Consider the following 57,671-nt stretch of genomic DNA (forward strand, 5'->3'; position numbering starts at 1 on the left):
GTCCGGCCGGTGACCGTTCGGTGACGAGCAGCCGGGCGCCGCTGTCGGCCAGCATGTCGCGGACCCGCTCGTCGGGGTAGGACGGGTCGATCGGCAGGTAGGCCGCGCCGGTGCGGGCGATCGCCAGCAGGGTGCTCACCACGGCCGGGCCGCGTTCCAGGCGCAGCGCCACCAGGTCGCCCCGGCGGGCGCCGCGCGCGGTCAGCAGGTGGGCCAGGCGGTTGGCCTCGGCGTCCAGTTCGGCGTAGCTGGTGTGCCGCAGCCGCTCGGGGTGGCCGGGCTCGGTGTGGACCAGCGCGACCGCGTCCGGGGTGGCCGCGATCCGGCGGTCCACCAGGGCGGTGAGGGTGCTGCGCGGGGTGCCGGCCCGGTGGGTGCCGAGGGCGAGCAGTTCGGCCTCCTCCTCGGGCCCGAGCAGGTCCAGCCGGGACAGCGGCCGGGCGGGCTCGGCGAGGGCGGCGGCGAGCAGCCGCAGGTAGGCGTCGGTGATCCGGCGGGCGGTGGCGGGCTCGAACAGGTCGGTGCGGTACTCGACGGCGAGCGCGAGCGCGCCGCCGGCCTGCTCGGTGAGCTGGAAGAACAGGTCCCACTTGGCGGTCCGGACGGGCACCGGCTGCTCGGCCACGGCGAGTTCCGGGTCCTGCTCGGGCGCCGGGGCCGGGCCGGCCTGCTGGAAGCCGAGCATCACCTGGAACAGCGGGTGCCGGGCCATCGAGCGCTCGGGGTTGAGCACCTCGACGAGCTTCTCGAAGGGCACGTCCTGGTGCTGGTGGGCGGCCAGGTCGTAGGCCCGGACCCGTTCGGCGAGTTCGCGCAGGCCCGGGTCGCCGGAGGTGTCGGTGCGCAGCACCAGGGTGTTGACGAACATGCCGACCAGCTCGTCGAGCCGCTCGTCGGTGCGGCCCGCGATCGGGCTGCCGAGCGGGATGTCGGTGCCCGCGCCGAGCCGGGTGAGCAGGGCGGCGAGCCCGGCCCGCAGCAGCATGAAGACGCTGACGCCCCAGGCGGCGGCGAGCCGGTGCAGCTCGGCGGTGAGCGGCTGCGGCACGGTGGTGCGCACGACGTCGCCGCGGTGCTCGGCCCGGGTGCCGCGCGGGTGGTCGAAGGGCAGCGCCAGTTCCTCCGGCAGGCCCTTCAGGGTGGCGGTCCAGTAGCCGAGTTGGCGGGCGAGTTCGCTCCGCGGGTCGTCCTCCGCGCCGAGCAGTCCGCGCTGCCACAGGGCGTAGTCGGCGTACTGGACGGGCAGCGGCGGCAGTTGGGCCGGGCGGCCGGCCACCCGGGCCCGGTAGTACGCGGTGAGGTCGCGGGTGAGCGGGGCGAGCGACCAGCCGTCGCCGGCGATGTGGTGCAGGACGATCGTCAGCACGTGCTCGTCCGGGCCGAGCCGGAACAGGCGGGCGCGGAGCGGGAGGTGGCGCTCCAGGTCGAAGCCGCGCGCGGCCTCGGCGGCGAGGGCGGCGGGCAGGCCCGCCTCGGTGGTCTCGCTCACCGGGAGCGGGACGGCGGCCTCGGCCGGGGTGAGCACCCGCTGCTCGGCCGGTCCGCTGCCGGTGGTCCCGGAGGTGGCCCCGGGGGCGGCCCCGGACCCGGTGTTCTCGGGGGCGCGCTGCGGGAAGACAGTGCGCAGCGCCTCGTGCCGGGTGACCACGTCGTGCAGGGCGCCCGCCAGGGCGGCGGTGTCGAGCCGCCCGGAGAGGCGGATCGCCAGCGGGATGGCGTACAGCCCGCCGGGTGCGCCCAGGTGCTCGACGAACCAGAGCCGCTGCTGCGCGTACGACAGCGGCAGCACGGCCGGGCGCGGCCCGGCGGCGAGCGGGGCGCGGCCGGGTGCGGCGGCGGCCAGCCGTTCGGCGAGGCGGGCGGGGGAGGGGGCCTCGAAGAGGTCCCGCACCTGGAGTTCGGCGCCGAGTTCGGCGCGGACCCGGTTGACGATCCGGGTGGCGAGCAGCGAGTGGCCGCCGAGGGTGAAGAAGTCGTCGTCGACACCGACCCGGTCGAGTCCGAGCACCTCGGCGAAGACGCCGCAGAGCTGCTCCTCCTCGGCGGTGCGCGGGCCGCGGGCCGAGGTGGTGTACGCGGGGGCGGGCAGGGCGCGGCGGTCGAGCTTGCCGTTGGCGGTCAGCGGCAGCGCGGCGAGCGGGACCACGGCCGCCGGGACCATGTACTCGGGCAGCCGCTCGGCGGCGAACTCCCGCAGCCCGTCCGGGTTCGCGCCGTCGCGGGGCACCACGTAGGCGACCAGGCGCTGGTCGCCGGGCCGGTCCTCGCGGGCGATCACGGCGGCCTCGGCGACCGCGGGGTGTTGGCCGAGGACGGTCGCGATCTCGCCCAACTCGATCCGGAAGCCGCGCAGTTGGACCTGCTCGTCGGCGCGGCCCAGGTACTCCAGGGTGCCGTCGGCCCGCCAGCGGCCGAGGTCGCCGGTGCGGTACATCCGGGTGCCGCCGGGCTCGAACGGGCAGGCGACGAAGCGGGCCGCGGTGAGGTCGGGGCGGCGCAGGTAGCCGCGGGCCAGGCCGGGGCCGGTGATGTACAGCTCGCCGGGCACGCCGGCCGGGACGGGCCGCAGGGCGCCGTCGAGCAGGTAGACCCGCAGGTCCGGGATGCCGCGCCCGATCACGCTGCCGCCGCCGGCGGCGGCCGTCGGGGCGTCCAGCTCCTGGTAGGAGACGTGCACCGTGGTCTCGGTGATGCCGTACATGTTGACCAGGCGCGGCGCGTCGTCGGAGTGCCGGCTGTACCAGTCGGCGAGCCTGCCGATGTCCAGCGCCTCGCCGCCGAACACCACGGTCCGCAGGGCGAGCGGGCGCGGACGGTCGGCGTCGGCGCGCATCAGCTGGTAGAAGGCGGACGGCGTCTGGTTGAGGACGGTCACCCGCTCCTCGGCGAGCAGGTCCAGGAAGGCGTCGGGGGAGCGCGACACGTCGTACGGCACCACGACCAGCCGGCCGCCGCGCAGCAGCGCGCCCCACAGCTCCCAGACGGTGAAGTCGAAGGCGATGGAGTGGAACAGCGTCCACACGTCGCCGGGGCCGAAGTCGAACCAGCCGTCGGTGGCGTCCAGCAGCCGCGCCACGTTCTGGTGCGGCACCACGACGCCCTTGGGGCGGCCGGTGGAGCCGGAGGTGTAGATGACGTAGGCGGGGTGCTCGGGGGAGGCCGCGGTGTCCGGGGCGGTGGCCGGGTGGGCGGCCAGCGCGGCGGCCGTCTCCGGGGTTTCCAGGTCCAGGCGCGGCAGGTCCGGGGCCTCGGGCGGTTCGGGCAGCACGCCGCCGGCGGTCAGCAGCAGCGCCGGACGGGCGTCGCGCAGGGTGTAGCCGATCCGGTCGGCCGGGTGGCCGGGCTCCAGCGGCAGGTAGGCCGCGCCCGCCTTGAGGACGGCCAGGACGGCGACGATCAGCTGGGCGCCGCGCGGCAGCGCGACGGCCACCAGGCTCTCCGGGCCGGCGCCGCGGGCGGCGAGCAGGTGGGCGAGCCGGTTGGCCCGCTCGTCCAGCTCGCGGTAGCTGAGGGCGGCCTCGCCGGGAGCGGTGACCGCGACGGCGTCCGGGGTGCGGGCGGCCTGCTCGGCGAACAGCTCCGCGATGGTGGCGCGCCGCGCGGGCTCCCGGGGGGCGGCCGAGGCGCCGCTCCACTCGCCGAGGATGCGGGCCAGTTCGGCGGGCTCGGGCGCGCCGAGCCGGGCGAGCGGGGCCTGCGGGTCGTCGGCGACCTGCTCCAGGACGCGGACCAGCCGGTCCAGGACGCGCTGCGCGGACGGCCGCGGGTCCTCGGTGAGGCCCTCGGGGTTCCCGGCGAAGGCCGAGGGCCGGTAGGCGAGGTGCAGGTCCAGCCGCTCGCCGGGGAAGACGGTGAGGCTCAGCGGGTAGTGGGTGGCCGAGAGCACCTGCGCGGAGCTGACGGTGCCGCCCGACTCGCGGAACAGTGCGGCCTCGTCCAGCGGGTAGCTCTGGAAGGCGAGGACGGTGTCGAACAGCTCGCCCTGGGCGCCGGAGGCGGCCTGCGCCTCGGCGAGCGGCAGGTGTTCGTGCGGCATCATCGCGAGCTGCTGGCGGGCCAGCGCCTCGAACAGCTCACTCGCCCGCTGGTCCGGGCGCAGGTCGGCGCGGACCGGCAGGGTGTTGGCGAACAGGCCGATCATCGACTCGACGTCCGGGACCTCGGCCGGGCGGCCGGAGGTGACCGACCCGAACACCACGTCCTCGCGGCCGGTGAGCCGGCCGAGCAGCAGCGCCCAGCAGCCCTGCACCACGGTGTTGAGGGTCAGGCCCCGGCCGCGGGCCCAGCCGGCGAGCGCCGCGGTGCGCTCCGGCGACAGGAACCCCCGGACGAGCGACGGCAGTTCGTGGGAATCGCCGTCACCGGCGCCGGGCAGCGCCCGGACCGGCCCGTCCAGGCCGTCCAGCAGCTGCGCCCAGGCCGCCCGCGCGGCGGCCCGGTCACGGCCGTTCAGCCAGGTCAGGAACGAGCGGTACGGCGCGGGCGCGGGCAGCGCCGCCGCGCCCGCCGCGCCCGCCTCGTCGCCGAGCAGCACCAGCTCGCGGACGGCCAGCGGGAACGACCAGCCGTCCATGACGATGTGGTGCACCGACCAGACGAACCGGTGGTGCCCCGCGCCGAGCCGGATCAGGGTGAACCGCATCAGTGGCGGCCGCGCCAGGTCGAACCGGCGCAGCCGGTCCTCGCGCGTCAGCCGCTGCGCCGCCGCCTCCCGGTCGGCCTCGGGCAGGTGGGTGAGGTCGTGCAGCTGCCAGTCCGGCTCGACCTCGGTCTCCTTGAGGACGACCTGGACGGGCTCGCCGGTCTTGCGGTTGCGGAAGCAGGCCCGCAGGTTGGGGTGCCGGCGCAGCAGCGCGGCTGAGGCCGCGCGCAGCCGGGCGGCGAGCTGCTCGCCGTCACCCGCGCCCGGCCCGTCGATCTCCGCGACGAACTGGAGGGTGTACAGGTCGGGCGAGGCCTGGTCGTACGAGGACAGGAACAGCAGCCCCTGCTGGAGGGGGGAGAGCGGAAGTACTTCGCTGATCTTCGACCCGGTTCTGGGGGCGGTCGTCACGAAAGTTCCTCATTCAACTCGAATTCCAGATCGGCCAGTTCCTCGTCGGACAGGGCGATCAGACTGCCTTCGGGTTCCGTCGGGGCGGACTCGGCGGGGCTCTGCTCCTGCTCCTCGGCGACCTGGGCCAGGGCGGCGGCGGTCTTGTGGGTGAAGATGTCGCGGGTGGTGAGGGTGAGTCCGGCCCTGCGGGCGCGGCTGACGACCTGGATGGAGCGGATGCTGTCGCCGCCGAGGGCGAAGAAGTCCTCGTCGATGCCGACCCGGCCGGTGCCGAGGACCTCGGCGAGGATCTCGGTCAGCACCTGCTCGCGCTCGGTGCGCGGCGCGCGGGCCTCCTCCTGGTCCCCCAGGTCGGGCCTGGGCAGGGCCTTGCGGTCGAGCTTGCCGTTGGCCGTGAGCGGCATGGCGGGCAGCACCAGCCAGGACGCCGGGATCATGTACCCGGGCAGCAGCTCGGCCAGTTGACGGCGGATCCGGTCCGGGTCGACGCCGGGGCCGGTGAGGTAGCCGATGAGGCGGGGGTTGCCGGAGGCGTCGGGGAGGACGGCGACGGCGGTGTCGGCGACGGTGTCGAGGGAGCGGATGACGGCTTCGATCTCGCCGGTTTCGACGCGGCGGCCGCGGATCTTGACCTGGTGGTCGCGGCGTTCGATGAACTCGAGTTGGCCGTCGGGTCGTTGGATGACGCGGTCGCCGGTGCGGTACATCCGGGTGCCGGGTCCGGCGTAGGGGTCGGCCATGAAGGTGCCGGCGGTGCGGGCGGGGTCGTGGAGGTAGCCGCGGCCGACTCCGGCGCCGCCGATGTAGAGCTCTCCGGGGACGCCGACGGGGACGGGCTGGAGTTCGTCGCTGAGGACGTAGAGGCGGGTGTTGCGCACCGCGGTGCCGATGGGGACGCGGGCGGTGAGGGTGTCGCCGGTGCGGATGACGGCGTGGGTGACGTCGTCGCTGCATTCGGTGGGGCCGTAGGCGTTCATCATCGGGATGTGCGGGTGGCGGGCGTGCCAGCGGTGGCAGAGGTCGGCGGGGAGGGCTTCGCCGGTGACCATCAGCCAGCGCAGGTGGGGGAGTTCGGGGGCGGTGCCGTCGAGGTCCCAGGCGTCCAGGGCGGCGCGCAGCAGGGAGGGGACGACCTCCAGGACGGCGATCTTCTCGTCCCGGGCCATGGCGAACAGGGCGGCCGGGTCGGCGGCCATGTCGGTGCCGGAGACCCGGACGGTGCCGCCGACGATGAGCGGGGCGAGCATCTGCCAGACGGAGACGTCGAAGGTGAGCGGCGCGTTCTGGACGACGCCTTCCCCGGCGGCCAGGTCGAGGTCGCCGACCTTGGCCCAGAGGTGGTTCATCATGCCGGAGCGCTGGACCATCGCGCCCTTGGGCTTGCCGGTGGAGCCGGAGGTGAACATCACGTACGCCAGGTCCAGCCCGGTGCCCACGCAGTCGGGCAGGGCCCGCGTGCCGGCGGCCTGCTCCAGGCCGATGACGGTGACCGGCTCGCCCTGGACGGCGGCGGCGAACTCGGCGGCCTGTGCCTCGTACCCGGCGCCGACCAGCAGGTGGCGGGCGCCGCCGTCCTCCAGCAGCCCGGTGTTGCGGGCGGCGGGGGCGGCCGGGTCGAGCGGCAGGTAGGCGCCGCCTGCGCCGATCACGCCCAGCACGCCGGTGATGAACGGGACGCCGGGCTCGGCGAGCATCGCGACCACCGAACCGGTGGTGACCCCGGCCTCCGCGAGGCCCGCGGACAGTCCGCCGGCCGCCTCGACCAGTTCCTGGTAGGTCAGCGAGCCGGCGCCGTCGGTGACGGCGGTCGCCTCGGGGGTGCGGGCGGCGACGGCGCGCACCCGCTCGACGACGCCGAGGCTCTCCTCGGGGATCGACGGGTCCCAGGCGCCGAGCAGTCCGCCCAGCTCGCCGGGGATGCCGGTGCCGGTGAGGTCCGCCGGGCCGGTCACGTCGATCTGGGCGAGCGGCAGTCCGGGCCGCTCGGCGACGGTCCGCAGCAGGTGCTGGAAGATCGCCGAGACCCGCTCGACCTCGGCCCGGCCGAACAGGCCGGGGTTGTAGTCCAGCCGCAGGTGCAGGCTGTCGCCGGGGTGGACCACCAGGCTCAGCGGGTGGTGCCGGGCGTCGAGGGCCTCGGTGCGGACGATGCGCGGGCCGTCGGCGACGCCGGTGTCGAGGCCGTTCTCGTCCAGCGGGAAGTTCTCGAACAGCACCACGGTGTCGAAGACCTCGCCGGACAGGCCGGCGGCCTGGTGGATCGCGGCGAGCCCGAGGTGCTCGTGCGGGAGCAGCGCGGTCTGCTGGTCCTGGAGGGCGTGCAGCAGTTCGGCGAGGGTGGCATCGGGGTGCAGTCGGGCCCGGACCGGCACGGTGGTGAGGAACATGCCGATCATCGACTCGACGTCCGGGACCTCGGCCGGGCGGCCGGAGGTGACGGCGCCGAACACCACGTCCTGGCGGCCGGTGAGCCGCCCGAGCAGCAGCGCCCAGCAGCCCTGCACCACGGTGTTGACGGTCAGGCCCTGGGTGCGGGCCCAGCCGGCGAGCGCGGCGGTCAGCTCGCGCGGCACCTCGGCGAGCACCGCGTCGGGCAGCACCGGGAGGCGGCTCGGGTCGGCGGGGACGAGCAGGGTGGGCTCGTCGACGTCGGCCAGGACCTCGTGCCAGGCGGCCCGGGCCGCCGTGCGGTCCTGCGCGGTCAGCCAGGCCAGGTACGAGCGGTACGGGGCCGGGTCGGGCAGCAGCGCGACGTCCGCGCCGGGCGCGCAGAGCGCGAACAGCTCGCGGACGAGCAGCGGCATCGACCAGCCGTCGACCAGGATGTGGTGGCTGGTCCAGATGAACCGGTGCCGGCCCTCGCCGTGGGTGACGAGCGCGAAGCGCAGCAGCGGCGGCGCGGCGAGGTCGAAGCGGCGGGTGCGCTCGGCCTCGGTGATGCGGCTCAGCTCGGCGGCCCGGGCGGGCTCCGGCAGGTCGGTCAGGTCGGCTTCCAGCCAGGGCAGTTCGGCGTGCTGGGCGATGACCTGGACGGGCTCTCCGGTGGCCCGGGCGCGGAAGGCGGCGCGCAGGTTCGGGTGCCGGTCGAGCAGGGCCTGCCCGGCGGCGCGCAGGGCGTCGGCGTCGAGGTCGCCCTCGATGTCGGCGACGATCTGCAGGGTGTAGACGTCGACCGCGTCCGCGCCGCCCCCGGCGGCGGTGTCGTAGTCGGCGTGGAAGAGCATGCCCTGCTGGAGCGGGGTGAGCGGCAGGACGTCGGCGAGGGCGGTGCCGGCCTCGGCGAGTTCGGCCTCGTACTCCTCGATCTCGTCCTGGGCCAGGGCGACCAGCGGCAGGTCGGAGGGGGTGCGGCCGCCCGCACCGGGGGCGGTGGCGTGCCGGGCGAGCAGTTCGAGGGCGCGGAACCAGGTGGCCGCGACGTCCTGGGCGTCCTCCTCGGCGACGGTCCGGCCGGCCCAGGACCAGTTGGCGATCAGGTGCGGGCCGTCGTGCCGGTCCTCGGTGGCCGGGGTGACGTCGAGCAGGTGCGGCAGCGGCATGGCGGGGTGGGCGCCGGTGCCGACCACACCGTCGCCGCCGGCCGGCTCCCAGAGGCGGGCCTCGCGGGCGTCGAAGCGGCCCATGTAGTTGAAGCCGATCTGCGGCTTGTGGTGGCCGGCCAGGGCGCGGGCGGCGTGCGGGTTGAGGTAGCGCAGCAGGCCGTAGCCGACGCCGCGGTCGGGCAGCGCGCGCAGCTGCTCCTTGATCCGCTTGAGGGCGGCGGCGAGGGCGGGGCCGCCGGCCCAGAGCTCGTCCCAGTCGAGCGTGCCGGGGTCGAGGCGCATCGGGAAGGCGCTGGTGAACCAGCCGACGGTGCGGGACAGGTCGAGGTCGTCGCCGAGCTGCTCGCGGCCGTGGCCCTCCAGCTCGATCAGGGTCTGGGCGTAGTCGGCGCGGCCGTGCCGGCGGCGCCAGTCGGCGACGGCGAGGGCGAGGCCGGTCAGCAGGACGTCGTTGACCTCGGCGTGGAAGGCCGCCGGGACGTCGGTGAGCAGCGGGCCGGTGACCTCGGGGCCGAGCTCCAGTCGCAGGGTGCGCTGGGTGCCGTAGACGTCCGTCTCGGGGTCGAGCCGGTGGGTGCCGACCAGCGGGTCGGGGCCGGTCAGGATCGACTGCCAGAGGGCGAGTTCGGGGCCGCGGACCTGGGTTCGGGCCTGCGCGGCGAGCAGCTGGGACCAGGCGCGGTAGGAGGTGCCGACCGGGTCGAGGGCGGGGGTGCGGCCGGCCGCCAGCGCCTCGCAGGCGGCGGCGAGGTCGGGCAGCAGGATCCGCCAGGACACGCCGTCGATGACCAGGTGGTGGGCGGAGAGCACCAGCAGGGCGGTGTCGGCGCCGGGGGCCGCGCCGATCAGCACGGCCTGGATCATCACGGCGGCGGCGGGGTCGAGCCGGGCACGGGCGGCGGCGGCCTGCCGCTCGGCGAAGCCGAGGGCGTCCTGGTCGTCGGCGCCGCTGCCGGCGCCGTTCTCGGCGGTGGCGACCAGGCGGACGCCGGCGAGCGCGCCGGGGGCCAGTGCCTCCAGGTGCCACAGGCCGGGGGCGGGTTCGGTGGCCCGGGTGCGCAGCGCGTCGTGGTGGTCGACCAGGGTGTGCAGGGCCGCGTCGAGCAGTTCGGCGTCCAGGGCGGCGGGGACCCGGACGACCACGTGCTGGCTGTACTTGACGACCGGGCCGGTGAGGCTGGTGGTGTCGTCGTGCAACTGGCCCATGATCGGGGTGAGTTCGTACGGGCCGGTGCCGCCGGCGTCCTCGGCGGGCGCGGTCGCCGCCGTGGGGTCGGCGCCGCCCGCGACCCGGGCGAGGGCGGCGGCGGTCTTGTGGGTGAAGATGTCGCGGGTGGTGAGGGTGAGTCCGGCCTTGTGGGCGCGGCTGACGACCTGGATGGAGCGGATGCTGTCGCCGCCGAGGGCGAAGAAGTCCTCGTCGATGCCGACCCGGCCGGTGCCGAGGACCTCGGCGAGGATGTCGCAGAGGACCCGCTCGCGCTCGGTGCGGGGGCCGCGGAGGGTGTCCTGCTCGGCGAGGGCGGGCTTGGGCAGGGCCTTGCGGTCGAGCTTGCCGTTGGGGGTGAGCGGCATGGCGTCGAGGACGAGCCAGGACGCCGGGATCATGTAGCCGGGCAGCAGTTGGGAGAGTTCGGCCCGGACCTGCGCGGGGTCGACGCCGGGGCCGGTGAGGTAGCCGATGAGGCGGGGGTTGCCGGAGGCGTCGGGGAGGACGGCGACGGCGGTGTCGGCGACGGTGTCGAGGGAGCGGATGACGGCTTCGATCTCGCCGGTTTCGACGCGGCGGCCGCGGATCTTGACCTGGTGGTCGCGGCGTTCGATGAACTCGAGTTGGCCGTCGGGTCGTTGGATGACGCGGTCGCCGGTGCGGTACATCCGGGTGCCGGGTCCGGCGTAGGGGTCGGCCATGAAGGTGCCGGCGGTGCGGGCGGGGTCGTGGAGGTAGCCGCGGCCGACTCCGGCGCCGCCGATGTAGAGCTCTCCGGGGACGCCGACGGGGACGGGCTGGAGTTCGTCGCTGAGGACGTAGAGGCGGGTGTTGCGCACCGCGGTGCCGATGGGGACGCGGGCGGTGAGGGTGTCGCCGGTGCGGATGACGGCGTGGGTGACGTCGTCGGAGCACTCGGTCGGGCCGTAGGCGTTCATCATCGGGATGTGCGGGTGGCGGGCGTGCCACCGTCGGCACAGGTCTGCCGGAAGGGCCTCGCCGGTGACCATCAGCCAGCGCAGGCCCGGGAGTTCGGGGGCGTCGCCCTCGGTGTCCCAGGCGTCCAGGGCGGCACGCAGCAGCGAGGGCACGACCTCCAGCACGGCGATCTTCTCGTCCCGGGCCATCCCGAACAGGGCGGCCGGGTCGGCGGCCATGTCGGTGCCGGAGACCCGGACGGTGCCGCCGACGATGAGCGGGGCGAGCATCTGCCAGACGGAGACGTCGAAGGTGAGCGGCGCGTTCTGGACGACGCCTTCCCCGGCGGCCAGGTCGAGGTCGCCGACCTTGGCCCAGAGGTGGTTCATCATGCCGGAGCGCTGGACCATCGCGCCCTTGGGCTTGCCGGTGGAGCCGGAGGTGAACATCACGTACGCCAGGTCCAATTCACCTCCGACAGAGGTGAGTTCGGCGCCGCTGCTGGAGTCGGACGGGTCGGTCAGCGGCAGGGCGGTGGCCGCCCCGGCGGTGAGCTCGGCGGCCTGCGCCTCGTACCCGGCGCCGACCAGCAGGTGGCGGGCGCCGCCGTCCTCCAGCAGCCCGGTGTTGCGGGCGGCCGGGGCGGCCGGGTCGAGCGGCAGGTAGGCACCGCCGGCGGCCTGGACGGCCAGCACGCCGGTGACGAAGGGGACGCCGGGCTCGGCGAACATCGCGACCACCGAACCGGTGCCGACCCCGGCGGCGGTCAGCCGGGCGGCCAGGCCCGCCGCGCGGGCGACCAGTTCGCGGTAGTCGATCCGCTCGGCGCCGTCGGCCACGGCCACCGCGTCGGGCGTACCGGCCGCGACGGCGCGGACCCGCTCGACCAGGCCCTGGTCGGCGGCGGTGGCCGGATCCCAGGCGCCGAGCAGCCCGAGCGGTTCGCCGGTCGCGCCCAGGCCCACCTGGCCGAGCGGACGGTCCGCGGGCATGGTGGCGAGGGCGCCGAGGAAGGTCTCGAACCGGGCGAGGTGGGTGGCGAGTTCGGCCGGCTCGTACAGCTCGGGGTTGCCGTCGAGGTGGATCTCGACGGTGCCGTCGTCCGCGTTCAGGACCGTCATGATCAGGTCCTTGACGATGCCGGTGGACAGGTTGACCACGACCCCGCGGCAGTCGCCGAAGGCCAGCTCGGGGTCCTGGTTGAGCACGTTGATGAACGGGCCGAAGGCGCGCTGGTCGTCGATCCGCAGGCCGATGTCGCGGCGGACCCTGTCCCCGCGGTAGCGCTGGTGCTTCAGCGTGCCGGCGACCTCGACCCAGGCCGCGCGCAGCAGTTCGGTGCGGGTCATCTCCGGGCGCACCCGGACGGCCAGCGGCAGGTAGTTGGCGAGCATGCCGGGGATCTCGCGGCTGACCGCGCCGACCCGGCCGGTGACCGGCAGGGTGAGCAGCGGCGCCGGGACCCCGGTGACGCGCTGGGTGTAGGCGGCCATCGCGGCGACCATCAGGACCGGCATGGTGACCTTGCCGTCCTGGGCGAGGGCGTGCAGCGCGGCCGTGGTCGCGGGGGAGAGCCGGGCGGTCTCGCGCAGCGCGACCCGGCCGGGGGCCGGCTCCTGCTCGGAGAGCGAGACCAGCTCGGGCACCGCGCCGTGCCGGTCGGAGGTGAGGCGGTCCGTCCAGTAGGCGCGGTCCTTCTCGACCATCGACGAGTCGAGGTACTTGCGCTCGGCGTCCAGCAGCCGGTGGAAGGCCGGCATGGCGTCGGCGTCCAGCTCGGCCGGGCCCTCGCCGGCGGCCAGCCGGGTGTAGGCGCTGGACAGCTTGGGGTAGAGCAGCGAGCGGCTGAAGCCGTCCGCGAGGATGTGGTGCATGCACAGGTAGAGCAGGTGGTGCTCCGGGGCCAGCCTGATCAGCGCGCCGCGGAACAGCGGGAAGTCGGTGACCTTCATCGGGTCGGCGTGGTCGGCCCGCATCCACCGCTCGGCGGCCTCCGACGGCTCCGTCTCGCCGCTGAAGTCCAGCGTCTTGAGCGGGAGCTGGGCGAGCGGGCGGATGATCTGGCCGGGGGCGCCGTCCTCCTCGACGAACTGCACCCGCAGTCCCTCGGCCTCGTGGCCGAGGCGTTGCAGCGCCCGTCCGAGCAGCTCGGCGTCGAGCGGTCCGCGCAGATCGATGTAGTCCGCCATGTTGTAGGCCAGCGGCCCGGCGGCGAACTGCTCGTCGAACCAGATCTCGGCCTGTGCCGCGGTGAGCGGAAGGACAGCGTTCCGGTTTGTCGTCACTGCTTTGCTCTCCGTCATTCTCAGCCTCAGCCCCGCCTTGAAAACTCTCGACCCTCTGACCCCGCAGGCCCCGGCTCCGCAGGCCCCGACCCCGCCGGTCCGGTCAGCCGGACACCGTCTGGAGCCCGGCGGCGACGCCCGCCCCGAGGCCCCGGTGCTCGACCCCGGGCAGCAGGCCCTCCGGGCCGACCGAACCGCGCACCCACTCGTCGTGGTAGATGGTGTCCATGTAGCGCTCGCCCAGGTCCGGCGAGATGGTCACGGCGGTCACCCGCTCGCGCACGCCGCCCGCGCCGTCGCCGTAGTGCTCGTTCAGCCAGCGCAGCGCGCCGCTGACGGCCGTCCCGGTGGAGCCGCCGAACAGGAAGCCGCCGCGCATCAGTTCGCGGCAGGTCCGGACGGTGTCGGTCTCCTCGACGTGGACCGCCCGCTCCACCAGCGACTCGTCCAGCAGCGCGGGCCGCACGCTGGTGCCCAGGCCCGGGATGTGCCGGGTGGCCGGCGGGGCGCCGAAGGTGACCGAGCCGACGCTGTCGACCGGGACGACCCGCACCGAGGGCCGCCGCTCGCGGAAGTACCGGGCGCAGCCCATCAGCGTCCCGGTCGTGCCCGCGCCGATGAACAGCACGTTCAGGTCCGGGAACTGGCGGGCGATGGCCGGCGCGGTGGTCCGGTAGTGCGCCATCCAGTTGCCCGGGCTCAGGTACTGGTTGAGCCAGACCCGCTTCTCGTCGGCGGCGAGCAGCGCCTTGACGTGGCGGATCCGCGCACCGAGGAAGCCCTCGGTCTCGTGCGGCTCGGTGATCAGGTGCACCTCGGCGCCGTACGACTCCATGGTGCGGCGGGTGACCTCGTTGCAACGAGAGTCGGTGACGCAGATGAACTTGTAGCCGCGGCTGGCGGCGAGCACGCTCAGGGCGACGCCCATGTTCCCGGACGAGGATTCCACCAGGGTCGAGCCGGGGCCGAGGACGCCCGCCGCCTCGGCCTGCGCGACCATTTCCCGGGCCGCTTTCAGCTTGATGGACCCGGCGAAGTTGAACCCTTCGACTTTCAGGAAGAGACGGTGCCCGAAGAACGGCTGCAGATTCACGAAGAGGTCGCTGACCTCGAATTCGTGCGACGCGGAAATGACCGGCACTGGAGACTCCTGGCCTTCGGTAACGAATTAGCCTCGGCGGCAAGCCTCCCGCCGGGCGCTGACGAGGGGCTGACGGACTGCTGACGGGGTCGGCGACCAGGGTTTCGGACCCGCCCGGAGGCGCGCGTCAGCCGTCCGTCAGTTGCCGGTCAGTTGCTCGTCAGCGCCATCGGAAAGCGTTTGTTATTCCGCACTTGCAGGCCTTCCACGAGGAGCCCGGTTTGAATCGGCCGTCCGCCATCAGTGAAGTCCTTCCGCTCTCGCCGCTGCAACAGGGACTGCTCTTTCTCTCGGAGTACGACCGTGAGGGGACGGACGTCTACACCATTCAGCTGGTCCTCGACCTGGACGAGCTGACCGACGCCGATGCCGCCGCGCTGCGCACCGCGGCGGGCCTGCTCCTGGAACGGCACCCCAACCTGAAGGCCTGCTTCCGGCACCGCAGGAACGGCGAGGCGATCCAGGTGATCCCCACGTCGGTCGAACTGCCGTGGCGCGAGGTCGCGGTGGCGGTCGGCGCGGCCGGGCCGGAGGCGGAGTTCGACCGGCTCGCCGAGGAGGACCGGCTGCGCCGCTTCGACCTCGCCCGCCCGCCGCTCCAGCGGCTCACCCTGGCCCGCGCCGAGGGCGGGCGCTGCCGGCTGGTCTGGACCGTCCACCACATCCTGGTGGACGGCTGGTCGATGGTCTCGCTGATCGGCGAACTCGCCGCGCTCGCCGAGGAGCTGAAGGCCGGCGGCGCCCCCGCCAGGCAGCCGCAGGCCGGCGCGGCCCGCTACCAGGCGCACCTGGCCTGGCTGGGCGCGCAGGACAAGGAGGCCGCCCGGCAGGCCTGGACCGCCGCCCTGGCCGGGGTCGTCGACCCGACCCGGCTGGTGCCGGCCGGCCGCGACCGGGCCGCCGGCGCGGCCGCGCTGCCGCAGGCCGTCCCGCTGGAGCTGACCCCCGAGGTCTCCGCCGCGCTGACCGGCTTCGCCCGCTCGCGCGGCCTGACCGTCAACGCGGTGGTGCAGGGCTGCTGGGCGCTGCTGCTGTCCCGGCTGACCGGCCAGGACACCGTGCTGTTCGGCGCGGTCACCTCCGGCCGGCCGGCCGAGGTCCCGGACGTCGAGCGGATGGTGGGCCTGTTCGCCAACACGCTCCCGGTCCGGGTGGACGTCGACCCGGCCCGCACCCCGGCCGAGCTCTTCGCCGACGTGCAGCGGTCGCAGACCGCGCTGCTGGCGCACGAGCACCTGACCCTGGCGGAGGTCCAGCAGCTCACCGCCGTGCGCGGCGAACTCTTCGACACCGCCCTGATGTTCCAGAACTACCCGATGGGCGGCCTGCCGCTGGTCACCGGCACCGGCCCCCGGGTGACCGGCGCCGACGTCCGCTCCGCCACCCACTTCCCGGTCACCCTCACGGTCTTCCCCGGCACCCCGTTCGGCCTGGCCGTCAACCACGTGCCCGCGCTGGTCACCCGGGCCGAGGCCGAACTGGTCGGGCGGCGCTTCGCCCGGCTGCTGGCCGCCGCCGTCGCCCGGCCCGACGAGCCGTGCGGCCGGCTGGACGTCCTGGACGAGGCCGAGCGCGCCGAGATCACCGAGGCCCGCAACGCCACCGGGGCGCCGCTGCCCGGCGACTGGCTGGCCCCGCTGCTGGCCGCCCGGGCCGCCCGCACCCCGGACGCGCCCGCCGTGCGCTGCGGCGAGGAGCGCCTGACCTACCGCGAACTGCACGCCCGCGCCGACGCGCTGGCGCACGCCCTGCACGCCGCCGGGGCCGGCCCGGAGCAGGTGGTGGCGATCGCGCTGGACCGCTCCTGCGACCTGGTGGTGGCCGCCCTGGCCGTCCTCAAGTCCGGCGCGGCCTACCTGCCGCTGGACCCGGACTACCCGGCCGACCGGCTGCGCTACATGCTCGCCGACGCCGCCCCGGTGGTCACCCTCACCCACCGCCGGGTGCGCGAACTCCTCGCCGCCGAAGCCGCCGTAGCCGCCGAAGGCGAGATGAGCACCGGCGAGCTGTGGGTGCTGGACGGCCCGGACGCCGCGACCGGTGCGCCCGGGCAGCGCGTACCGGGCACGGCCCCGCGCGCCGACCACCCCGCGTACGTGATCTACACCTCGGGCTCCACCGGCCGCCCCAAGGGCGTCGTGGTGCCGCACCGGGCGCTGGTCAACCTGGTCGAGGACATGGTCGCCCGCTTCGAGGTGACCACCGAGGACCGCTTCCTCGCCGTCACCACCTTCGGCTTCGACATCGCCAACCTGGAGCTGTTCGTCCCGCTCGCCGCCGGCGCCGAACTGCTGGTCGCCGACCGCGAGACGGTCCGCGACCCGGCCGCCCTGGCGGACGCCGTCACCGGCCTGGACGCCACCCTGCTGCAGGCCACCCCCAGCCTCTGGCAGTCGCTCGCCGCCGACCACGCCCCCCGGCTGGCCGGCCTGCGCGCCCTGGTCGGCGGCGAGGCGCTGCCCGAGCCGCTGGCCCGCACCCTCACCGCGCACTGCGCGTCCGTGACCAACGTGTACGGCCCGACCGAGACCACCATCTGGTCCACCGCCGCGCCGCTGACCGCCGCCGAGGCCGGGCCGCCGCCGATCGGCGGCCCGATCGCCAACACCCGGGTGTACGTCCTGGACGGCGCGCTGCGCCCCGTCCCCGACGGCACCTTCGGCGACCTCTACCTCGCCGGCACCGGCCTGGCCCGCGGCTACCTGGGCCGCCCCGGCCTGAGCGCCGAGCGCTTCGTCGCCGACCCGTACGGCCCGAGCGGCGAGCGGATGTACCGCACCGGCGACATCGTCCGCTGGGACGCCGCCGGCACCGCCCTGGAGTACGCGGGGCGCAGCGACCACCAGGTGAAGATCCGTGGCTACCGCATCGAGCTCGGCGAGATCGAGTCCGTGCTCGCGGCGCAGCCCGGAGTGACGCGGGCCGTCGTCACGGCCCGCACCGACCGGGCGGGGGACGCCCGCCTGGTCGCCTATGTCGTACCGGCAGGGATCGACCGCGACCGCTTGCGGGAGCGGGCGTCATCGGTGCTGCCCACGCACATGATCCCTGCCGTGTACGTTCCCCTGGACGACCTGCCGCTGACCCCCAACGGCAAGGTCGACCGCAAGGCCCTGCCCGCCCCGCCGGACGAGCGGGCGGGCACCGGACGCGAGCCCGCGGGGGAGCGCGAGGAACTGCTCTGCGCGGTCTTCGCGGAGGCCCTCGGGCTCGACCGGGTCGGCGCCGACGACGACTTCTTCGAACTCGGCGGCCACTCGCTGTCCGCGACCAGGGTCGCCAACCGGCTGCGTGCCGCGCTCGGCGTGGACGTCCCGGTGCGGACCCTGTTCGACGCCCGGACGGCCGAGGCGCTGGCCCGCGCCCTCGACCCGGACGCGGCGGCGGTCGCCGAGGCGGCGGAGCCGGCCCCCCGGCGCCCCGCGCTGCGCGCCGTCCCGAACCGGCCGTCCTCGGTGCCGCTCTCGCACGCCCAGGAGCGGCTCTGGTTCCTGGACAAGATGGACGGGCCCACCGGCAGCTACAACATCCCGCTGGCGGTCCGCCTCACCGGCCCGCTGGACGCCGCCGCGCTGGCCGCCGCCGTCCGGGACGTGGTGGCCCGGCACGAGAGCCTGCGCACCGTCTTCGCCGAGGCCGACGGGCTGCCGTCGCAACTGGTGCTCTCCGCCGAGGAGGCGGAGCGGGCCGGCGCCCCGCTGGTCGTCGTGGACCTCTCCGGGGCGGCGCCGGGCGCGCTGGAGGCGGCGCTGGCCGCCGAGGCCGTCCACCCCTTCGAGCTGTCCGCCCAGGTGCCGCTGCGGGCCCGGCTGTTCACCCTCGGCCGGGACAGCCACGCGCTGGCCCTGACGGTGCACCACATCGCCGCCGACGGCTGGTCGCTCGGCCCGCTCGCCCGCGACCTCTCCGACGCCTACCGGGCCCGGCTGGACGGCGCCGGGCCGCGCTGGGCGCCGCTGCCGGTGCAGTACGCCGACCACGCGCTCTGGCAGCGCGAACTGCTCGGCTCCAAGGACGACCCGGACAGCCTGGCCAGCGCCGAACTCGCGCACTGGCGCGAGGCGCTGGCGGGCATCCCGGAGGAGCTGGACCTGCCCACCGACTTCCCCCGCCCGGCCCGCGCCGGGCACCGCGGCGCCGAGGTCGAGTGCACGGTGCCCGCCGAGACCCACGCCCGGCTCGCCGAACTCGCCCGGCGCGGCGGCGCGAGCCTGTTCATGGCCGTCCAGGCGGGCCTGGCCGCACTGCTCACCCGGCTGGGCGCGGGCACCGACATCCCGCTCGGCAGCCCGGTGGCCGGGCGCACCGACGACGCGGTCCGCGACCTGGTCGGCTTCTTCGTCAACACCGTGGTGCTGCGCACCGACACCTCGGGCGACCCGGCGTTCACCGCCCTGCTCGGGCGGGTCCGGGAGACCGACCTGACCGCCTACGGGCACGCCGAACTGCCCTTCGAGCACCTGGTGGAGGAGCTCAACCCGGTCCGCTCGATGGGCCGGCAGCCGCTCTTCCAGGTGATCCTGGCCTTCGAGAACAGTTCCGACCCGCTGCCCGAGATGCCCGGCCTGAGCGCCGAGGTGCTGCCGATCGGCAGCACGACGGCCAAGTTCGACCTGTCCTTCCAGGTGCTGGAGCGGACCGGTCCGGACGGCGCCCCGGCCGGTCTGGACATCCGCCTGGAGTACCGCGAGGACCTGTTCACCGGGGCGACGGCGGCCCGCCTCGCCCGGGCCCTGGCCACCCTGCTCGACTCCGCAGCCCGCACCCCCGACGCGCCGCTCAGCGCCCTCGACCTGCTCCCCGCCGAGGAGCGCCGCGTCCTGCTGGAGGAGTGGGCCGGCCCGACCGCCCCGTTCACCCCGGTCACCCTGACCGCCCTGTTCGAGGGCCTGGCGGCCGCCGACCCGGACCACCCCGCGCTGATCGGCCCGGACGGCGTGCCGGCCGGCCCGGCGACGATGCGGCTGTCCTACGCGGCGCTCAACGAGCGGGCCAACCGGCTCGCCCACCTGCTGCTGGAGCGCGGGGTCGGGCCGGGCGACGTGGTCGCGCTGGCGATGCCGCGCTCCGCGCCGCTGGTGGTCGCGCTGCTGGCGGTGCTCAAGACCGGCGCCGCCTACCTGCCGGTCGACCCGCAGTACCCGGCCGAGCGGATCGCCTACATGCTCGACGACGCGGCGCCCGCCCAGGTGCTGACCGTCGAGGCGGTCGCCGACCGGATCCCGGGGCTGCCCGAGGGTGTCGTCCCGCTGGTCCTGGACTCCCTGCGCACCCGGTCTGACCTGACCGGCTGGCCCGACCGCAACCCCGTCGACGCCGACCGCACCCGGCCGCTCCTCCCGCAGGACGTCGCCTACGTGATCTACACCTCGGGCTCCACCGGCCGCCCCAAGGGCGTCGCGGTGCCGCACCTGGGGGCGGCCAACCTGGCCGCCAACCACCAGGCGCGGATGGGCGCGGGGCCGGACACCCGGGTGCTCCAGTTCGCCTCGTTCAGCTTCGACGCCACCGTCTGGGAGCTCGGCGTCTCGCTGTACTCGGGCGGCACCCTGGTGGTCGCCACCGACGAGAGCCGGGTCTCCGGCGAGGTGCTGGGCGCGCTGCTCGCCGAGCACCAGGTCAACCACGTGGTGCTGCCGCCCACCGTGGTGGCCGGCCTGCCCGAGGACGTGGTGCTGCCCGAGGGCCTGCACCTGCTGGTCGGCGGCGAGGCCTGCCCGGCCGCGCTGGTCGACCGGTTCGCCCCGCTGACCGAGTTCCGCAACGCCTACGGCCCGACCGAGGCCTCGGTCTGCGCCACCTGGAGCGACCCGCTGCGCGCCGGCGGCGGCCGCCCGCCGATCGGCCGCCCGCTGGACAACCACCGGCTGTACGTCCTGGACGACGCCCTCGCGCCCGCGCCGGTCGGCGTCACCGGCGAGCTGTACATCGCCGGCACCGGCCTGGCGCACGGCTACCTGCGCCGCCCGGTCACCACCGCCGAGCGCTTCGTCGCCGACCCGTACGGCCCGGCCGGCACCCGGATGTACCGCACCGGCGACCTGGCCCGCTGGCGGGCCGACGGCACGCTCGACTACGTCGGCCGGGTGGACCACCAGGTGAAGCTGCGCGGCTTCCGGATCGAGCTCGGCGAGATCGAGGCCGCGCTGGTGCGCCACCCGGTGGTCGTGCAGGCCGCGGTGCAGGTCGCGCCCTCGCCCACCGGCGTGCCCCAGCTGACCGGGTACGTGGTGCCGCTGCCCGGCGTCGCCGCCGTCGACGTGCCGGTGCTGCGCGCGTTCGTCGCCGAGTCGCTGCCCGCGCACATGGTGCCCGCGGCGCTGGTGACGCTGTCCGCGCTGCCGCTGACCGCGAACGGCAAGCTCGACACCCGCGCCCTGCCGGCGCCCGGTGCCGCGCCCGCCGCCGCGCAGACCCCGGTGCGGCGCCCGGGCACGCCGGCCGAGGAGGTCATCGCCGGGGTCTTCGGCGAGATCCTCGGCCTCGACCAGGTCGGCGCCGACGGGGACTTCTTCGACCTCGGCGGCGACAGCCTGCGCTCGGTGCAGATCGTCAGCCGGGCCGCGAAGGCCGGGCTCACGCTCTCGCTGGCCGACGTCTTCACCCACAAGACGGTGGCGGCCCTCGCCGCCGCCGCCCGGCCCGCCACCTCGCAGCGGCTCCCCGCGACGGTGCTGGAGCCGGTGCTGCCGATCCGGCCGGGCGGCACCGCCGAGCCGCTGTTCTGCGTGCACGGCGGGGTCGGCTTCGGCCTGCCGTACGCGGAGCTGGCCCCGCACCTCGACCCGGCCCGGCCGGTGTACGCGCTGCAGTCCGACGGCGTCGCCGCGCCCGAGGGGGAGTGGGAACGGCCGCAGGGCGTACGGGAGCTGGCGGCCACGTACCTGGCGAGGATCCGCCGGGTGCAGCCGCACGGCCCGTACCACCTGCTGGGCTGGTCCTTCGGCGGGTTGGTCGCGCACGAGATGGCGGTGCAGCTCCAGGCGGCGGGCGAGCGGGTGGCCTTCCTGGCGGCGTTGGACGTCTTCCCGGTGCTGCCGGGCGACCACAACCCGACCGACGAGGAGATCCGCGGGGCCTTCCTCGCCCACCACGCCACCGGGGCGGGCATCGACGACGGGGAGCTGCGCCGGCTGATGGCGGTGATGCGCCACCACACGGACATCGCCCGGGAGTTCACCCCCGGCCGGTTCGACGGCTCGCTGCTGCTGTTCGCCGCTGCCGACGAGGTGCAGGGCGCCCCCGCCGCCGAGCTCGCCGACCGCTGGCGCGCGCACCTGACCGGCGCGCTGACGGTGTACGACGTCGCCTGCGGCCACGAGGAGATGCTCGGCCGGGAGGCGGCCGGCCGGATCGGCGCGGTGGCCGACGCCGCGCTGCGCCGGTCCTGAACGACCGGACGGCCGGGCCCGGAATCCGGGCCCGGCCGTCACGGGGCCGCCGGCGGCGCCCCAGGAGGGGAGCCGCCGGCGTGCCGGGGCGAACTGCCCTCGCCCCGACGGGACTTACAGCGAGGGGTCCTGCATCAGGATCGCCTGATAGAGGTGGTGGAGACGACGACTCGGTTTGAGCCCCAACTCGTCGTCGAGCCACTTCCGGGTGCGGTGGAAGATGTCGACGGCCTCCGACTGCCGGCCGCACCGGTAGAGGGCGATCATCAACTGCTCGCTGAACCGCTCGCGTTCCGGGTACTGGGCGAGCAACTGCTTCAGCTCGGCCACCACCGCCCCCGCCTCGCCCGCTTGCAGCTGCGCCGAGATGAGGTCCTCCCGCGCGGTCTTGCGCTGCTCGTCCAGACGCAGCGCGACGGCCCGGCACCAGGGCCCGTCGCTCGTGTCGAGCAGGGCCGGTCCGCGCCACATCGCGAGCGACTTGCGGAGCGTGTCCATCGCTTCGTACGGCCGGTCGCTGACCAGCCCCGCGCCTTTCTCCGCCGTCCGCAGGAATCGGTACGCGTCGACCGCGTCCTCCGAGACGTTGAGCATGTAACCGTTGTCAACCGTGCGGATGAGTTCCTGGTCCGGCCCCTCCAGACCAAGTTCCGCCAACGACTTGCGCATGCGTTTGACATTGGCCTGCAAGGCGTTGCGCGCGTTCTTGAGCGGCGCTTCCCCCCACAGCTCGTCGATCAGTTCGTCGAACGCGACCACCTGGCCGGCGTTGAGCGCCAGCATGGTGAGCATCACGCGATTCTTCTTCGCCCGTAGACCTACGGTGCGCTGACCGTCGCCGATCAATAGTGGGCCTAATATGGAGATGTACACCAAATTCCCCGTCCCTAGCGGTGAACTCCAGCCACAAGCCTTTCTCCTGTGACCTCGGCCCGGCCACCGCCAACAGTGGTCGACGTGTTTGGGGTGGCCTGACAAAGGGGAAAAGCCTGGGTATCATTCGCGCTGGTCAAGTATCGGACACGCCTGGGTCGTCCGGCCATGTACCTTCGTACATGAGTTGATGAACCTGCGCCACCAACCCCACCTGAAGCCGCGACTCCACTCCCAGTTTCGCGAGGATGTTGGCGACGTGCGCCTTCACCGTGCGCTCCGTGACGTGCAGTCGGGCGGCGATGCCGCGGTTGGAGTGTCCGGCACCGATCAGGTCGAAGACCTGCCGTTCCCGTCCGGACAGCGTCCCGACCCGGGTGAGTTCGTTGCGCCAGCGCGCCGAGGCGAGGCTGCCGTCACTGTGCATGGCCACCCCCCTGACCGCCCCCTGCTTCCCCGTGGTGCGTCCGGCGGCAGTTGCGCCCCCCCGTCACCGGGAAGGTCGTTCACGTGCCGACGAACGCGCATGCGATTCTACAACTCCCGTAACAAACCACCACGGGACAGTCGGCGTCAAACCCCTTGCCACGACTGGTTGTGGCCGGTGCCTGCACGAAACGCACACGAAAAGGGCCGGGGAAGGGGCTAAGCCCTTCCCCGGCCGTCGAGTTGGACGGGTCCCGTGTTACGGGAGGGTCGTGCGCGCCGCCGAGGCCGCCGCCGCCGCGGCCACGATGGCCGGCATCCGCGGGGTCCGGGTCGTGGTCTGGCGCGCGAGCCGCGAGGGCCAGAAGGTCTTCCAGCCGAGCAGGGTGACCACGGCCGGCAGGACGACGATCCGGATCACCGTCGCGTCGAGCAGCACCGCGCAGGCCATGCCCACCCCCATCTGCTTCATCTCGATGAAGTTCAGCGAGGCCAGCAGGGCGAACACGCAGACCATCACCACCGCGGCGCTGGTCACCACGCCCGCCGTGCGGGTGATGCCCTGCTCGACCGCCTCCTTCACGGAGAGCCCGCCGCGCGCCGCCTCCCGGATCCGGCTGACCACGAAGACGTGGTAGTCCATCGACAGGCCGAGCAGGATCACGAAGAGCATCAGCGGCAGCCAGGCCACCACCCGGCCGGTGGACTCGAAGTGCAGCAGGTCCTCCGCCCAGGTGTGCTGGAAGATCAGCGCGAGCAGGCCGAAGGAGGCCGCCGCGGACAGCAGGTTGAGCACCACGGTGATCAGCGCGAGCATCACCGAGCGGAACGCGACGGTCATCACCAGGAAGGTCAGGACCAGGGCCACCCCGAGCACCCAGGGCATCTTGTGCATGACGTTCGCCCGGTAGTCGACGTCGAACGCGACGTCGCTGCCGCCGACCGCGAACTCGGCGCCCGCGACCGTGCCGAGGGTCTGCGGGGCGAGGTCCTGGCGCAGCCGGGCCAGCGAGGCGCGGGCCTGCGGGGAGCCGCTGTCGAAGTGGGTGCCGATCGCGATGGTGGCGACCGTGCCGTCGGGGGAGGTGCGGACGGTCGGCGCCGGGTTGTGCACGAAGAGGGCGTCCTGCGAGGCGCGTTCGACCAGCGCCTCCACCGCGCCGCCCAGTTCCGCCGTCCGGTCGGCCGGGACCTTCACCGCGACGGTGTGGGTGTCGGCCTGGCTCGGGAAGGAGTCGGTCAGCCGCTCGTTGGCCTGCATCGCCGGGATCGACCGGGGCAGGTCGTCGATCCCGGTGGCCTTGAGCTTCAGGCCGAGGGCGGGCAGCGCGAGGACGAGCAGCGCGCCGACTGAGAGCACCAGCGCGATCACCGGGTGGCGCAGGGCGGGCTTGAGCATGGTCGACCACAGCCGCGGCTTGACCCCGCCCTTCTGGGTGAGCCGCCACACCAGCGGGACCCGCGGCGCGTCCAGGTAGCGGCCGAACCGGGACAGCATGGCCGGCAGCACGGTCAGCGAGGAGGTGATCGCGATGGCGACCACCAGCACCGCGCCGGTGGCCATCGACTCGAAGGCGATGTGCCCGGCGAGGTAGAGCGCCCCCATCGAGATCATGACGACCACGCCGGACACCAGCACCGAGTGCCCGGAGGTGGCGGCCGCGATCTCGATGGCGTCGATGTTGTTGGCGCCCAACGCCCGCTCCTCGCGCTGGCGTTTGAGGTAGAACAGCGAGTAGTCGACCCCGATGGCCATGCCCATCAGCACGATGACGTGCGTCACCGGCCCCGGGTCGGGCACCAGTTGGGAGGCCACCCCCCACAGGCCCAGCCCGGCGAGCACCGAGGACAGGCCGAGGACGACCGGGACGCTCGCGGCGACGATCGCGCCGAAGACGAAGACCATCACGAGCAGCGTCACCGGCAGGCTCAGCACGGTCGCCTTGCCGAGGTCCTTGCTCAGCATCTCGTTGAGCCCGGCCTTGATCGAGCCGGCGCCGACGAGTTCCATCCGCAGCTCGGTGTGCGACGCGTGGGTCCTCGCCACGGTGTCGATGAGCGGCTGCACCCGGTCGGCGGAGGTCTCCGGATCGCCGTCGAGGGTCACCGGGACGAGCAGGGCCGAGCCGTCCGGTGCGGGCACCGGGGCGTCGATCGAGCTGATGCCGGGGAGGGCCTTCAGGTCGCGGGTGGCGTCCGAGGCCGCGGACTGCGCCTGGACGGGGTCGAGCCGGCCGCCGCCCCACGGGGTGATGAGCACGTTCTCCACCGCGCGCTCCTGGAGGCCGCCGCTGCGGGCGATCGCGGCCGCCCGGCCGGACTGGCCGATGGCGAGGTCGGAGGTGGTGGCCTGCCGGGTGCCCGTGACGCCGCCGACCACGAGGGCCGCCACGACGAACGCCACCCAGAGCGCGATCGCCCACCAGGGGTGGACGGCGCTCCACCGAGCGGCCCTGGTGATCACGTTCCTGCCTTCCACGATCACGTTCCCCTCCTCAAAAGAAATGCCCGGATCAAGACACGGGCCTGACTTATGAGTCCGGCCGGTGCGGTGCGGCGTTCGCCTGCATCACTGAATCTAGTGACGCTTCGACGCATGATCACGGGTACAACTTCGACGATTGGAGGGGGAGTTTCTTCTACTTGACAGCCGACCCGAGAGGGCTGCCGCCGGATTCCCCGGGCGGAATTTGATACCACATCCGCCGGGACACGTTAAAGGGCCCGTCGCCGATCAGTGCGACGGACCCCGCGTATTCCTCGGGCAGCGGCAGGTCGGTGACTCTCCACGGCCCGGGCAACGGCCCGGAGCGTGCGTACACGGTGGCTTCCGGTCCGTCGTGGGCGACCGGGATCCCCATGCCCTGGGTGAGCCTGGCGCCCGAGGCCTTCACGCACGCCTCCTTCCTGGTCCACAGCCGGGTGAAGGCGTCGGGCCCGTCCCGGGCGACCAGCTCCCGTTCGTCCGGGGGGAAGAAGCGACCGGCCAGCCGGGCGGTGTCCAGCTCGGCACGGGCCAGCTCGACGTCCACGCCGACCGGCCGTGATGCCAGGGCGAGCAGGGCGATCTCGCCCGAGTGGGACAGGTTGAAGTGCAGGCCCGGCGCGTCCTCGACGGCCGGCTTCCCCCACGGGCCGCGGCTGAAGCGCAGCCCGGCCGGGTGGCGGCCGAGGCGCTCGCCGAGGACGATCCGGGTGGCGGCGTGCGCGAGCACGAAGCGGCGCCGCAGCCCGGGCAGCTGTCCGCTCCGGGCGCGGGCCCGCTCCTGCTCGTCGAGCAGTTCCTCCAGGTGCGGCGGGTACCCGTCCGGGGCGCCCCGGACGGCCTCGCCGCCCGGCTGGTCCGGGTGCTCGCCACCGGTCAGCGGAATCTGCCAGATCTCGACCGTGTCCCGACCGACCGGTTGTTCTGTCCCGTTCAGAACCGGCCCACCTTTCCGGTGTGCAGCCCCTGGAACAGATTCAGCTTCTGGATGTTCCGTGTCCCCTCCATGAACTCCACGCCCCGTGCGTCCCGGGCGAGTTTGTCGAGGAGCGGGTGGTCCAGCCGGGCGCCGGGCCCGAAGAAACCCGGCGCGCGCATCGTGACGTCCTCGGCGAGTTCGCAGGCGCGGGCCTTCGCGGCCGAGGAGAGGTGCCCGGCGGCCGGCCTGCGGTCCACCGCGAGGGCCGCCCGGTAGGTCAACTGGCGGGCCGCGTCGATGCGCTGGCCGAGCGACTCGAACAGCTCGCGCTCCGCGCCGCGCAGTTCCCGGCGGTTCTCGGCGACGTAGTCGTGGGCGGCCCGGGCGATACCGAGGGCGATCGCGGCCACGCTCGGGCGGAGTTGGTTGAAGACCGAGACGATGCTCCACATCCCCCGCCGGGTCGGCGGCAGGTGGGCGCCGAGCACCCGTTCGGCGGGCACGTGCACCCCGTCGAGGGTGATCCGGGTCAGCTGGACGCCGCGCAGGCCGAGGGTGGGCAGCGGCTCCGCCCGGAAGCCGGGGTCGGCGGTGTCCACCAGGACGGCCAGCACGCCGAGCCGCTCGGTGCCCGCGACCCGCGCGAACACGGCGCCCAGGTCGGCCCGGGCGGCGTTGCCGACGTAGCGCTTCTCGCCGTCCAGGACGTACGAGCCGTCGCCCACCGGGGTCAGCGTGGTGGTCATCTCGCCGATGGCCGAGCCGCGGTCGGGCTCGGTGAGGCCGAAGCAGGTCCAGCGGGGGCGTTCGGCGAGCCGGCCGTACACCCAGTCCTTCTGCGCCTGGCTGCCGAGCACGCTCAGCAGCACCCCGCACATCGAGGCGCCGGGCGCGCCCAGCATCATTCCGGCGTCGCCGCGCGCCAGTTCCTCGCTCACCAGGACCCGCTCCAGGGTGGCCAGGCCGTGCGCGGGGCCGGCACCGGCCTCGGCGGACGCCCGGTCCCACTCCGGCGGCACCTGGTGGCCGGCCAGGAAGCGCACGGCGGGCAGGTCCAGGAAGCGGTGGACGGCGTCCGGGTCCCGGTCGAGGTCGAGCGCGCCCGCCCGCAGGTCTTCGGCCCACCGCCGCACGTACCGGTGCGTGGTTTCCAGCGGGCCGGGCAGGCTGATCACACGTTCCCCTTCCGGGAGTCGACGTTCTGTGCCGTGTCCCCGGCCGGCCCCGGCCAGCCGCAGTACACGTCGGCGAGGAGCTCGGAGGCGTACGCCGCCCGGCCCGGCCCCTCGGCGGTGAAACCGTACGCCCCGAGCAGCCGCAGCAGCGCGCGGTCGGCCTGGGTGATCTGGGCCTGGAGGCGGGCGAGGGCCGGGCCGTCCAGGGGGTGGGCGGGGGCCGACGGGGAGTCGTCCGGCCCCTCGGCGAGGTCGTCGAGGACGCCCTCGATCTCCAGGTGGTCGATCAGCACGTCGGCGAGCGCGCCCTTGACCAGCTGTTGCAGCAGCAGCGAGGAACCCTCGACCTGGCGGCCCGCGAGGTAGGCCAGGCAGGCCTCCCGCAGCCGCTCGGACGCGCCGAGCCGCAGCCAGGCGAGGCCGGTGCCCCAGTCGTGGGCGTCGGGGCCGGCGGGGGCCCGATCGCCGCCGGCGGGGCCCAGGACGGCCAGGCCGGGCACCGGATCCCGGCCCCCGTCCCCGTCCTCGTCGTCGCCGAACTCGGCGTACTCGCCGAGGAGTTCGCGCGGGACCACGGCGTGCCCGCGCGGGCCGCGCGGTGCCACCCCGGGGGACAGCGCGCGGGAGAGCAGGGTCAGTGCGGGGACGAGGCCGTCGTTGCGCGCGCTCGTCCGGGCCTCCTGCCAGTGCTCGCGCACCTCGGCCGGAACCGTCATCGGACCCCCAACTCCCCCGTGTCGAGTGTGCAGTAGGCCAGGAATCCGCGTTCCCGGTCGTAGTCGGCCACCACCACCGGGCGGTCCCGGTCGGCGGCGGCGAGCAGGGCGGCCCAGCCGCCGGTGGCGGGCTGTCCGGCCGCCACCTTGGTCCACGGACCGCCGTGTGTCGGAAGTTCAGCACAGCCGTCGGACAGGCCGGAGCCGGTGACCAGCGCGGCCGAGGTGTCCCAGCCGGCGAACAGCCCCGGCTCCGGGAGGCCCTGGGCCGCGCCGCCCAGCGGCGCGTCGCCGCCGTCCCAGTGGATCAGCAGCGCGACCGCGGCGTCCGCGTGGACGGCGCTCTGCCCCGTCGCGGGCAGCGGGAACGGCTGGGTGCCCTGGTCCACGACCAGCAGCAGCAGCCGCGACCAGCCGCACCGCCGGGCGTACTCCACGGCGACCCGCAGCGCGCTGAACGGCGCCAGGACGCCCTGGTCGGACAGGGCGAAGGAGAGCGGCTCGCCCGGCAGCCGCCCCTTCACGCAGGAGGCGACCAGCTCGGCGTGGTCGAAGTCCGGTGCGGAGTAGGCGACCACCACCACCTCGGGGCACTCCTCGGCGGTCAGCGGGCCCAGCGCGTCGAGCGCGCCGTGGGCCAGCTCCACCGAGGTGCGCCGCCCCGAGGCGGCGAACTGCTCGCGGTCGAAGTCCGCGCCGTAGAGCGCCCCGAGCTCGCGGTAGAAGTCCTCCCGCGCGGCCTCCGGCCGGTACGGCGCGCCAGGCCCCGGCGGGGTGTGGGCGCCGGCCCGGATCAGCCGCGGCAGGACCGCCGCCGGGGCCGGGCCGGGCGTGCCGGGCGGGCCGTCCGCGCCGGCCGGGGCCGGACGCCGCACGGGCGCAGTCGCGCGGAACATGCTTAGGCGCTCGCTTCCGCGGCGACGAAGCCGGCCAGCGAGCCCACGGTCTCGAAGTGGGTCATGTCCAGCTCGTCGGCGTCGAACTGCACGTCGAGGATCTCCTCGATGGTGATGAGCAGTTCGAGCGCGCTGCTGGAGTCCAGGCCCAGCTCGTCGAAGAGGCGGACGCCCGGGTCGGCGCCGGAGACGTCCTTGTTGAGGACCTCCGACAGGCCCTTGCGGACGGCGTCGACGTACTTCACGTCGGCCACGGTGTTGGCGGTGTCGCTCATGGTGTTCTCCTCGGGCTGGTCCCGGCCGTGGGTCGGCCGGTCGGTGGTCAGTTCTGGTCGTCGCCGGGGGCCGCGTACAGCCGCTGGCGGCCGAGCATGGCCTCGACGTCGTCGCGCTCCCGGATCAGGTGCGCCCGCCCGTCCAGGACGAGCACCTCCGCCGGGTAGCCGTGGCTGAGGAAGTGCACCGGCGAGGCCGTCGGCCCGTACGCGCCGGAGCGCTGCACCCCGATCAGCTCGCCGGCCCGCAGCGCCGGCATCGGCACCTTCTTGCCGATGACGTCGTTGGGCGTGCAGAGCGGACCGGTGATGTGCCAGGGCTCGGTGGCCGGCTCGTCCAGCCGCTCCAGCGCGGCCATCGGGAAGTTGCGCTTCACGTACGAGCCGATGCCGACGGCCGCCATGTGGTGGTTGGTGCCGCCGTCGGTGACCGCGAAGTTCTCGCCCATCGAGGTCTTGGTGTAGCGCACCCGGGTGACGTAGGTGCCGGACGCGGCGACCAGGAAGCGGCCCAGCTCCATGATCATGCGGGTGTCCGGGTGCCGGGTGCGGAAGTCCGCGATCAGCGGGTTGAGCCCGGCGGTCAGCTCGGCGACGTCGAGGTCCTTCTCGTTGTCGAAGTAGGCGATGCCGAGGCCGCCGCCGACGTCGACCGTCTCCAGCGGGAAGCCCAGCTCGGTGGAGAGGCGCTCGGCCAGCTCCAGGATCCGCCGGGTGTTCTCGACGACGGACTCCTCGATCAGGATGCGGGTGCCCAGGTACACCTGGACGCCCATCAGCCGGATGTTGGGGTAGCGGCCGGCGAGGTCCTTGCCCTCGGCCAGCAGCAGCTCCTCGTCGGTGCCGAACTGGCGCGGCTTGCCGCCCATGGTCAGGCCCGAACCCTTCACCGAGAAGCTCGGGTTGACCCGCAGCGCGACCCGGGCGGTGATCCCGCGCTCGCGGGCCACCTCGTCGATCAGGTCCAGCTCGCCGATCGACTCGCAGACGATCGCGTGGATGTCCTCGTCCAGGCAGGCCGCCACCTCGCCGCGGCTCTTGCCCGGGCCGAGGAAGATGATGTCGCGCGGCTCGACCCCGGCCCGGCGGGCGGTGACCAGCTCCGTCAGCGAGGACACCTCGGCGCGCGAGCCCAGGCTGTGCAGCAGCGCGCAGACGGAGATGTTGGGGTTCGCCTTGAGCGAGTAGAAGACCTCCAGCGCCGGGTGCAGCGCCTCGCGCAGCCCCTGGAAGCGGGTGGTGATCTCCTCGCCGTCGTACAGGTAGAGCGGGGTGCCGAACTCCTCGGCGAGCTCGGTGATCCCGAGGCCCTGCACCTCGAATGCGACGCTCACGGTCAGCTCCGTTCCGGGTAGGCCGCGAGGCGGCGGGTGATGTCGGTGTCGAGCGCCTCGATCTCCTCGTCGGAGGCACCGACGAGCACGCCGTACAGCCGGCCCTCGAAGCCGTCCGCTTCGGTGTCGGCGGCGGTGCCCGCGGCGGCGTTCACCGTGGCGTAGTTGTTCACGAACAGGCCGCGCGGGCGCGGTCCCCGCTCGGTCAGCAGCAGCCCGTCCAGCACCTCGGCCAGTTCGGCGAAGGGCAGCGGGCGGGTCAGCCGCAGCGGGAAGTGCCGGGCGACGGCGACCTCGTCGGCCCCGGCCAGGCCGCCCTCGTGCACCACGTTCTGGTACGTGGACATGTTGTTGCGGGCGTTGATCTCGATGACCGGGTACAGGCCCTCGTCCGGGTCGACCATCGCGTCGACGCCGACCACGCCGTAGTAGCCGTCGGCGGCGAGCCGCTCGCCGAGCCGCAGCGCCGTCGCCCCGATCTCGGCGACCTGCCCGTCGGTCAGCCGGGCCGGGATCCGGTGGCCCTTGTGGACGCCGCCCTCGGTCAGCAGCTCCTTGACGAAGTCGAAGTGCGTGGAGCCGTCCCGGCCCACCGTGAACTGGTAGTTGAGGTCGCAGCGCTTGGCGACCCACTCCTCGATCACCAGCGCGGTGCGCGGGGCCCCGCCCGCGGCCTTGGCGGCGCGCTCGGCCTGCTGGACCGCCATCCGGTGCAGCCGGCCCAGCCGGGCCTCGGAGTCCAGCACGACGATGCCCTTGCCGGACACGCCGAACGCGTCCTTCAGCACCACCTTGCGGCCCGCCGCCAGCAGTTCACCGGCCGCGGCCACCGCCTCGGCCAGCTCCTCCAGCGTCTCGCAGGCCCAGCCGCGGGCCTGGCGGATGCCCAGCTCGTCGGAGAGCCGGCGGCTGTACACCTTGCTGTTGACCCGCTTGCAGACCGCGGCGGTCGGCGCGCCCAGCCGCAGCCCGGTGCGCTCGGCGAGCTCCTCCTCGACGGTGGAGATGCCGTGCGCGGTCAGCCGGGCGCCCTCGGCGGCGACGGCGGACAGCGCGCGCAGCAGCTCGGGGTCGGCGAGGGCGTCCTCGCTGACGGTGCGCTGCGGGTCCTGGCCGGCCACCACGTGCACGGTGGGCAGCTCCAGGCCGAGGCCCTCCAGGTAGCCGCGGTAGCCCTCGTCCAGGGCGGTCTTCAGCACGACGTGGTCGTCCTTGCCGCCGAGCAGCAGCGCGAACTCGTCCATGCGGTTCACCACCGCACTGCCCGCGTGCGAGGCGACCCGGGGCAGCGCGGGCTCGCCGAGCGCCCAGTGGTTCTCCACCTCGAAGTTGCCCAGGAACACCAGCGGGGTGTCCGCGGACCCGGTCACGGCGCGCTTGAGGCGCGCGCTGAAGCCGGAGGACGGTAGATGCATGTCGACCTCGTCATTTCTCGTGTGCGCTCGGGCGCGGTGCGGCGGGTGCGCGGGTACTGCGGTGCTGCGGTGGTGCGGGTGCGCCGGTACTGCGGGGGCCGGCCGATCCGGTGGGCGGCCGTCAGTGCTCCAGGACCATCGCGGCGAAGGTCGCCCCGAGCCCCACGCTGGTCATCAGGTAGCGGTCGCCGGGGCGCAGCCGCCCCAGCTCGGTGGCCTTCTGCAGGTTGATGAAGGGGTCGGCGCAGAAGCAGTGCCCGGTCTCGCCGACCAGGTCGAGGAAGACCTTGTCGAGCGGCAGCCCGAGCGCCTTGCAGACGCCGATCCACGACAGCCGGTTGACGTTGTGCGGCAGCACGAGCGCCAGCTCGTCGAGGCCGCAGCCGGCCTCCTCCAGGGCGGCGCCGATCACCTCGCACAGGCCGGGCCCGTACAGGTCCTGGAACTCCTTGGCGGCGGCGTCGCCCATGATGAACTCGTCGCCGAACTGGGTGTGGGTGCGCGTCGCGTAGCCGAGCATCCGGTCGGAGCCGGCACGGTCCGCGCTCACCAGGAAGGCCACGGTGCCCTCGCCCATGACGGTGACGTCCGGGATGGACTGCGTCCGGGTGGTGCACGCCTTCTCCCCGGCCAGGACCAGGGCGAGCGCGTTCGGATCCGGGTCGGCGGCCAGCAGGGTGCCCGCCAGGTCCAGCGCGAGCAGCCCGGAGGCGCAGGCGTGGTGCGAGACGACGAAGCCGGCGGCGTGCTCCAGGCCGAGCTCGACCTGGATCGGTCGGAGCGAGGTCATCGGGTACGGCAGCGGCGACGGCATCGTGCGGGCCTGGAGGACGTACTTGACGCGCTGTTCCTGCCCGCGCAGCTCCACCAGCTTGGTCGCGGCGCGCAGCAGCAGCTCGGTCTCGGTGGCCGCGGGGTCGCGGCACACCTCGGAGAGCCCGTAGAAGCGCTGGTAGCGCCGGAGCTGCACATCCGTCAGCTGGAGTTCCTGTTGGAAGCGCGCGATCGGGATGGTGTCGGGAAGACAGCTGGAGACTGCCGTGATCGACGTCATGCCAACTACAGTCGCCTGGAGCGCTGACGCTTAGCTGACGCTGCGCTGACCACCGCCGGCGGGGCCGGGGCGAGCTCCCCGCGGACGCCGGGGAGGTCCGGCCCGCAGGCGTGGTCGACCGTCCCGTACCGCCGGGCGGAAACGACCGGAGGGGTGGCCTTTCGGCACACCCCTCCGGATCGGATCAGGTCCTACTCGTCGTCGGCCCCGCCGAGGTCGCCGAGGTCGGTGCCGTCCGGGGTGCCGCTGATCGCGTACCCCTGGCGGCGCGCCTCGTAGCAGGCCACCGTCGCGGCCGCCGACACGTTCAGCGAGCCGACCCGGCCCAGCTGCGGTACGAACACCACCTGGTCGCAGAGCGCCAGCGCGTCGGGGGTGATCCCGCGGTCCTCGTGCCCCAGCACGAAGGCCACCGCCGGGGTCAGTTCGGCGGCGAACATCGGCACCGCCTCGTCCGCCAGCTCCAGGCCGACCACCTTGAAGCCGTCCGCCTTCGCCGCCGCGACCGCCTCCGCGACCGTCGGGAAGTGCTCCACCTTCAGGTACTTGTCGGTGCCCATCGCGGCCTTCTGCGCGCCCGAGGAGCGCACCGACGGGGTCTCCCCGGCCAGGTACAGCTTCTCGGCGCCCATCGCGGCCCCGGTCCGGACCACCGAGCCGACGTTGAACGGCGACTGCAGGTTCTCCAGGATCATCGCGAGCCGGAACTCGTTGCTGCGCCGCCACGAGCGGTGCAGTCGCTTCAGTTCGGTCCCGCGCAACTGCTTCACGACGACGTTCCCCGTCCACTCTCCGTGCCCTCGCCCGGCTCCGGGCGGGGTCGTGCTTCCAGAATCCGGAACCCGTTGACCGACGCGACCCGGGTGGTCGGGTAGCCCTGCTCGTTCAGCCACTTCTGCAGCGAGTCCGAGCCCAGGTGCTTCTGCACCACCAGGAACGCCGAGCCGTCCGGGGTCAGCCGGCCGAGCCAGTGCGTGAGCAGCCGGCGCAGCGCGGCCTTGCCGATCCGGATCGGCGGGTTGGAGTAGATGGTGGCGAACCGCACGTCCTGCGGGACGTCCTCGGGCAGCGCGGCCTGGACGTTGCCCAGCCGCAGCGCCTCGGCGTTCAGCCGCACCAGTTCCAGCGCGCGCTCGTTCACGTCCACCGCCCAGACCGGCAGCCGCCTGCGCCGGCTCGCCCAGGTCAGCGCGATCGGGCCGTAGCCGCAGCCGACGTCCAGGATCGGGCCGCGCACCCGCGGCTGCGGGGCGTGCTCCAGCAGGATCCGGGTGCCCGGGTCGAGCCGGCCGCGCGAGAACACTCCGGTGTCGGTGGTCAGTTCGAGGGTGAGGTCCGGCAGGGAGACCGTGATCGGCCGGCGCTCGCTGGCGACCTCGGGTGCACCGGTGAAGTAGTGCGAGCCGGACATGATTTCCCCGTCGTTCGTAAGGGCCTCGGGGCCACCGGGTGGGTGTGGGTAAGCCCTTGGTACGGCACCGATCGTACCCCCGGTGGCCTGCGGCGCGTTCCGTGCCGGCCGGCGGCCCGGGCGCCGCGGGGCCGCCGCGGCGCAATCGCGCCCGGCCGCCCGGCGACGGATACTGCCAGTACCGCCCCCGCGCCCGTGGGAGCCTCCGGACAGTGCCTCCGAACAGTGAGGACGGACGCCATGCCGCAGAATCACGAGGACTACCTGATCGACGAGGCCGTCGAGACCGTCGAACCCGACGACGAGGCACCCGAGGGCGACGAGTACGACGAGGTGGCCGAACGCCGGGCCGTCGGAGCCGACCCGGCCACCGATGTCGCCGACGCCGCCGAGCAGAGCCGCGTCGTCCAGCTCGACGAGGACGAGTACCGCGAGTAGCCGCCGCCGGGCCCGGTCCGGGGCGCCGTCCGGGGTGCGCGCGCTGTCCGGGGCCCTACAGCGCCCGGCGGCGCTGCAGCCAGGTCATCGCCGCCCAGCCCGGCAGCACCGGCAGGATCAGCGTCAGCAGGCGGTACGTCGCCACCGCCGCCAGCGCGCCGCCCTTCTCCATCGACGCGGTCTGCTGCAGCAGCGCGATCAGCGCCCCGTCCACCGCGCCGGCCCCGCCCGGGGTGGGCGCCACGTTGCCCGCCGCGTTGCCCACCAGGAACACCACCGCCACCGAGGCGAAGGACGGCTCCCGGCCGATCGCCCGGGTGCAGCAGTACAGGCAGCCGATCAGGCAGATCGACACCAGCAGCTGCCCGGTCAGTCCCACCGCCAGCCGGGCCGGGCTGCGCAGCAGGTCCAGCAGCCGCGGCAGCACCTCGGTGGTCAGCGGCCGCAGCCGCGCCGCCAGCCAGCGCCGGGCCGGCGGCACCGCCGACACCACCGCCAGCAGCGCCGCCGCCCCCGCCAGCCCGCCCACCACGGCGGGCAGCGCGTCCAGCTCCGAACCGCCCGGTTGCAGGTCCAGCAGGTAGACGAAGGCGCCCAGCTGGAGCAGGTGCAGCACCAGGCCGATCAACTGCCCCACCCCGACGCTGGACAGCGCCTGCGCGGTCGGGATCCCGGCCCGCTGCAACAGCCGGGTGTTCAGCGCGATCCCGCCGACGCCCCCGGGCGACACCAGCTTCACGAACGCCCCGGCCAGCTGCGCCAGCACCGCGTTGCGGAAGTCCAGCCGCTCCGGCACGAACCCGACGAACCCCATCGCCGCCGTCACGTGGCTCAGCGCCGCCGCCAGCAGCGCCAGCGCCAGCCACGCCGGATCGGCGTCGGCCACCGCCGAGATCGGGTTGTCCTCGGCCGCGAACAGCTGCGGGATCAGCAGCCACCCGGCCACCACCCCGCCCACCACCGCCAGCAGGGTCCGCGGCCGCAGCCGCTCCAACCGCACCGGCCGCACCTCCGCCTGCGGCCTGGTCCGCAGCACCTCCGCCCGGATCTCCTCCAGCAGCCCGCCCCCGCCGGCGGCGGCCTCGTCGGGCCCGGGGCCTGCCGGGCCGTCCGTGCGGGCGGCGGCGGTCGGGCGGGCGGTGTGCTTGAGGGCGTGGCGGGTGGTGCGGGCGAGCGCGATGGGCTGGAGGAGGGGGAGGGCGGCCTCGACGGTGTCGGCGCCGAGGACGGTGACAGCGGTGTGGACGGAGCGGGCCGCGCCGGCCCGCAGGGCGAGGGTGGTGAGCAGCTGGGCGATGTCGCAGCGCAGCACGAGTTCGCTGGCCGCGATGTCGCCGTCGGCGAAGTCGACCAGGTGCACCGCGCCGGTCGCGTCCACCAGCAGCGAGGACGGGACGAGCGCCCGGTGGGCGGTCTCCCGGCGCTGGAGGCGGGCGAGCTGCCGCCAGGCGTCGGCCAGCAGGTCGTCGGTGATCTCCTCGTCGGGGAGCCGGTCGAGGGTGCGTCCGGGGAGGTGTTCGTAGGCGATGAGGGCGGTGTCCTGGCCGAGGCCGGCGGTGGCGGCGATGCGGCGGGTGCGGACGCCGGCGGCGAGGGCCGCGTAGGTGACGAGCGCCTCGTGTTCGAGGCCGGCGCGGGGGGAGCGCAGGGCCCGGGGGTGGGGGGCGGTGCGCAGCCGCAGGCGGCGCCAGGCGCGCTGGACGGCGGCGGCGGTGACGGCTTGCCGGTCGAGGAGCTGGACGTCGAGGTCGGGCCGGTCGTCGGCTTGCCGGACCAGGTAGCGGTCGGGCCCGGCGGGGTGGGCCTCGGCCGGGTGCAGGCCGCTCTCGCGCAGGGCCCGGAGGATCTCGCCGGGCCTGGGCAGCGGGTCGGGGGTGCCGACGGCGTAGAGGGTGCCGTGGGCGCCGGTCCAGCCGATGAGCAGGCCGAGCAGCAGGGCGGTGGGGGTGGCGTACCCGCCGGCGAGTCCGGCGAGGCCGGAGAGGGCGAGGACGGCCCAGGGGGCCCGGTGTTCGCGGTTGCCGGAGGCGGTCATGAAGGCGAGGACGGGCGCGAGGTAGCCGTAGACGGGCTCGGTGTGGCCGAGGGCGCCGCCCGGTAGGGCCTGGGTGAGGGCGGCGAGCAGGGAGACGGGGGCTACGCCGTCGGCCCACAGGTCGAGGAGCAGGGTGGCGCCGTAGGCGAGGACGGCGGCGAGCAGGCCGTCGGAGACCTGCTGGAGGGCGCGTCGCCGATCGGGGCCGAGGAGGCGGCGGGCGGCGAGGACGACGGGCACCAGCAGCACGGCGGCGGTGGTGAGGCCGCCGGCGAGGCCGGCGAGCGGCCGGGGCACCAGTTCGGCGGCCTCGGCCACGTCGGCGGCGATGCCGCCGGTGGTGGCCCGGGCGTAGTCGGCGAGCAGCAGGGTGAGGGCGATGGCGATGAGCCCGGTGAGCAGCCGGATCAGGGCGACGGGCTGCCGGATCCGGCCGGGTTCGGACACCGCCCGGGCCGGGCCCTGGCCGGCTCCGGCGCTCGCCGGTATGCCGGTGTCCGCCGGTGCGGGCGTGCCGGCGGTGTCGCCACCGCCGGTGTCGCCGTTCGTTCTCCCCGTCACGATCGCCACGGGTGGCATGCTCCCATGCCTCCCCCGATGGTGGAGCCGGAGCCCGGAAGCCGGCCCGGATCGGGGGAGTCCGAGGAAGGCCCTACGCCTGCCGGGTCGGCACGACGACCGTGTGGCTCAGGTTGACGTGCCGGGGGCGGCTGACGGTGTAGGCGATCAGGTCGGCGAGGTCCTCCGCGGTGAGTGCGGGGATGGCCGCGAACATCCCGCCGAGCTGTTCGCGCAGGGCGGGGTTGTCGATGTGGCCGCCGAGTTCGGTGTCGGTCAGGCCGGGCTCGATGGAGCTGACCCGGACGTCGCGGGGGCTGAGTTCGGAGCGCAGGGCGGCGGACAGCTGGGTGAGCGCGGCCTTGGTGGCGCTGTACACGGCGTAGTTGGGGAAGACGACGCGCGAGGCGATGGAGGAGACGTTGACCAGGTCGGCGGCCCGGCCGTCGGCGGCGGCCGCGGTGAGGTCGTCGGCGAAGGCGCGGATGATCCGCAGGGCGCCGGTGAGGTTGGTGTCGACCATGCGGGTCCACTCGTCGGTCCGGCCGTCGGCGAGGGGGTTGGGCAGCATCACGCCGGCGCTGTTGACCACCAGGTCGACCCGGCCGTAGGCGTCGTGGACGGCCTTGGCGGCGGCGTCGACGGAGGCCTGGTCGGTGATGTCGGCGGTGACGGCGAGGGCCTGGCCGCCGGCGGCGGTGAGCTCGGCCGCGAGGGTGTCGAGGCGGTCGGTGCGGCGGGCGAGCAGGGCGACCCGGGCGCCGTGGGCGGCGAGCAGGCGGGCGGTGGCCGCGCCCATGCCGCTGGCGGCTCCGGTGACGACGGCGGTGCGGGCGGCGAGGGAGGGGTAGCTCATCGGTGGCTCCTGGGCCTGGGAGGGTGGTGGGGCTGACGACGACAACTGTGTGCGGGCGGCGGAGGTTCGCCCAGGGCCGTGTGCGTCCCGGGTGCGGCCCTCCCGGGATCCGCGTTCCTGGGTACGGCGGTACCACCCTGGCGTCGGGAAGGCCGACCGGGCGCGCGGCGTGTCTTGAGGCCGGGGCCGGCCGGGCCGTCACTACCCTGCGGGCATGAGTGCCTGCGAAGACCTCGCCGCGGCCCCCCAGGACATCGAGCCCCTCCCCCCGGCCGACGGCTGCGCCGACTGCCTGGCCCAGGGGCGCCGGGACTGGGTGCACCTGCGGATCTGCCTGGACTGCGGCCACATCGGCTGCTGCGACTTCTCGCCCCAGCGGCACGCCACCGCGCACTTCCACAACACCTCGCATCCGGTGATCCGCTCGTACGAGCGGGGCGAGGACTGGCGCTGGTGCTTCGTCCACGAGGTCATGGGCTGAGGCCCGGCGCGGGGCGCGTCCCGCGGATCGGGCCGGTCCGGGGAAGCCGGGGCCCGTTTCCGGTGGCATCCGGGCGCAACCCGGATAAAATCCGGACATAACGCCCGCGCGGCCCCCGGCCCCTCCGGTCGACATCCGTCCCGCCGGTGACCGCCGAAGGGAGGCCGACGATGACCAGGCGAACACCGGGCAGCACTGCCCAGCTCCGCCGGGGCACCCAGGAACTGCTGGAGCGCCGCGGCATGGCGACCGCGCCCACCCGGCTGGTGCCGATGCTGCGCGCCGACGCCATGTCCTCCGCCACCGCCGGGTACGCCGCGCCCGACGCCTTCCGGCACGGCGGCCGCGATCAGGCGGCCTCGGCGGGGCACGCCGCCCCGTCGACGCACGCCGAGCTCAAGGGCCACCGGCACCGCGGAGCGGAGAAGCACTCCGCCCACTGAGCGGATCCGGGTCCGGGGGCGGGCGCCGCGTTCCGGCGCCCGCCCCCCGACGCGTGCTCGGGGGGTGGTGTCCGGGGGCGGTGTCCGGGGTGGTTCGCGGTCGGTGCGGGGGCGCGCCGGGGCGTTGTCAGTGGGCTGGAGTACCTTCGTGCCGTTCACCAGCACGGGGCGGGACGACGGGGGCGCACCATGGCCGACCTGATCACGGAGGAGCCGGTCGAGCTCCAGTTGGAGCGGTACCGGACGGAGCTGACGGGCTACTGCTACCGGATGCTCGGCTCGGTCTTCGAGGCCGAGGACGCGGTGCAGGAGACGATGGTCCGCGCCTGGCGCGGCCACCGCGGCTTCGAGGGCCGCGCCGCGCTGCGCTCCTGGCTGTACCGGATCGCCACCAACGTGTGCCTGGACGCGCTGAACGGCCGCAACAGCCGGGCCCGCCCGATGGACCTGGCCGGCCCGGTGACGGTGGCCACGGCGAGCGACATCCAGCTGCCCGAGGTGACGTGGATCGGCCCCGCGCCGGACGGCCGGGTGCTGCCCGAGACGGGTGACCCGGCCGAGGTGGCGGCCCAGCGCGAGTCGGTGAAGCTGGCCTTCGTCGCCGTGCTGCAGCGCCTCGCGCCCCGGCAGCGGGCCGTGCTGATCCTGCGCGAGGTGCTCGGCTGGAAGGCCGCCGAGGTGGCCGAACTGCTCGGCGTCACGGTGGCCTCGGTGAACAGCGCGCTGCAGCGGGCGCGCGCGGTGCTCGCCGGGGACGGCGCGGCCGCCCGCCCGGCCCCCGCGCTGGACGACGACCACCGCGCGCTGCTGGACCGCTACGTCCGCGCCTTCGAGGCGTACGACATGGACGGCCTCGCCGCGCTGCTGCACGAGGACGTCACGCTCAACATGCCGCCGTACGCGATGTGGCTGCGGGGGCGGGGCGAGATCCGGGCCTGGATGCTCGGCCCGGGCCACGGCTGCCGCGGCTCCCGGCTGGTCCCGGTGACGGCCAACGGCGCTCCGGCCTTCGCCCAGTACCGGCCGAGCCCGGCGGGCGGGCACGAGCCGTGGGCGCTGATCGTGCTGGAGGTGTCAGCGGGCCGGATCACCGGGTTCACCAACTTCCTGGACACCGACGTGCTCTTCCCGCTGTTCGGCCTCCCGCCCCGGCTGGCCGCCGACTAGGCCCTGTCCGGCCGCCGGAGGTCGAGGGGGTCCACGCCCCCCGGCAGCAGGGCCGCGAGCCCGCTGAACGCGAGCAGCTCCCGCAGCGGGCCGCTCGCGTTCACCAGCACCACGCCCACCCCGTGCCGCGCGGCGGCGAGCCGCAGCCGGGCGAGGGCGTCGACGACGGCCAGGTCGGGCGCGGTCAGCGCGTCCAGGTCGCAGGTCAGGGCGGGGGCGGGCGGGGGCTTCGGCGTGGTGTCCATACTGCTTGGACCGGCCCGGTGGCCCTGGCTCATCGGCTCCGGCGGAACTTCTCGGAACTTCCCGGAGCTCGGCAGAACTCCGCAGAACTTCTCGAAAGAATTTCCGCGTGGAGCGATGAGTTTCGGTCGCGCCCTCGGTCTACTCCTGTGAAAGCGCCACCGTGGCGCCGCGATCACGAAGGACGACACCATGACCGAGAACCTGGGCGAGCTGACCATCACCCGCGAGCTGCCGGCCACCCCGGACGCCGTCTTCCGCGCCTACGTCGAGCCCGAGCAGTTCGTCCGCTTCTGGGGCCCGGTCGGCACCCACGTCGAGCTGGACACCGTGACCATCGAGCCGCGGGTGGGCGGGCGCTACGACAGCACCATGACCATCGACGCGACCGGCGACGCGTACCCGATGTGCGCCAAGATCACCGAGATCCGCCCGGGCGAGCTGATCGCCCTGGTCGAGGAGAGCGTGGGTCTGCGCTCCACGATGACCTTCAAGGACCTCGGCGACGGCCGCACCGAGGTGGTCCTGCACCAGACCGAGGTGCCGGCGATGTACTGCGGTCCGGAGGCCCGGGCGGGCCTCAACTCCAGCTTCGACCGCCTGGTCGAGCACCTCGCCGCCCAGCGCTGAACTGACGGTCCCGGGCGGGTCGGTGGCAGAGTGGGCGGTGCAGAACCACCGTGCCCCAGGAGGATCGCAGTGACGGCTGAGCCCTTGAAGTCCCGCGAGGAATGGTTGGCGTCCCTGCCCAGGATCTACGCGGCGGCGGGCTGCCTGCTGCGGGACGAGTCCGGCCGGATCCTGATCGTGAAGGCCGGGTACCGCGAGTACTGGCAGTTCCCGGGCGGCACGATCGACCTCGGCGAGGGCCCGGTGGAGTGCGCCTCGCGGGAGCTGCTGGAGGAGACCGGCATCGTCAGGGCGACCGGGGAGCTACTGGCCATCTCCTGGACCCACCCCTCGTCCGAACTCGACCACCCGGCGCAGCATTTGATGTTCGACTTCGGCACCGTCCCGGACGGCACCCCCGTGACCGTCCCGGCCGGCGAACTGGACCGGCACCAGTGGGCCACCGTCGAGGAGGCGCTGGAACTCCTCGGCCCGGCCCGCTCGCTCCGGCTGCGGGCGGCGCTGGAGGCGGCCGCCGACGGCCGGGTGCGGATCGTCACCACGCCCGTCTCCGGCTTCTGAGTCCCGCCCGAGCCCAACCGACCGGCCCCGGGCGGGAGTTCCGCCCGGGGCCGGGCCCCGTCTCACGCCTGCTCGGCGTTCCGGGCGGCGATGATGGCCTTGACGGCCTCGGAGGTGAAGGTCTCCGCCTCGGACTTCTCGACGCCGAGGCCGGCGAGCACGCCCGAGCCGTTCTCCAGCTCCAGCAGGGCGAGCAGGATGTGCTCGGTGCCGACGAAGTTGTGCCCGAGCTTCAGCGCCTCACGGAAGGTCAGTTCCAGCGCCTTCTTGCCCTGCGCGTCGTACGGGATCAGCGCGGGCACCTGCTCGGCGGCGGCCGGCAGGACGGCGGCGGTCGCCTCCCGGACGGCCTCCGGGGTGACGCCCTGGGCGGCGAGCGCCTTGAGCCCGATGCCCTCCGGTTCGGCGAGCAGGCCGAGCAGGAGGTGTTCGGCGGTGATCTCGGCGTTGCCGGCCGCCCTGGCCTCCTCCTGCGAGGCCATCACGACGCTCCGGGCCCGGTCGGTGAACCGGGCGAAGCCCTGGCTGGGGTCGAGGTCGGCGGGGGTGCCCGGGTCCTTGGGGACGAACCGCTTCTGGGCGGCCTGCTTGCTGACGCCCATGCTGCGGCCGATGTCGGTCCAGGAGGCGCCGGAGCGGCGGGCCTGGTCGACGAAGTGGCCGATCAGGTGGTCGGCGAGGTCGCCGAGGTGGTCGGCGGCGATGACCGCGTCGGACAACTGGTCGAGCGCGTCGGGGTGGACCTTCTTGATCGCGGCGATCAGGTCGTCGAGGCGCAGCGGAGTGGTGTTGGGAACGACGGGATTCTCCATGCGTCAACCGTAGGTTGTCGATCCTGGGCCGTCAACCATCGGTTGACGATACGCGCGAGTAGTCTTCGGCGGCCCCTGCGGGACGGAGGCGTCCGATGGGCGGGTCGAGGATCCCGGCCCTGCCCGAGGCCGGGCTGTCTCGCGAACTCAAGCTCCAGGTGGTCGAGTTGCAGGAGCCGGCCTGGCCCGGTGGCCGCTACGCGGCGGGCAGCAGCCGGGCCCGGACGGCGGTGACCTCGGCGGGGGTGGCCCCGGCGGCGAGCAGGTAGCCCGCCGGGTCGAGGCCCTCCAGCGCGCCCGCGAGGACGGCTTCGGCGGTGGTGCCGGCCTCGGCGAGCACCGCGTCGATCCGGTGGTACTGGTCCGGCAGGCCCAGCATCCCGTACAGCGGGCGGACGTTGGGGCCGCTGAGCTGGTAGTCCTCGACGATCGCGGCCCGTTCGACGCCGGCCAGGGCGAGCAGCAGCAGGGCCGCCAGGCCGGTGCGGTCGCGGCCGGCGCCGCAGTGCACGACCAGGCCGCCGGGGCGGGCGCCGGCGATGGCGGCGATCAGTGCGGCGGCGGCGTGCGGGCAGTGGTCCAGGTAGGGGCGGAGCGCGAGCGGGGTGCCGTCCAGCCGGCCGTAGGCCTCCCACCAGGCGGGGCCGGCGAGTTCGTCCAGCGGGACGCGGATCAGCTCGACGCCCTCGGGGAGCGGGAGGAGCGGCTTGTACTCCTCGGCGTTGCGCAGGTCGACCACGGTGCGGACACCGTGGTCGAGGAGGGCGTCCCAGCCCTCGGCGGTGAGGCGGTCCAGGTTGTCCGCCCGGACTATCGCCCCGCGGGCGGTCGGCCGGCCGGAGGCGGTGGGCAGTCCGCCCAGGTCGCGGACGTTCAGGCAGCCGTCCCACACGAGGGTGCGGTCCTCGGTGGCGGTCAGCGCGTGCGTCCGGCTCATGGGGGCCCCGTTTCCTCGACCGGGGGTCCCGTTACCCCCTCGTTATGAAGGACTCCCGGGAGATCCGGATGGTTCCGTGCTGTTCGGATCGCCGACACCCGGCGTTGGGGCCGGTTCGGGCGCCGTCCGGGGGCGGTGATGCTCCCCCGGGCGGCAGGTGGACGGCAGGCGGTGTCAGACGGCGGTCGGGGCTTCGGTCTCGGCCGCGACCAGCTTCTCCATCGGATCGGCCGCGATCCGACCGAGCATCGCGCTGGCCGCGATCGCGCCGATCATGAACACGGTGGACAGCCAGGCCATGGTCGCCACCGGCAGGGTGAAGGCGCCGACCACCCGGGCGACGCACTCGGCCAGCAGCGCGGTGCCCCAGGCACCCGCGAACACCCGCTCGTGGCGCTGGAAGGCCCGGGAGCCGGCCGCCCGGCCCTCGACCAGCCGCTGCCAGGCGGCGGCCCGGTCGCGCTTGCCCTTGGTGAGGAAGGGCATCAGCACCGGGGTCATCACCGACCGGCCGACCAGCGCCGAGAACAGGATGGCCAGCGCCACGGTGCCGCTCAGCCCGCCGTCCTTGGCGATCATCAGTCGGGCGTCGCCGGTGACGAAGGTGAGCGCCAGGCCCGCCAGGTTCACGGTCAGCATCAGCGCGGCCCACAGGTTGAGCCTGCGCTCGCGCAGCAGGCCGAGCACGGTCCGGGCGGCCGGGATGGCGCTGCTCCACGCCAGCGCGGCGAACACGCTCAGGCCGCCGGCCGAGTGCAGCAGGTAGTAGCCGGCCAGCGGGGCGACCACGTCGATGGCGAGCGGGCGGAGCCCGGAGGCCGACGGGTTCGGGGTCGTGTCGGTCCCGGTGGTGGCGGCGGCGGTGGCGGTGGTGACGGTTCGGCTCACGGCGGGTTCCTTCCCTGCTGGTGGCCGCGGGCCGCTGCCCGCGTCGTGCCTCCAGTGTTTCCGTCCGACCCTCCGTCAGAGCAGTGCCGTCCGTTGCGGGATCCGCGTGACAGCTGTCATGGTGCGGGCCGTGACAGCCGCTCCGACCTGCGACTTCTCCCGGCTCGCGGGGTCGCGTTCGCCCGGATGGCCCATGATGTGGCGGGTGCAGAGTGCAGAGCGCCCCGGAGCGGGCACCGGCAGCCCCGTCGGCCGGTCCGGACCAGTCCCTTCCGCCGGCCCGCCAGCGGGCCGGGCCCCCTCTCCCGCCGATCTGACCGAGGCCGTCCGGGCCGCCCAGGTCGGGGACGAGGAGGCGTTCCGGTTGCTGTTCCGGACCGTCCAGCCGGGCCTGCTGCGCTACCTGCGGGTCCTGGTCGGCGGTCGCCCCGAGGACGCCCAGGACGCCGAGGACATCGCCTCCGAGACCTGGCTTCAGATCGCCCGCGACCTGGGCGGCTTCTCCGGTGACGGGGACGGCTTCCGCGGCTGGGCCGCCACCGTCGCGCGCCACCGCGCGCTCGACCACCTGCGCGCCCGGCGCCGCCGCCCGGTCGCCGACCTGCCCTTCGAGTACCTGGCCGGGCTGGCCGCCGGGGACGACACCGCGGGCGCCGCGCTGGCCACCGTCGGCACCGCCGACGCGCTGGCGCTGATCTCCCGGCTGCCGCGCGACCAGGCCGAGGCCGTCCTGCTGCGGGTGGTCATGGAACTGGACGCCGAGAGCGCCGCCCGGGTGCTCGGCAAGCGGGCCGGCAGCGTCCGGATGGCCGCCCACCGGGGGCTGCGGAAACTGGCCACGCTGCTGGAGCAGTCCTTCGCGGCCGGGGTCGGGATCCCCGCCGCGCGCGAGGCCGAACCGGCGGTGCGGCGGCCCGGCCGGACCGGCCGGCGCCGTACCGAGGAACCCGTCGAGGAACCCGTCGAAGAAACCGCGGGGAAGGCGGCCGGGAAGCCCACGGGGAAACCTGCGGGAAAGCCTGCGGGAAAAAGTTCTCCGCAAGGTGTGACAGAACGCCGGGCCGCGACGCTGAAGGACATGAGATGAGCACCAACCGATCCCGTCGGATCGACCGTGACGCTGCCGAGCATCTGCTCGGCGGTGCCGTGGGCGGCCCGCTGGCCGGGCAGGACGCCTCGCTCACCGGACCGGACGGCGGTCCCGGGCCGCTCGCCCGGATCCTCGCCGCGGCCGCCGCCCCGGCGACGGCCGACGAACTGGCCGGGGAGCAGGCCGCCCTGACCGCGTTCCGGGAGGCGCGTCTCACGTCCGACCTCGTAGTGACCACACCCGTCCGGAGACGATCGATGGCAACCGCCACGTTGGCCAGGGCCTTCAGCACGAAGGCCACTGCCGCCGTGCTCGGCGCCACCGCGCTGTGCGGGGTCGCGGTCGCCGCCGGCACCGGCAACCTGCCGTCCCCGCTGGGCGGCGGGTCCGGCGCGCCCGAGCACGCGCTCGCCGCCGCGGGCGGGCCCTCCGGCAGTGCGCCCGGCACCGCGTCCGCCGATGCGTCGGCCGGTTCGTCCGCCACCTCGCCCGACAGTGCCGCGCCCGGCACCCCGTCCGTCCGCCCGTCCGGCGGCGGCTCCGCCTCGGGCGGTCCGCAGTTGGTCGGACCGTCCACCGCCCCGAAGCCCGGCACCCCCTCCGCCGATACCGACGGCGACGGCGACGTCGAGGGGCACGGCGCCCGGCCGCTCGCGCCCGGACTGGTCGCCCTCTGCCACGGCTTCGCCGACTGGTCGGGCCGGGGCGAGCGCTCACCGGCCACCGAGCCGCGGTTCGGCCCGCTGGTCACGGCGGCCGGCGGGGCGGAGAAGGTGGCGGACTACTGCGCGGAGGTGCTCGGCGACGAGGACGACGACCATCCGGGTGCCGCCGCGAAGCCCCACGACCCCGGCCGGACCACCCCCGGCTCCGGTGCGGGCGCGGGCAAGGGGAACACCGAGGACGGCCGGGGCAACGGCCAGGACAAGAACAAGGACAAGGGCAAGGGCAACGGCCAGGACAAGGGCCAGGACAAGGGCCAGGACAAGGGCCAGGACAAGGGCAACGGCGGCAACGGGGCCAGGCCCGGCCGGTCCGGCGTGACCGTCCCGGCGCCGCCGGCCGCGCCGTCCCTGCCCGACGTCCGTCCGAGCAGGACCGACCGTTCCGACGACAGCCAGTCGGGCCGGAGGTAACCCAGGAACTCCGGGTGGGCGGCGAGCGACTCCCCCCGGGCTCGCCGCCCACCCGGACCGCACCACCCGCAGTACCCGCAGGACCGCACCACCGGCAGGACCGCACCACCCGCAGGACCGCACCACCCGCAGGACCGCACCACCCGCAGGACCGCTCGTCAGTACCACCCGAAGACCCCGGGTGGCCGGTCGGCTCCCCGTGCCGTCCGGCCGCCCGGCCCCGGCCGGCCCGGCAGGCGCCCACCCCGGACGCGCCGTCGGCCCGGTCGGCCTGGAACGTGCGGCCCGCCCTCCCGCAGTCAGGGCGGGTCGCACCCCCGCGCCGGCGGCCGGGGGACCGCTGCCCGGTCCCCCGACCGCCTCCCCGCCCCAGGCGGTGCGGTCCGGCGGTGCGGCTATCGTGCACAGGTGCACGAGGCGGCCCGGAACACCGGGCACGGCACGTGAGGGGAGTTCCAGGTGATCGGACGGGCGCTGAACGGGCGTTACGAACTCGTCGAGATACTCGGCGTCGGCGGCATGGCCACCGTCTGGCGCGGGCTGGACCACGTGCTGGGCCGCCAGGTGGCCGTCAAGGTCCTCAACGGGGGACTCGCCGACGACCCCCGCTTCGCCGAGCGGTTCAGCCGCGAGGCGCAGCACGCGGCCATGCTGGTGCACCCGAGGATCGTCATGGTCTTCGACTCGGGCGTCGACCAGGGCACGCCGTTCATCGTCATGGAGCTCGTCCACGGCCGTTCGCTCGCCGCCGTGCTGGTGCAGCAGCCGGGCCTGCCGGTGGAACGCGCCGTCGGCATCGCGGCGGCGGTCTGCGAGGCGCTGGCCGTCGCGCACGCGGCCGGGCTGGTCCACCGGGACATCAAGCCCGGAAACATCATGATCACCGACGACGGCGGGGTGAAGGTCGTCGACTTCGGCATCGCCCGGGCCGGTTCGTCCAGCAACCTGACCCAGACGGCGAGCGTGCTCGGTACGGCCGCCTACCTGTCGCCCGAGCAGGCCACCGCCTCGCCCCTGGACGGCCGCACCGACCTCTACGCGGTCGGTTGCGTGCTCACCGAAATGCTCACCGGCGAGACCCCGTTCACCGCCGAGACCCCGGTGGCGATCGCCTTCAAGCACGTCAGCGAGCAGCCCCTGCCGCCGTCCTACCGCCGCCCCGGCCTGCCGCCCGCGCTGGACGCGGCCGTGCTGCGCCTGCTCGCCAAGAACCCCGCCGACCGGCCGGCGGACGCCGTCGCGGCGCGGGCCGAACTCCTCTCCACCATCCCCGGGTTGGCGGTCGGCGACCCGACGGCGGAACTCCTCGCCACCGCCGCCGCCACCCAACTGCTGCCGCCCGTAAGGCCGGTGAACCCCAACCAGCAGCACACCACCCTGCTCCCGCCGCAGGCCCCGGCCGCCACCTCGCTGATGGCACCCGTCCCGCAGGCCCCGCCGGCCACTTCGCTGATGGCGCCCGTCCGGCAGGGCCCGCCCGCGCCCGCCGGCCGCAGCCGCCGCCGCGGCAGGCCCCTCGTCCTCGGCGCACTGGGCGTGGCCGCACTCGCCGGCGTCACCGCCCTGGCCGTCGCCGCCCTGGACGAGCCCGCCGGCAACGCCGCCGCCCCCGCTCCCACCAAGCCGCCGGCGGCCACCGCCCCCAGCACCCCGGCTGCCGCGCCCAGCACCCAGGCCCGCGCGTCCACCCCCGCGGCGACCCCGACGCCCACCACCACGGCCCCCACCACCCCGGCCGGCCTCCCCACGGCCCCCAACCCGGCCGTCCCCCGCAACCAGGGGCCGGCCCTCCAGCTCAACGCCTTCCGCCAGGCCGTCGTCCAGACCCAGGTCGCGGGCAAGGAGCACGACCGCCAGGCGGAGCTGCTGCGCATCCTCGACGACGCCTCCGCCCGCCTCAACGAGGGCAATCCGGACGACGCGGCCCAGGAGCTCAAGGACGCCCAGAAGGTGATCCGCGACCTGGCCAAGAAGCACGCCATCGACGGCCCCACCAACGCCAACTGGAACGCCCGCCTCGGCGCCCTGCTGATCACCCTGCACGCCACGGCCGCCGACAACCAGGACTGGTGACCGCGGGGCCTCAGGTCCGGTCCGACGGTGGCGCGGCGGTTCAGCGCGCGGCCGCGGGCCGCTCGGCCGCCCAGGCGAACCCGTCCGGGTCGGTGAAGGTTCCGGCGGTGCCGCCGATCACGAGCCGGTGCGATCCGCTGCCGTCGGGGGAGACGCCGGCGTCCTTGGCGAGGGCCCGGCGCTTGTACAGCGCGAGCTTGACCGGGCTCGACCCGGTGGCGAACTCGACGTACACCGGCCCGAAGCTCTTCGCCACGGTGAGGCCGCGGTCGACGTAGAACCGCTTGCTCGCGGAGACGTCCGCGACTCCCAGCAGGAGCACGAGCTGGTCGATCTGCCGGGTGGCCGGGCCGGTGTCCTTCTTCGCGGAGGTCGCGATCTTCCAGATCGTCCCGTCCGGGGCCTGGACGACGCCGCCGTAGCCCCAGAGCGACTTCGCGGCGGGTTTGAGGGCGGTGGCGCCGGCGTCGAGGGCGGTGTCGACGAAGCCGTTGACGGTGGCGGGCCGGGACACCGTGAGCGACAGCGTGAACCCGCGGAAGCCGGTGGTCGGTTCCTGCGAGGCCCGCAGGCGCAGCTGCGTGTCCAGGCCGAAGGCGGTGGTGTAGAAGCTGCGGGCGGCCGTGGGGTCGGCCACGTCGAGGATGAGGGAGTCGATGGAAGTCATGTCCTCCACGCTAGGTGCGGCCCGGCGGCCGGGGCTTCTCGAATTCTGACCGGTCCGGCGGCCCGTCGCGCGCGGCGCCGGTAGTCGTCGGGCGGCATGCCGACCAGTTCGGTGAAGCGGGTGCGGAAGGCGTCCGGCGAGGTGCAGCCGACCGCGCGGCGGACCGCGGTGACGCCGAGGCCGCCGCAGCGCAGGAACGCGGCCGCGCGCTCGACACGGCGCGCCGTCAGGTAGCCGTACGGCGAGTCGCCGTAGGCCAGCCGGAACTCGCGGCTGAGCTGCCCGGCCGCCAGGCCGGCGTCGCGCGCGAGCGCCAGGACGTCCAGTGGCCGCGCGTACTCGCGGTCGATCCGGTCCCGGACGCGGCGCAGCCGCGCGAGGTCTTTCAGGCGCTGCGCCGCCGCGCGGGCGCTGGCCCACGAGGGGTGACACACGGGAGGACTCCTCTCACCGGGCCCGACTCCGGCCGTCGCGGCCGTCGCGGCCGTGGCAGCCGTGGCGGCCGTCAGGGACCGCGCCGCCCGCACGGTCGGCGCTCGGCCGGTCGGCTCAGCGCAGCTCCTGGATGCGGATCAGGTTGCCGGCGGGGTCGCGGAAGGCGCAGTCGCGCATGCCGTACGGCTGCTCGGTCGGCTCCTGGACGACCTCGGCGCCGCCGGCCTGCACCGCCCGGAAGGTGCCGTCGAGGTCCCGGGTGGCCAGCAGGATCCAGCCGTAGGTGCCCTTGGCCATCATCTCGGCGATGGTGCGGCGCTCGTCCTCGGTGACCCCGGGGTCGACGGCCGGCGGCGCCAGGAGGATGGAGGTGTCGGGCCGGTCGGCGGGGCCGACGGTGATCCAGCGCATCTTGCCCTGCCCGACGTCGCCGCGGACCTCGAAGCCGAGGACGTCGCGGTAGAAGACCAGGGACGCGTCCGGGTCGTCGTGCGGGAGGACGCTGGTGTGAATGGTGATGTCCATGGCGCCGATGCTAGGTGTGGCCGCTCGGGCGTGCTTCTCGAATCCTGACCGATCGGGCGTGGCCGTCCACAGCCTGTGGACAACGTCACGGCTTGCGGTGGCTACGGGTCTCGACGTTCGCCCGGATCGCCCGCGACAGCGTCCCCGCCGCCGTGGCGAGGAAGACGAACGTGTACCCGATCTGCAGGATCACCACGAGGCGAGGGGCCTGACCGGTCGGGGTGATGTCGCCGTAGCCGACGGTGGCCAGGGTGACGACGGTGAAGTACAGGGCGTCGAGCCGGGTGACCAGCCCCTCGAAATCGCCCGGACGGGCGGCCATGACGTAGTAGGTCGCGGAGAAGATGGTCATCGCGAGGAAGATCAGGAACGACAGCCAGACCACCGGGCGCTTCGCGTCGCCCCGCAGCACGGCGGTGGTCTTCGCCAGCAGCAGGCCGCTCAGGCCGACCAGCGCGGCGGCGAACACGAGCCAGCTGAGGACGGGGTGCTGGTAGCCGAGCAGGCGCAGGGGGAGGGCCCAGTACGCGAGGATCAGCGCGGTGCAGGCGCTCAGCAGCCAGAGCGCGGACCGCGGGTCGACCCGGCCCTGCGGTGGTGGTGGCTGGCTTCCGGACATCGCGTCCAGCCTGCGGCCGCGCCGGGCCGGCCGCGTCCCGGGCTGGGCCGTTCGGGCCGGACCGTCCGCCGCCGTTCCACCGGCCGTAGCACCGGCCCCCGCTGACCGCCCCTCAGGCGGAGGCCGGGGTTCCTCCGTCCGGTCGGCCGGGTTCGTCCAGCAGCTCCAGCAGGGCCAGGACGGCGACCAGCGCGAGTGCCAGGCAGAGCGTCACCAGCACCGTCGGATAGCTCCACAGCACGAACGCCAGCGCCGCGCCCGCGACCGCCGCCCAGCCCAGCCAGGCCTTCCAGCGGTGGACGAACCGCCCGACCGGCCCGAGCCGCAGCCCGGCCCGTTCGGCGGTGCTCCGGGCCGCGCCGAGCCCGGCGTGCCAGCCGCTGCGCGCGGTGCGGGCCCAGCGACCGCCGCCGCTGATCCAGGCGCCGAGCGCGACGACCAGGCCGAGCGCGATCACCACCCGGACGGCGGAGCGCAGGTAGCGCACCAGCGCGTCGTACACCGCCTGGGCGGCCGCCTGGTCCACCCCGGCGGGGAGCCCGTCCAGGTAGACGGCTCGGAACACGCTCAGCCCGATGCCCAGCAGCAGCGCCCCGGCGGCCATCCCCAGCGCCGCCGTGACCGCCGCCCGGCGCCGCCGGACCGCGAGCAGCACCCCGCCGACCGCGCAGACCAGCGTGAGCACCGGCATCCAGAAGCCGGCCAGGTCCAACAGCCGCAGGCCGGTGCGGACCTTGGGGATGGCGTCGGACTGCACCAGCGTGAACGAGGTGTGGATCTCCGGGATCCTCGCGGCCGGCGCGAGCCCGTTGTCGACCAGCGCGGTCTTCACCCGGGCGATCACCGGGGCGAGGTCGAGCACCACGGTGTCGTTCCTGACCTCGACGGCGCCGCCGCCCTGCCCGGTCAGCATCCGGTCGATCGCGGTGTGCGCCTGCCGGTTGACGTCCGTCCAGAGGGTGGCGAAGGCGTCGCTGTCCACCACCCGCTGGACCTGGTCGCGGACGAAGCCGGTGAGCCCGTCGGTGAGGGCCTGGCCGATGCCGTTCAGCAGCGCGCCGAGCTTGGGCCGGTCGTCGGGGGCGATGTTGTCGAGCAGCGAGTCGACCGGGATCCGCGCCACGACCTCGTCGGTGACCCGGTTGGTGACGGCCGCCCTGACGGCCGGGTCCCGGGCCAGCGGCGCCATGGTCGCGACGTACCGGTCGGTGTCGCCGATCTCCGACCTCGTCCACACCGCGACGGCGCTCAGCGGGGTCAGCACGCAGGCCAGCAGGATCAGCAGGACGGCGACGAGGGAGCGCACCCGGTGGCGGTCCGGGCGGGTCGCCAACTGCCGGGTGAGCTGCGCCTGGTGGGCCTCGGCGGCGCTCAGGCGGGCCCGCAGGTCGGCCAGCTCGTCGGGCGACCCGGCGGGCGGTTCACCCGGGGGTCCGGCGGGGGGTCCGCCTGGCGGTCCGGCGGGTGTTCCGGCGGGCGGCTCGTCGCCCGGCTCGTCGGTGGGCATGCCGCGACTCCGTTCCTCCGTTGGGTGCATACCAGGAGATAACGGATCAGATCGGACGGCCAGCCGGGAGGGCCGTGAGCAGCCCGGATGCAGCAGAAGCCCCCGGCACCGTCATCGGACGGTACCGGGGGCTTCCGGAGGAGAGCGGGACTCAGACGGCCGTCTCGGGCCGCTTCGTCTCGGTGGCCTTGGTCACGTTGGTCGGCGTGACGGCCGGCGGGGTCGTGGCGGCCGGCTGCGGGGCGGCGGTGCTCTGCGGGGCGGCGGTGCTCTGCGCGGTGCCGGCGCTCTGCGCGGCGTCCGCCGGGGCTTCGTCCTCGCGCAGCGCCTTCGTCTCCGCCTTCAGGATGCGCATCGACTTGCCGAGGCCGCGGGCCATCTCCGGCAGCTTCTTCGACCCGAACAGCAGGATGACGATCGCCAGCACCACCAGGAGGTGCCAGGGCTCAAGACCGTTCCGCAGCATCCCTGGCCACCGGTCCCTTCTTGTCTAGAGTCAAGGGTGGGCGAGCGCCCGTGCTGGCCAGTATGCCTGGCGACGACGGCGAACGGATACACCGGCCGGGAAACGCTGGCCAAAAAGCAGGTGCCGTTCGAGCGGAACGCGAGCGCCCGCGGCGGCGGCCGGAGCCGGCCCGGTCCGGCTCGCGCACCCGTGACCAGCCCGCACGGCACCGCACCGCGCAGCACCTGCCTCTCCGACCCCTCCAGCCCCTTCGGTTCCGTCGCCGGGGTCCGCAGCCGGCAACCGCCCGATCGGCGGCGGCTCAGTACACGAAGGGCACGAGCCGCTTCGACGTCCGCCGGTATTCCGCGTACTCCGGCCCGAAGGCGGCCAGCAGCAGCCGCTCCTCGGCGGTGATCCGCCAGCCGTACGCGCCGAGCAGCAGCGCCGGCACCAGCAGGGCCGCCGGCCAGCTGCCCAGGCCGAGCGCGTAGCCCGTCCAGACCAGCAGACTGCCGGCGTAGCCGGGGTGGCGGATCTGCCGGTACGGGCCGCTGCGGACGACGCGCTGGGTGTCCACGGTGCGCAGGGTGCGGGTGTAGTAGCGGCCCAGGGTGCGCATGCCCCAGGCCCGCAGGGCCAGCCCGGCGGCGATCAGCGCGATCCCGAACCAGCGGGCCCAGGGCGGCAGTTCGCCGATCCCGGCGCGGCCGAACAGCACCACGACCAGCACCGCGGCGGCGTAGCAGGCGAGCAGCAGCCGGGTCGAGCCGCGGTCGCGGCCGTCCGCGCGCCAGGTGCCGGCGGCGGAGTCCTCGCGGCGGCGCAGCATCAGCTCGTAGCCGACCCAGCAGAGCATGCCGAGGAGGGAGAGCAGGGTCGTCAGGGACATGCGGCGGCTCCCGGCGGATAGGAGATGCGGGCCAAGTACCCCTTCACGGTCCTCCCCGGGGACCGCCGACGCACGCCCCCGGGGGTGGACGCCCCGGCCTCCACCCCCAGGTGGACCGTCCGGCCCGCCCGTTGACGAGGCCCGTTCGTTGCCGCCTGCGATCTGCGGCCGTGCCGCCGACCCTGGCACGCCGATGGACGTACAACCGCTACCTTGACGCCATGGGCGAGCCAGTGATCGAGTCGATGGCCGCGGTCCGGGGCCACCTCGCGGACGTGATCGACCGGGCACGACGTGACGGAACTCCGACGATCATCACGAGGCGCGGCCGGCAGGAGGCGGTGGTGATCGACATCGCCGAGTGCTGGCGCCTGCGGGAAGTCGCCGACCAGGCCGAGGACGAGTGGCTGAACCGCCTCGCGGCCGAGGCCGAGGCCGAGGGCCTCGAAGGCTCCGTCTCGCTGGAGGGGATGGCCGCCCTGCTCCGCGATCACCACGGCCGAGCCTGAGGGGCTGCTCCGTGCTCACCGGGTGCTGTACACCGTCGAGGGCGGGGTGCTGATCGTCTGGGTCATGGCGGTCGGCAACCGTCGTGAGGTCTACCGGCACCGGTAGGGGCCGGTGGGAACGGCGGAGAGCCCCCGTCCGAGGGGGCGGGGGCTCTCGATGACTCGCGTGGATCGGGCCGGGTGGGTCAGGCGGTGACGGCCTCGGGGGCCGGGGCGGCGGCGGGGAGGTGGCGCATCAGGCGGTAGGCCAGCAGGGCGGTGCCGAGGGCGAAGACCAGGCCGACCACCGCGGCGACGTGCAGGCCGTCGGTGAAGGCGGCCCGGGCGGTCTCCAACAGGTCCGTGCCGATCCGGCCGGGCAGGTGGCCGGCGACGGTGACCGCGCCGCCGAGGGTGTCCTGGGCGGCCCGGGCGGCCTCGCCGTCGACGCCCGTGGGGAGGGCGCCGTCCAGCTGGTGGCGGTAGACGGCGGCGCCGGCCGCGCCGAGCAGGGCGATGCCGAGCGAACTGCCGAGTTCGACGGCGGTCTCGGAGGTGGCGGAGGCGGCGCCGGCCTGCTCGGCGGGGGCGGCGGAGACGACCATTTCGGCGGTCATGGTCATGGTGCCGACGGTGCCGGCGGCGAGGACGCCCGCCGCGACGAGGATGAGCGCCAGCGGGGAGTGCGCGCCGACCTGGGTCATCAGCGCGAAGCCCGCCGCTCCGACCAGGAACCCGCCGCCCATCAGGGCCGCCGGGCGGACCTTGCCGGCCAGCGCGGAGCTGGTGCCGACGGCCGCGCCGACGCCGACGCTGGGCACCAGCGACCAGAGCGAGGCGGTGAGCGGGCTCATGCCCTTGACCAGTTGCAGGTACTGCGAGGTGAAGAGGGAGAAGCCCATCATCGCGAACATCGCGATGGTGTTGACGCTGATCGCGCCGCTGAAGGTGCGGATCCGGAACAGGCCGAGGTCGATCAGCGGGTCGGCGGCGGTGCGCTGGCGCCATACGAACGCGGCGGCCAGCAGCAGGCCGGCCGGGACGGCGAGGGCGGGCAGCGGGCTCCAGCCGTCCACGGCGAGGGTCTTGACGCCGTAGACCAGCGGCAGGATCGTGGCCATCGAGAGCGCGGCGCCGGGCAGGTCGAAGCGGCCGGTGCGGGCGGTGGAGCGGTACTCGGGGAGCAGGACGGGCGCGGTGAGCAGCACCAGGGCCATCACCGGGACGGCGAGCAGGAACGCGGAGCCCCACCAGAAGTGGTCGAGCAGCAGGCCGCCGGCGACCGGGCCGAGGGTGGCGCCGGCGGTGAGGACGCCGCCCCAGGCGCCGAGGGCGATCTGCCGCTGCTTGGGGTCGTGGAACATGTTGCGGACCAGCGCGAGCGTCGAGGGCATCACGGTGGCCCCGGCGACGCCGAGCAGGGCGCGGGCGGCGATCAGCTGGCCGGCGGTGTCGGCCCGGGCGGCCAGCAGCGAGGCGCCGATGAAGCCGGCGGCGCCGATCATCAGCAGCCGGCGGCGGCCGATCCGGTCGCCCAGCGAGCCCATGGTGATGAGCAGCCCGGCGAGCAGGAACGAGTACACGTCCATGATCCACAGCTGCTGGGTGCCGCTGGGCGCCAGCGTGGTGGAGATGAAGGGGACGGCGAAGAAGAGCACGCCCATGTCCATGGCGAGGACGAGGGTCGGGAGCAGGAGGACGGCCAGGCCGATCCATTCGCGACGGCCTGCGCGGCCGGTGGTTGCGGTCATGGGGAAGACGGTACGGACGTGTCAGACGCCTGTCTAGTACGTATGTGTAAATCGCTCGTGCGAGACGTCAGTGCGAGACATTCGTGCAAGACATCTGTGCAGCCCTTCCGTAGGATTCGGGGCATGGGAAACCGCGAAGACCTGATGGCCGGCGCCAAGCGCTGCCTGTACGAGAAGGGGTACGGGCGCACCACCGCCCGTGACGTCGCGACCGCCTCGGGCGTCAGCCTGGCCGCGATCGGCTACCACTTCGGTTCGAAGGACGCGCTGCTCAACGCGGCGATGATCGAGGCGATCGGGGAGATGGGGGCGGCCCTGGGCGCGGTGGTGGACGCCGCCAACCGGGTGTCCGGCGACCCGGAGGAGCGCTTCGCCGCGGTCTGGGACGGCCTCAGGACCGTCTTCACCGAGCACCGCGGGCTCTGGGCGGCCCAGTTCGAGGCGCTCGCCCAGGCCGCGCACGCGCCCGAGCTGGCGCACGCCTTCGCGGAGGCGCAGAAGGAGGGCCGGCTCGGTCTCGCCGCGCTGTTCCAGGGGCTGCCCGAAGTGCCGGACACCGAGGAGGAGGTCGTCCGCGGCTCCTTCTACCAGACCCTGCTGGCCGGGTACGCCGCCCAGTGGCTGGCCGCCCCCGAACTGGCGCCGAACGGGCGGGACTTCCTGCGCGGGCTGCGGCTGGTCAGCGGAAGCGTGTTCGGCCCCGCGGTGCCGTCACCGCCCGCCACCGCCCGCTGACGGCGGCCGGCCGTCGCCCGTCGCCCGCTACCGCTCGCTGACCGCTGCCGCCCGCGCCGCCCCGCTAGGCGGTGACCACCGTCAGCAGCACCACCGAGTCGACGTGGGCCAGCAGCCCGTGCCGTTCCTGGGGCACCGGCTCCAGGCGTCCGACCGGCAGCTCCTGGTGCCGGCCGGCGATGGTCAGCGAGACCCGGCCGCGCAGCACCTGGACGCTGCCGGCGGTCGGCGGGGTGTGCTCGTCCAGCGAGGTGCCCGCGGTCAGCGCGATCACGGTCTGCCGCAGGACGCCGTCGTGGAGCACCAGGTGGGCGCTGCGCCCGTGCGGGCTCTCGGCCGCCCGGGCGGCGTGCTCCACGGCGAGCTGTTCGAGATCGGGCATCGCGCGTCCTCCTGACCCGGCGTGCCGGGCCGACCCCGGGCGCCCGGACCGGCGCCGTGTGCCCAGGTTCGCGGACGCGCTCGGCTCGCGCACCCGGAGCCGTTCGACGTGCAGCCCCCGGCGAGTGCCCGCATCGTGGAGGCATGGCGATCAACGAGACAGTCTCCGGTGGGTTCCAGGTCAACCGCTCGCTGCTGGCCGGCGGCGCGCTGCTCACCGGTATCGGCGCCGTGCTCGGCGTGGCCGGGGCGGCGATGGTGTGCGCGGCGCTGGCCACGGCCGGCCGCAGCTGGGTGCGCAGCCTGGAGACCGCGCCGGCCGCGTTCGCCCAGCGGGCGCTGCGCGAGGCGAAGGT

The 57,671-nt window shown here is 74.6% G+C and carries 44 protein-coding genes (2 of these 44 only partly in view); 13 read left to right on the top strand and 31 right to left on the bottom strand.

What is annotated here, in order from left to right; all coding sequences use genetic code 11:
• The 3 genes from ACIOGZ_RS15820 to sbnA all read right to left on the bottom strand — a co-directional run.
• Positions 1-5,053: the 5' portion of an amino acid adenylation domain-containing protein gene (locus ACIOGZ_RS15820; RefSeq protein WP_400986195.1), read on the bottom strand. The gene continues 2,273 nt to the left of window position 1, outside the view; the window shows 5,053 of its 7,326 coding nt (coding positions 1-5,053); the start codon lies at positions 5,051-5,053; its stop codon lies off the left edge, out of view.
• On the bottom strand, positions 5,050-13,011 hold the full coding sequence (locus ACIOGZ_RS15825) for an amino acid adenylation domain-containing protein (RefSeq protein ID WP_400986197.1): 7,962 nt from the start codon (positions 13,009-13,011) through the stop codon (positions 5,050-5,052). Before ACIOGZ_RS15825 ends, ACIOGZ_RS15820 begins: the two co-directional genes overlap by 4 nt.
• A gap of 103 nt (positions 13,012-13,114) precedes the next feature.
• Positions 13,115-14,152, bottom strand: coding sequence for a 2,3-diaminopropionate biosynthesis protein SbnA (gene sbnA / locus ACIOGZ_RS15830; protein ID WP_363582482.1), 1,038 nt, complete (start codon positions 14,150-14,152; stop codon positions 13,115-13,117).
• Positions 14,153-14,373: 221 nt separating this feature from the next.
• Between sbnA and ACIOGZ_RS15835 the strand changes: the two genes are divergently transcribed.
• Positions 14,374-21,543 (top strand): amino acid adenylation domain-containing protein, encoded by a 7,170-nt coding sequence (locus ACIOGZ_RS15835; protein WP_400843013.1) that lies wholly within the window; start codon positions 14,374-14,376, stop codon positions 21,541-21,543.
• Between the two features lie 114 nt (positions 21,544-21,657).
• On the opposite strand, the gene ACIOGZ_RS15840 is transcribed toward ACIOGZ_RS15835, so the two are convergent.
• From ACIOGZ_RS15840 to ACIOGZ_RS15900, 13 genes are all read right to left on the bottom strand, one after another.
• Complete coding sequence (locus ACIOGZ_RS15840; protein WP_363582478.1) at positions 21,658-22,416, bottom strand: AfsR/SARP family transcriptional regulator; 759 nt, start codon at positions 22,414-22,416, stop codon at positions 21,658-21,660.
• 136 nt (positions 22,417-22,552) lie between these two features.
• Positions 22,553-22,843: a helix-turn-helix transcriptional regulator gene (locus ACIOGZ_RS15845; RefSeq protein ID WP_107453059.1), complete on the bottom strand. Its 291-nt coding sequence runs from the start codon at positions 22,841-22,843 to the stop codon at positions 22,553-22,555.
• A gap of 258 nt (positions 22,844-23,101) precedes the next feature.
• Positions 23,102-25,327 (bottom strand): MMPL family transporter, encoded by a 2,226-nt coding sequence (locus tag ACIOGZ_RS15850; protein ID WP_363582476.1) that lies wholly within the window; start codon positions 25,325-25,327, stop codon positions 23,102-23,104.
• Between the two features lie 154 nt (positions 25,328-25,481).
• Positions 25,482-26,057 carry a 4'-phosphopantetheinyl transferase superfamily protein gene (locus ACIOGZ_RS15855; protein WP_363582474.1) on the bottom strand — a complete coding sequence of 192 codons (576 nt, stop codon included), beginning with the start codon at positions 26,055-26,057 and terminating at the stop codon, positions 25,482-25,484.
• 203 nt (positions 26,058-26,260) lie between these two features.
• Positions 26,261-27,421: an acyl-CoA dehydrogenase family protein gene (locus ACIOGZ_RS15860; protein ID WP_363582472.1), complete on the bottom strand. Its 1,161-nt coding sequence runs from the start codon at positions 27,419-27,421 to the stop codon at positions 26,261-26,263.
• Complete coding sequence (locus ACIOGZ_RS15865) at positions 27,418-28,137, bottom strand: hypothetical protein (RefSeq protein WP_400986199.1); 720 nt, start codon at positions 28,135-28,137, stop codon at positions 27,418-27,420. The genes ACIOGZ_RS15860 and ACIOGZ_RS15865 overlap by 4 nt, the downstream gene beginning before the upstream one ends.
• Positions 28,134-29,033, bottom strand: coding sequence for a hypothetical protein (locus tag ACIOGZ_RS15870; RefSeq protein WP_363632822.1), 900 nt, complete (start codon positions 29,031-29,033; stop codon positions 28,134-28,136). Before ACIOGZ_RS15870 ends, ACIOGZ_RS15865 begins: the two co-directional genes overlap by 4 nt.
• Before the next feature lie 2 nt (positions 29,034-29,035).
• A complete protein-coding gene (locus ACIOGZ_RS15875) occupies positions 29,036-29,308 on the bottom strand; it encodes an acyl carrier protein (RefSeq protein WP_063348736.1) in 273 nt (90 codons plus the stop codon).
• Positions 29,309-29,355: 47 nt separating this feature from the next.
• Positions 29,356-30,642, bottom strand: coding sequence for a type III PLP-dependent enzyme (locus tag ACIOGZ_RS15880; RefSeq protein ID WP_363582466.1), 1,287 nt, complete (start codon positions 30,640-30,642; stop codon positions 29,356-29,358).
• 2 nt (positions 30,643-30,644) lie between these two features.
• Complete coding sequence (locus ACIOGZ_RS15885; protein WP_363582464.1) at positions 30,645-32,057, bottom strand: hypothetical protein; 1,413 nt, start codon at positions 32,055-32,057, stop codon at positions 30,645-30,647.
• A gap of 121 nt (positions 32,058-32,178) precedes the next feature.
• Positions 32,179-33,111, bottom strand: a complete 933-nt coding sequence (locus tag ACIOGZ_RS15890; RefSeq protein ID WP_363582462.1) for a 3-oxoacyl-[acyl-carrier-protein] synthase III C-terminal domain-containing protein — start codon at positions 33,109-33,111, stop codon at positions 32,179-32,181.
• A gap of 191 nt (positions 33,112-33,302) precedes the next feature.
• The gene (locus ACIOGZ_RS15895; protein WP_363582460.1) at positions 33,303-33,881 is read right to left on the bottom strand and encodes a TrmH family RNA methyltransferase; all 579 of its coding nucleotides are present in this window, start codon (positions 33,879-33,881) and stop codon (positions 33,303-33,305) included.
• The gene (locus ACIOGZ_RS15900) at positions 33,878-34,522 is read right to left on the bottom strand and encodes a class I SAM-dependent methyltransferase (RefSeq protein ID WP_063348741.1); all 645 of its coding nucleotides are present in this window, start codon (positions 34,520-34,522) and stop codon (positions 33,878-33,880) included. The genes ACIOGZ_RS15895 and ACIOGZ_RS15900 overlap by 4 nt, the downstream gene beginning before the upstream one ends.
• A gap of 240 nt (positions 34,523-34,762) precedes the next feature.
• Here ACIOGZ_RS15900 and ACIOGZ_RS15905 point away from each other — a divergent pair, with 240 nt between their 5' ends.
• Entirely contained in the window at positions 34,763-34,960 is a 198-nt protein-coding gene (locus tag ACIOGZ_RS15905) for a hypothetical protein (RefSeq protein WP_363582458.1), read from the top strand.
• Positions 34,961-35,015: 55 nt separating this feature from the next.
• Here ACIOGZ_RS15905 and ACIOGZ_RS15910 read toward each other — a convergent pair whose 3' ends face one another.
• On the bottom strand, positions 35,016-37,565 hold the full coding sequence (locus ACIOGZ_RS15910) for a lysylphosphatidylglycerol synthase domain-containing protein (protein WP_400986201.1): 2,550 nt from the start codon (positions 37,563-37,565) through the stop codon (positions 35,016-35,018).
• An 82-nt stretch (positions 37,566-37,647) separates the two neighbouring features.
• Positions 37,648-38,409, bottom strand: coding sequence for an SDR family oxidoreductase (locus ACIOGZ_RS15915; protein ID WP_400986203.1), 762 nt, complete (start codon positions 38,407-38,409; stop codon positions 37,648-37,650).
• A gap of 214 nt (positions 38,410-38,623) precedes the next feature.
• Between ACIOGZ_RS15915 and ACIOGZ_RS15920 the strand changes: the two genes are divergently transcribed.
• From ACIOGZ_RS15920 to ACIOGZ_RS15930, 3 genes are all read left to right on the top strand, one after another.
• On the top strand, positions 38,624-38,890 hold the full coding sequence (locus ACIOGZ_RS15920) for a UBP-type zinc finger domain-containing protein (RefSeq protein ID WP_363582452.1): 267 nt from the start codon (positions 38,624-38,626) through the stop codon (positions 38,888-38,890).
• A gap of 170 nt (positions 38,891-39,060) precedes the next feature.
• On the top strand, positions 39,061-39,333 hold the full coding sequence (locus tag ACIOGZ_RS15925; RefSeq protein WP_400986205.1) for a hypothetical protein: 273 nt from the start codon (positions 39,061-39,063) through the stop codon (positions 39,331-39,333).
• Positions 39,334-39,522: 189 nt separating this feature from the next.
• On the top strand, positions 39,523-40,500 hold the full coding sequence (locus tag ACIOGZ_RS15930) for a sigma-70 family RNA polymerase sigma factor (RefSeq protein ID WP_400986206.1): 978 nt from the start codon (positions 39,523-39,525) through the stop codon (positions 40,498-40,500).
• Here the strand turns inward: ACIOGZ_RS15930 and ACIOGZ_RS15935 are convergent.
• On the bottom strand, positions 40,497-40,745 hold the full coding sequence (locus tag ACIOGZ_RS15935) for an STAS domain-containing protein (RefSeq protein ID WP_363617653.1): 249 nt from the start codon (positions 40,743-40,745) through the stop codon (positions 40,497-40,499). The two genes, ACIOGZ_RS15930 and ACIOGZ_RS15935, sit on opposite strands and share 4 nt — an antisense overlap.
• A gap of 190 nt (positions 40,746-40,935) precedes the next feature.
• Between ACIOGZ_RS15935 and ACIOGZ_RS15940 the strand changes: the two genes are divergently transcribed.
• Both ACIOGZ_RS15940 and ACIOGZ_RS15945 read left to right on the top strand, forming a co-directional pair.
• Complete coding sequence (locus ACIOGZ_RS15940; protein ID WP_363582444.1) at positions 40,936-41,373, top strand: SRPBCC domain-containing protein; 438 nt, start codon at positions 40,936-40,938, stop codon at positions 41,371-41,373.
• A 69-nt stretch (positions 41,374-41,442) separates the two neighbouring features.
• Entirely contained in the window at positions 41,443-41,934 is a 492-nt protein-coding gene (locus ACIOGZ_RS15945) for an NUDIX hydrolase (RefSeq protein WP_363617657.1), read from the top strand.
• A gap of 62 nt (positions 41,935-41,996) precedes the next feature.
• Here the strand turns inward: ACIOGZ_RS15945 and ACIOGZ_RS15950 are convergent, their stop codons facing one another.
• From ACIOGZ_RS15950 to ACIOGZ_RS15960, 3 genes are all read right to left on the bottom strand, one after another.
• Positions 41,997-42,746 carry a Clp protease N-terminal domain-containing protein gene (locus tag ACIOGZ_RS15950; protein ID WP_363582440.1) on the bottom strand — a complete coding sequence of 250 codons (750 nt, stop codon included), beginning with the start codon at positions 42,744-42,746 and terminating at the stop codon, positions 41,997-41,999.
• 196 nt (positions 42,747-42,942) lie between these two features.
• Complete coding sequence (locus ACIOGZ_RS15955) at positions 42,943-43,683, bottom strand: tyrosine-protein phosphatase (RefSeq protein ID WP_400986209.1); 741 nt, start codon at positions 43,681-43,683, stop codon at positions 42,943-42,945.
• 174 nt (positions 43,684-43,857) lie between these two features.
• On the bottom strand, positions 43,858-44,571 hold the full coding sequence (locus ACIOGZ_RS15960) for a VC0807 family protein (RefSeq protein ID WP_400986211.1): 714 nt from the start codon (positions 44,569-44,571) through the stop codon (positions 43,858-43,860).
• Positions 44,572-44,776: 205 nt separating this feature from the next.
• On the opposite strand from ACIOGZ_RS15960, the gene ACIOGZ_RS15965 reads away from it, so the two are divergent.
• The 3 genes from ACIOGZ_RS15965 to ACIOGZ_RS15975 all read left to right on the top strand — a co-directional run bounded on the left by ACIOGZ_RS15965 (position 44,777) and on the right by ACIOGZ_RS15975 (position 48,870).
• Positions 44,777-45,658 carry an RNA polymerase sigma factor gene (locus tag ACIOGZ_RS15965; RefSeq protein WP_400809914.1) on the top strand — a complete coding sequence of 294 codons (882 nt, stop codon included), beginning with the start codon at positions 44,777-44,779 and terminating at the stop codon, positions 45,656-45,658.
• On the top strand, positions 45,655-46,797 hold the full coding sequence (locus tag ACIOGZ_RS15970; RefSeq protein ID WP_400986213.1) for a hypothetical protein: 1,143 nt from the start codon (positions 45,655-45,657) through the stop codon (positions 46,795-46,797). The genes ACIOGZ_RS15965 and ACIOGZ_RS15970 overlap by 4 nt, the downstream gene beginning before the upstream one ends.
• Positions 46,798-47,256: 459 nt before the next feature.
• Positions 47,257-48,870, top strand: a complete 1,614-nt coding sequence (locus ACIOGZ_RS15975; RefSeq protein WP_400986215.1) for a protein kinase — start codon at positions 47,257-47,259, stop codon at positions 48,868-48,870.
• Between the two features lie 40 nt (positions 48,871-48,910).
• Here the strand turns inward: ACIOGZ_RS15975 and ACIOGZ_RS15980 are convergent, their stop codons facing one another.
• From ACIOGZ_RS15980 to ACIOGZ_RS16010, 7 genes are all read right to left on the bottom strand, one after another.
• A complete protein-coding gene (locus ACIOGZ_RS15980) occupies positions 48,911-49,537 on the bottom strand; it encodes a glyoxalase (protein ID WP_400986216.1) in 627 nt (208 codons plus the stop codon).
• The gene (locus ACIOGZ_RS15985) at positions 49,534-49,971 is read right to left on the bottom strand and encodes an AraC family transcriptional regulator (RefSeq protein WP_363582428.1); all 438 of its coding nucleotides are present in this window, start codon (positions 49,969-49,971) and stop codon (positions 49,534-49,536) included. The genes ACIOGZ_RS15980 and ACIOGZ_RS15985 overlap by 4 nt, the downstream gene beginning before the upstream one ends.
• Before the next feature lie 115 nt (positions 49,972-50,086).
• A complete protein-coding gene (locus ACIOGZ_RS15990; RefSeq protein ID WP_363582426.1) occupies positions 50,087-50,497 on the bottom strand; it encodes a VOC family protein in 411 nt (136 codons plus the stop codon).
• Between the two features lie 85 nt (positions 50,498-50,582).
• Positions 50,583-51,116: a potassium channel family protein gene (locus tag ACIOGZ_RS15995; protein WP_363582424.1), complete on the bottom strand. Its 534-nt coding sequence runs from the start codon at positions 51,114-51,116 to the stop codon at positions 50,583-50,585.
• A gap of 112 nt (positions 51,117-51,228) precedes the next feature.
• Complete coding sequence (locus tag ACIOGZ_RS16000) at positions 51,229-52,623, bottom strand: hypothetical protein (RefSeq protein WP_400986218.1); 1,395 nt, start codon at positions 52,621-52,623, stop codon at positions 51,229-51,231.
• Between the two features lie 151 nt (positions 52,624-52,774).
• Positions 52,775-53,089, bottom strand: coding sequence for a Sec-independent protein translocase subunit TatA (tatA, locus tag ACIOGZ_RS16005; protein ID WP_363632805.1), 315 nt, complete (start codon positions 53,087-53,089; stop codon positions 52,775-52,777).
• 301 nt (positions 53,090-53,390) lie between these two features.
• Complete coding sequence (locus ACIOGZ_RS16010) at positions 53,391-53,960, bottom strand: methyltransferase family protein (protein WP_400986220.1); 570 nt, start codon at positions 53,958-53,960, stop codon at positions 53,391-53,393.
• 221 nt (positions 53,961-54,181) lie between these two features.
• Here ACIOGZ_RS16010 and ACIOGZ_RS16015 point away from each other — a divergent pair, with 221 nt between their 5' ends.
• The gene (locus ACIOGZ_RS16015; RefSeq protein ID WP_363632801.1) at positions 54,182-54,469 is read left to right on the top strand and encodes a type II toxin-antitoxin system prevent-host-death family antitoxin; all 288 of its coding nucleotides are present in this window, start codon (positions 54,182-54,184) and stop codon (positions 54,467-54,469) included.
• A gap of 185 nt (positions 54,470-54,654) precedes the next feature.
• Here ACIOGZ_RS16015 and ACIOGZ_RS16020 read toward each other — a convergent pair whose 3' ends face one another.
• On the bottom strand, positions 54,655-56,199 hold the full coding sequence (locus ACIOGZ_RS16020) for an MFS transporter (RefSeq protein WP_400986221.1): 1,545 nt from the start codon (positions 56,197-56,199) through the stop codon (positions 54,655-54,657).
• Positions 56,200-56,322: 123 nt separating this feature from the next.
• Between ACIOGZ_RS16020 and ACIOGZ_RS16025 the strand changes: the two genes are divergently transcribed.
• Positions 56,323-56,934, top strand: coding sequence for a TetR/AcrR family transcriptional regulator (locus ACIOGZ_RS16025; RefSeq protein WP_363582414.1), 612 nt, complete (start codon positions 56,323-56,325; stop codon positions 56,932-56,934).
• Positions 56,935-56,998: 64 nt separating this feature from the next.
• On the opposite strand, the gene ACIOGZ_RS16030 is transcribed toward ACIOGZ_RS16025, so the two are convergent.
• Positions 56,999-57,316: a cupin gene (locus ACIOGZ_RS16030; RefSeq protein ID WP_363582412.1), complete on the bottom strand. Its 318-nt coding sequence runs from the start codon at positions 57,314-57,316 to the stop codon at positions 56,999-57,001.
• Between the two features lie 143 nt (positions 57,317-57,459).
• Between ACIOGZ_RS16030 and ACIOGZ_RS16035 the strand changes: the two genes are divergently transcribed.
• Positions 57,460-57,671 carry the 5' portion of a hypothetical protein gene (locus ACIOGZ_RS16035; protein ID WP_063348761.1) on the top strand. Its footprint extends 55 nt past the window's final position, so 212 of the gene's 267 nt are visible here — the first part of the coding sequence; the start codon lies at positions 57,460-57,462; its stop codon lies off the right edge, out of view.

Origin of the sequence: Kitasatospora sp. NPDC088160, assembly GCF_044741445.1 — a bacterium.
In the GTDB taxonomy this organism is placed as follows: Bacteria; Actinomycetota; Actinomycetes; order Streptomycetales; family Streptomycetaceae; genus Kitasatospora.

Coding starts and splice junctions, on each gene's coding strand:
- ACIOGZ_RS15845 (WP_107453059.1), bottom strand. CDS start 22,843: ATGCACAGTGACGGCAGCCTCGCCTCGGCGCGCTGGCGCAACGAACTC.
- ACIOGZ_RS15865 (WP_400986199.1), bottom strand. CDS start 28,137: ATGACGGTTCCGGCCGAGGTGCGCGAGCACTGGCAGGAGGCCCGGACG.
- ACIOGZ_RS15870 (WP_363632822.1), bottom strand. CDS start 29,033: ATGTTCCGCGCGACTGCGCCCGTGCGGCGTCCGGCCCCGGCCGGCGCG.
- ACIOGZ_RS15875 (WP_063348736.1), bottom strand. CDS start 29,308: ATGAGCGACACCGCCAACACCGTGGCCGACGTGAAGTACGTCGACGCC.
- ACIOGZ_RS15885 (WP_363582464.1), bottom strand. CDS start 32,057: ATGCATCTACCGTCCTCCGGCTTCAGCGCGCGCCTCAAGCGCGCCGTG.
- ACIOGZ_RS15890 (WP_363582462.1), bottom strand. CDS start 33,111: ATGACGTCGATCACGGCAGTCTCCAGCTGTCTTCCCGACACCATCCCG.
- ACIOGZ_RS15900 (WP_063348741.1), bottom strand. CDS start 34,522: ATGTCCGGCTCGCACTACTTCACCGGTGCACCCGAGGTCGCCAGCGAG.
- ACIOGZ_RS15905 (WP_363582458.1), top strand. CDS start 34,763: ATGCCGCAGAATCACGAGGACTACCTGATCGACGAGGCCGTCGAGACC.
- ACIOGZ_RS15915 (WP_400986203.1), bottom strand. CDS start 38,409: ATGAGCTACCCCTCCCTCGCCGCCCGCACCGCCGTCGTCACCGGAGCC.
- ACIOGZ_RS15920 (WP_363582452.1), top strand. CDS start 38,624: ATGAGTGCCTGCGAAGACCTCGCCGCGGCCCCCCAGGACATCGAGCCC.
- ACIOGZ_RS15925 (WP_400986205.1), top strand. CDS start 39,061: ATGACCAGGCGAACACCGGGCAGCACTGCCCAGCTCCGCCGGGGCACC.
- ACIOGZ_RS15930 (WP_400986206.1), top strand. CDS start 39,523: ATGGCCGACCTGATCACGGAGGAGCCGGTCGAGCTCCAGTTGGAGCGG.
- ACIOGZ_RS15935 (WP_363617653.1), bottom strand. CDS start 40,745: ATGGACACCACGCCGAAGCCCCCGCCCGCCCCCGCCCTGACCTGCGAC.
- ACIOGZ_RS15940 (WP_363582444.1), top strand. CDS start 40,936: ATGACCGAGAACCTGGGCGAGCTGACCATCACCCGCGAGCTGCCGGCC.
- ACIOGZ_RS15950 (WP_363582440.1), bottom strand. CDS start 42,746: ATGGAGAATCCCGTCGTTCCCAACACCACTCCGCTGCGCCTCGACGAC.
- ACIOGZ_RS15955 (WP_400986209.1), bottom strand. CDS start 43,683: ATGAGCCGGACGCACGCGCTGACCGCCACCGAGGACCGCACCCTCGTG.
- ACIOGZ_RS15970 (WP_400986213.1), top strand. CDS start 45,655: ATGAGCACCAACCGATCCCGTCGGATCGACCGTGACGCTGCCGAGCAT.
- ACIOGZ_RS15980 (WP_400986216.1), bottom strand. CDS start 49,537: ATGACTTCCATCGACTCCCTCATCCTCGACGTGGCCGACCCCACGGCC.
- ACIOGZ_RS15990 (WP_363582426.1), bottom strand. CDS start 50,497: ATGGACATCACCATTCACACCAGCGTCCTCCCGCACGACGACCCGGAC.
- ACIOGZ_RS15995 (WP_363582424.1), bottom strand. CDS start 51,116: ATGTCCGGAAGCCAGCCACCACCACCGCAGGGCCGGGTCGACCCGCGG.
- ACIOGZ_RS16000 (WP_400986218.1), bottom strand. CDS start 52,623: ATGCCCACCGACGAGCCGGGCGACGAGCCGCCCGCCGGAACACCCGCC.
- tatA (WP_363632805.1), bottom strand. CDS start 53,089: ATGCTGCGGAACGGTCTTGAGCCCTGGCACCTCCTGGTGGTGCTGGCG.
- ACIOGZ_RS16010 (WP_400986220.1), bottom strand. CDS start 53,960: ATGTCCCTGACGACCCTGCTCTCCCTCCTCGGCATGCTCTGCTGGGTC.
- ACIOGZ_RS16015 (WP_363632801.1), top strand. CDS start 54,182: ATGGGCGAGCCAGTGATCGAGTCGATGGCCGCGGTCCGGGGCCACCTC.
- ACIOGZ_RS16020 (WP_400986221.1), bottom strand. CDS start 56,199: ATGACCGCAACCACCGGCCGCGCAGGCCGTCGCGAATGGATCGGCCTG.
- ACIOGZ_RS16025 (WP_363582414.1), top strand. CDS start 56,323: ATGGGAAACCGCGAAGACCTGATGGCCGGCGCCAAGCGCTGCCTGTAC.
- ACIOGZ_RS16030 (WP_363582412.1), bottom strand. CDS start 57,316: ATGCCCGATCTCGAACAGCTCGCCGTGGAGCACGCCGCCCGGGCGGCC.